Source organism: Kitasatospora sp. NBC_00374, from assembly GCF_041434935.1.
In the GTDB taxonomy this organism is placed as follows: Bacteria; Actinomycetota; Actinomycetes; order Streptomycetales; family Streptomycetaceae; genus Kitasatospora.
Genome location: NZ_CP107964.1, coordinates 5845158 through 5902370, shown reverse-complemented (window position 1 = coordinate 5902370; position 57213 = coordinate 5845158). Strand labels below are relative to the sequence as shown.

Genomic DNA, 57213 nt, shown 5'->3' with positions numbered 1-57213 from the left:
TGCCCGCGGCGTGGCGCAGCGCGCGCATCGCGTGCTCGATCGCCTCGCGGTCCTGGGCGATGATCGCGCCGGTCAGGCCGTAGCTGGACACCGACTCCATCTGGGCCAGCATCTCGTCGTACTTCTCGTCCTCGTAGACGTACACGGCCAGGATCGGGCCGAAGTACTCGTCGCGGAAGTACTCGCTCGCCGGGTCCTCGCAGACCAGGACGGTCGGGCGGACGAAGTAGCCGACCGAGTCGTCGTAGCTGCCGCCGGCCAGGATCTCGACCTTCGGGTCGGCCTTGGCGCGGTCGATCGCGGCCTTGTTCTTGGCGAACGAGCGCTCGTCGATGACGGCGCTCATGAAGTTCGACAGGTCGGTGACGTCGCCCATGGTGAGCCAGTCGACCTCGGAGCGGAAGTCGTCCTTGATGTCGGCCCAGATCGAGGCCGGGACGTAGGCGCGGGACAGCGCCGAGCACTTCTGGCCCTGGAACTCGAAGGCGCCGCGGGTCATCGCGGTCTTCAGCACGGCACGGTCCGCGGACGGGTGGGCGACCAGGAAGTCCTTGCCGCCGGTCTCGCCGACGATCCGCGGGTAGGTGCGGTAGCCGGCGATGTTGTTGCCGACCTCGCGCCACAGGTGCTGGAAGGTGGCGGTCGAGCCGGTGAAGTGGATACCGGCGAGGTCCGGGTGCTTGAGGGCGACCTCGGAGACGGCCAGGCCGTCACCGGTGACCATGTTGATGACGCCCTTGGGCAGGCCGGCCGCCTCCAGCAGCTGCATCAGCAGGTGCGCGGAGTACTGCTGGGTCGGGGACGGCTTCCACAGCACCACGTTGCCCATCAGGGCGGGGGCGGTGGGCAGGTTGCCCGCGATGGCGGTGAAGTTGAAGGGGGTGATCGCGTAGACGAAGCCCTCCAGCGCGCGGTGGTCGCTGCGGTTCCACACGCCGTCCGAGGAGATCGGCTGCTCGGCGATGATCTGCCGGGCGAAGTGCACGTTGAAGCGCAGGAAGTCGATCAGCTCGCAGGAGGAGTCGATCTCCGCCTGCTGCGCGGTCTTGGACTGGTTGAGCATGGTGGCGGCGGCCAGCGTCTCGCGCCAGGGGCCGGCCAGCAGGTCCGCGGCCTTGAGGAAGATCGCGGCCCGCGAGTCGAAGGAGAGCGCCTGCCAGGCCGGGGCGGCGGCCAGGGCAGCGTCAATGGCGTCGCGCGCGTCGTCCTGGGTGGCGTTGCGCAGCGTGCCGAGCCGTGCCGCGTGGTTGTGCGGCTGAACAACGTGGACCTCGGAGCCGGAGCCCATCCGGCGCTCCCCGTTGATCGTCATGGTCAGCTGGATCGGCTCCTGGCCGCCCAGCTCCTTCAGCTTGGCCTCCAGGCGGGCCCGTTCCGGGCTGCCGGGGGCGTAGCTGCGGACCGGCTCGTTCACCGGCGCGGGGACCTGGGTCACAGCATCCATGGGGCGCGCTCTCCTTCGAGTCGTGGGCGGGGAGCCGACGCGGGTCACACGGCGGCCATGGACGAACGCTAAACCCGTGGACAGGGGCACATGATTGGCCTGGCGGCTAAAGTCATCCGGACGGAGTTGTCCGAGTGGACGAAGGAGGGCCCGATGACAGCGCCCGCCCCCTCCGGCGGCATCCCGCTGCGCCGGCTGCTGATGTCCCTGGGCGAACCACTGGTCGAACTGCAGGCCGCCCCCGCCGGGCTGGACGTCCTGGTCCGGGACGTGGCGATCCTCGACCCGGAGGACCCGGCCACCGCGGCGGCCGGCGAACTGGTGCTGGCGATCGGCGCCCGCGGCCGCGCGGCCCTGCCCGCCCTGCGCGCCGCCGGACGGGCCGCAGCCGCGGCCGTCGCCGTGAAGCTGGACGCCCCCGGGCAGGCGGACGCGCTGCGCGAGGCCGCCACCGAGGCCGGCGTGGCCCTGCTGTCGGTGCGCCGCGAGACCCGCTGGGAACACCTGGACTCGCTCGCCCGGGCGATCATCGCCGGGCCGGACACCCCGGTCTCGGCCGAGCCGAACGCGGGCGACCTCTTCTCGCTGGCCCAGACGGTCGCCGTGCTGACCGGCGGGATCGTCTCGATCGAGGACACCTCCAGCCGGGTGCTGGCGTACTCGCGCTCCTCCGACTCGGACGAGGTGGACGACCTGCGGCGGCTGTCCATCCTCGGCTGGCAGGGCCCGGAGCCGTACCTCTCCAAGCTCCGCGAGTGGGGCATCTTCCAGCATCTGCGCAGCTCGGACAGTGTGATCGAGATCGACGCCCACCCCGAGCTGGGCATCCGCCGGCGCCTGGCGATCGGCATCCGGGCCGGTGCCCAGCCGCTCGGCACCATCTGGGTGCAGGAGGGCGCCCGGCCGTTGACCCCGCTGGCCGAGCAGTCCCTGGTCGGTGCGGCCCGGGTGGCGGCTGCCCAGCTGATCCGGCGCCGGCGCGAACTGTCGGCGGACGTCCGGCTGACCAGGACACTGCTCACCGGCCTGCTGGAGGGATCCACCGGCCCGCAGACCCTGGCCACCCACCTCGGGCTGGACCTGCGTCGCCCGGCCACCGTACTGGCGTACGCGGCGGGCCAGGGCCCCGAGCGGGAGCTGACCCGCGCCGAGGTGACCGGCCTGATCTCGGTGCACACCGCCGCCCGCCACCGCGGCGGCATCCTCGCCCCGATCGAGGACCGGGTGTACGTGCTGCTGCCCGAGCTGCCGGCGGCCCTGCCGGTGGCGACCCTGCGCAGCTGGGCGCAGGAGGTGGTGGTGGCGGCCCGCGAGCACCTCGGCGTGGAACTGCGGGCGGCGATCGGCCCGACGGTCGACGGCCTGGCGGCGGTGACCGAGTCGCGGACTCAGGCGGACCGGATCCTGGACGCGATGGGCCGCGGCGGGGTCGACCTGGAGGTCGCCGCGCTGATCGACGTCCAGGCCGAGGTGCTGGTCAGCGAGGTGCTGGCGCTGCTCCAGGAGCGCGGCGGGCTGCGCGACCCGCGCCTGACGGCGCTGACCGGCTACGACCGGCAGCACGGCACCCGGCTGGCGGAGTCGGTGCTGGCCTGGCTGGACGCCCTGGGCGAGGTCCGGGTGGCCGCCGACGCCCTGCACATCCACCCCAACACCCTGCGCTACCGGGTCCGCCGGGCCGAACAGCTGACCGGGATGGACCTGGCCCAGCCGCAGCAGCGGCTGCTGGCGATGCTGCAACTGCGGCTGCCCGCCGAGGACGCCTGACGGGTCCGCGGCGGGCAGCCGGGTGCGTTGTTGCGGGGCCGATCGGCTCAGTAGTCGTACCCGTGGCCGCGGCGGTGCTGCAGGCGCCACCACGGGCCGGTGATCGCGACCATGATGCCGGGGACCTGGATGTTGGCGAACAGGGTCTCGCCGTCGTCCGAGAAGGTCACGCCGGTGAACTCGCTGAACTCGGGCTTCTCGGCGGTGCCGATGTTCAGGTCGTTGCGGGCGATCGGGTAGGTGCGGCCGTCCTCGGTGGTGCCGAAGAGGTGCGACTGGCCCTCGCCGTCCTCGGCGATGACCAGGCCGCCGTACGGGGAGACGGTGATGTTGTCGGGGCCGTCGTAGTTGCCGTGGTCGCCCATCACGTCGGTGTTGACGCCGAGCAGCACCTTGAGGGTGATGGTGCGACGGGCCGGGTTGTAGAACCAGACCTGGCCGTCGTGCTGCACCGGGCTCTCGGTGCGGGCGAAGCTGGAGACGAAGTAGAAGCCGCCGTCACCCCACCACATGCCCTCCAGCTTCCGCGCGCGGGTGACCTGACCGTCGGTGAACTGCTTGCGGACGGAGACCGTCTTGGCGTCGCGGTCCGGGACGTTCACCCAGTCCACGCCGTACGTGGTGCCGACCTTGACCGCCCGGGAGAGGTCGTCGACGAAGGTGCCGTGCGAGTCGAAGACCTTGAAGGCCTCCAGCCTGCCCGCGTCGGCGGCGAGCGCCCGCAGCTTGCCCTTGCCGTGGTGGAAGCCGGCCGGCGGGGTCCAGCGGAACAGCAGGCCGTTCGGGTTGGAGGCGTCCTCGGTCAGGTAGAGGTGGCCGCGCCTCTGGTCGACCACGACCGCCTCGTGGGCGTAGCGGCCCAGCGCCTTGATCGGCTGCGGGTCGCGGTTGGCCGCCTGGTCGTACGGGTCGACCTCGAAGATGTAGCCGTGGTCCTTGGTGAAGCCGTTCTTGCCGGCCTTGTCCTCGGTCTCCTCGCCGGACAGCCAGGTGCCCCACGGGGTCGCGCCACCGGCGCAGTTGGTGGCGGTGCCGGCGATGCCGACCCACTCGGTGACCCGCTTGCCGCCCTGGCGGACCTCGACCACGGTGCAGCCGCCGGCCGCGCCCGGGTCGTAGACGTGGCCCTCCAGCAGCGGCACCGGGTGCGGCCAGTTGGCGCGGGCGCCGGCCAGCTCGTGGTTGTTGACCAGCAGGGTGCCGCCGTGCCGGCCGGGGAAGGCGGCGGTGCCGTCGTGGTTGCTCGGCGTCGACTCGCCGGTGACCAGCTTGGTCTTCCCGGTGTGGGTGATGACCTGGTACTTGAAGCCGTGCGGCAGCGCCAGGATCCCCGCGGGGTCCTTGACCAGCTCGCCGTAGCCGGTGGCCCGACGGGCCGCCTCGACGGCCTCGGCGGCGGGGGCCTCACCACCCGTCGGGGCGGCGATGGCACCGGGCGCGGTGGCCAGCACCTCGGCGCTGCCGGCGACCAGCACACCGGCGCCGAGAAGGGTGGAACGGTTGACGAAGTCCCGACGGGACAGCGGCATATCGGTCACTCCTGTGGGATGGCCGCCACCGGGAAGGCACCCGGCGTCGCGGCTGAGGGGTCTTCGACGGAGACCGCCGACGCCCAGCAGGCTGGGCCCGCCGGGTGAACCGGAGGTTAATCCGACACTGCGTCAGCGTGGCCTTTGGTGAACCGTATTCGAAGCCATGACCCGATCTTTACCCCGTCCGCGCGGCCCGGTACGCTCGCCTCCGGGGCCGCCACCCCACCTCGGCCTCAGCGCCGGGGGCGCTCCGTCCGCCACTGCTCCCAGGCCGCCAGCCAGGCCTCCTCCAGGCCGGCCGACTCCTCCGGGCCGGCACCCGCCCAGAGCCGCTCCCAGGCCCGCTGGGCCGGCAGGCTCGGCACCTCGCTGGCGAACACGGTGTACCGGATGGCCTCCTCGACCGCCGCCCGCCCGTCCGGCGTGCCCACCAGCCAGTCGGTGTTCTGCGCCAGCCTGGTCAGCTGGTTGACCATCGCGCTGACGGCCTCGCCCGCCTCCTCGCGCGTCTCCGAGGCCAGCCGCATCTGCTGGCGGACGGCGGCCTCCCAGCGCAGCGTGCCGGCCTCGCCGCGCAGCCGCCGCGGCAGCCGCGGCGCGCGCCGGGAGCGGATCTGCGCCTCCATCGCGACCACCTCGCTGACGCTGTGCTCGATCACCCCGCGGTGTGCCTCCAACCCGCTCACGGGAGGCAGGTCCCGCTCCTCCACCGGGACGTCCTGGGCCTGCTGCCGGCTCGCCAGCCGCCGCATCAGCGCGGTGCGGCCGAGCACGTAGCGCTCGAAGTCCTCGATCCTGCGCAGTTCGATCGCGCCCGGCGGCACCCCTCGGCCGGTCACCGTCACGGTGATGCCGTCCACTCGCAGGCGGCCCGCCCAGACCGGCCCGGCCTCGGCGTCCGGCCGGCGGTCCTCGTGGATCTGCACCGCGCGGGGCTCCCCCTCGACGGTGATCCACTCGCGCATCGCCCGCACCCGGCCGGGTCCGTCGCCCTCGTCGACGTCCAACTGCTCGTAGATCCGGTCGCGCTCGTCCTCGACCACGTCCTCCAGCTCGGGCAGCGGTCTCGCCCGCTCGGCGCCGGGGCGGTAGGTGCGCACGGTGACGTACGGGCCCTCGACCGAGCTCCAGTCGCCGGAGCGGACCTCGACCCAGCCCACCTCGCCGTCGCTCACCTCGTACTCGGCGAGGGCGTCCCGGTCGGACCGGACAGGGGCGCCTGCGGTCCCGCTCGCAGCATCCGGCAGCGCGCTCTCGCCCTCGCGCGCCCCAACGATCTCGTGCACGCCCCGGTCCACGCCGTACACCGGGAAGTCGGCCTCCCGCAGCACCCGGCGGTTGTACGCCTCGTGGTCCGCGTAGAAGTCCTCGGGATCCTGGGGCCCGCTCGTGCGCTGCCTCTTCATCCTCTGCCGCACCCCCGCGTACTAGCCTCGCCTGTGTTCCCCGGCCGGCGGCCGACCCTGCCCCGCCACCTGCGCCGCGTCCGCCCCACCATACGGCCCAGCCACCTGCCGGGGCATCAGCTTCCCCCGCACGGTTACCACACCGCCCGGCCGCGCCCGCGCCGTGATGTCAGCAGCGCTGCCTACGCTGGCGCCATGACAGCAACCACGGCCTTCCCGGCCCGCATCAGCATCGTCACCCTCGGTGTGTCCGACCTGGCCCGCAGTACCGCCTTCTACGAGGCGCTCGGCTGGCAGCGCTCGGCCGCCTCCAGCCCCGAGATCGTCTGGTTCCGCACCGCCGACTCCGCGCTCGGCCTCTTCCCCAACGAGGAACTGGCCGCCGACGCCGGCATCCCGGCCGCGGGCGAGCCGAGCTTCCGCGGCGTCACCCTGGCGGTCAACCTGGAGTCCCCCGAACAGGTGGACGCCGCACTCGCCACCGCCGTCGAGGCCGGCGCCACGGTGGTCAAGCCGCCGACCGCCACCTCCTGGGGCGGCTACTCGGGGTACTTCGAGGACCCGGACGGCCACCTGTGGGAGCTGGCCCACAACCCGTTCTTCCCGTTCACCGCCGCGGGCCAGCTCGACCTTCCCTGATCCGGCCCGTCCCGGACCGCCCGGCTACCGGTGCTGCGACCTGGCCCTGAAGGCGGCCTTCCGGGCCTCCTTGGCCACCGACCGGTCCAGGTGCAGCTCGCCCACGATCTCCAGCACCTGCGCCGTGTAGGGGTGATCCACCCGCCACAGCTCGCCGAAGTAGCTCGCCGGGTTGTCCGTCACCGGCAGCCCCGCGACCAGCTCGCGCAGCCGGCCCGCGTCACCCTCGCTGGTCAGCATCACCGCCGCGAAGGAGTCGACCGCCGTCCACAGCGCCACCGGCCGCTCCGGCGCCGCGATGTCGACGCCCTGCGCCCGCAGCCAGGCGCGGGCGGCGCCGCCCAGCTCCGGATCGTCCACCACCTCCAGCACCGCCGGGCGGGCCGGTTCGCCGAGCTCGTCCAGCGCCACCGCGCAGAGCATCCGGCGGACGGGGCTGTTCGCGTCGCGGCCGCGGGCGGCGGCGAGCAGCTCGCGGGCCGCCCCCTGCGGCTCCCGTCCGGCCAGCCAGGCCAGCAGCTCCTGGTCGGGCAGCACGTTGCCCGCCTCGGTGATGCCGCGCAGCAGCGCTTCGGCGTCCCCCTCGGCCAGCTCGCCGATCAGCGGCGCGTCGTACCCCTGCTCCATCAGCCACTCGCGCACCGCGTACTGGCCGAGCGGGGTGAGCCGGACGGTGCCGAACCGGGCCGCCTCCTCCTCGTCCGGCTCCGCGTCCGAGGGCGCGGCGAGGACGTCCTCGCCGTCCTCCTCCTCGAACAGCTCCGGGTCGATCGGGCGGTGCTCCATCAGACCCAGCTCGGCGAGGTCTCCCAGCATCGGGTCGAGCGCCACCATCAGGTCGGTGATCTCGCCGAGCATCTCCTCGTCCGGCTCCTCGCCCTCCGGCACCACCAGCAGGGCCGCGAGCACGCCGAGCGGAACGGTCTCCTCGCCCGGGTCGGCGAAGGCGGTCATCTCGTACAGCACCTGGAGGGCCTCGTCGAGCAGCTCGGTGGCGGCCTCCCGGGCCTGCTCCACGTCGGCCAGCTCGGCCTCGGCGGCGTCCTCGTCGTCGCCCGCGCCCTCGGGGGCGAGCGAGTCGGCCTCGGCGGCCAGTTCCCGCATGATGCCGGCGGCGTCCAGCCACAGGCCGAGCACCACCGACGGGTCGCCCTGCTCGGCGGCCTCCAGATCCGGGCCCGGGATGGCCGCGTGCGTGCCCTCGGCGGTGGTACCGGTCTCCACCAGGTCCAGGTCGCAGGCCAGCGCCCAGGAGCGCATCGCCTCGACCACCGCCTCCTCCGGCACCTCGCCCTCGGCGGGGGCCAGCCCGAGCAGCCGGGCCGCGGCCTCCCGGTCCTCCTCGGTGAGGTCGCCGAACTCGTCCACCGGGCGGCGCGGCAGCGTCCAGCGGGCCAGGGCGATCGCGTTCGAGATCAGCGGCACGGCCAGCGCGGCGGCGACCAGCTCGGTGTCCGGCGGCAGGGTGATCGGCGGCACCAGCACCGCCGAGTCGTCCAGGTCCTCGTCGTCGCCGCCCCGGGCCCCGTACAGGTCGGCCAGTTCGAAGTCGGCGGGCAGCAGGCCCTCGCCGGGCTCGCCGTCCCCGGCGGCGGACGGGTGGTCAGGGGTGTTGCGGCTTCGTCCGGCCATCGTTGCGCGATCTCCCGTGGTGACGGTGGGCACTGCCGGGCCGATCGCTGTGTGTCGGCCCGTCCACCCAGCGTATCGGCCTGGCACACCCGATGCCCGGCCGACCGGGGGTACGGCGCGAAGCGGCCGCCCCGACCACGTATCCTTCGCTGGGCACTGCGCACACCCCGCGCGCGCCCCCGGGCAACGAAGCCCACTCCCCTTTCTGCACCCACCCGCCCCAACCGGGCTCCTCCGCCGTGCCACCACCCCGGGCGCAGCCGGGCCCGGTGGTGCCCGGCCACAGGAGATCCCTGCGATGGCGGACCTCTCCCCCGCCGGCTCCGGACCCACCCGGTTCCCCGGAAGCCGACTGTCGGAGGCCCTCCTCCCGCTGGAGCTCGCGCCCCGCGCCCAGCTCCAGCTCGCCGCGATCAGCCGCTGGAACGCGCTGCGCGGCATCCGTGTCGGCCTGGTCGCCGTCGCCCTGCTGTTCCTGCTGATCGGCGCCAACCTGGCCACGCCGATCTACCCGGTGCTCGCCGACCGCCTCGGTCTGACCCCGATCGCCGTCACCGGGCTGTTCACGGTCTACGTGTTCGCGCTGATCCCGGTACTCGCCGCGGTCGGCCACTGGTCGGACCACCTCGGCCGGCGCGCCCTGATCCTGCCCGCGATCGGGCTGGCCGCCGCGGGCGACGTCCTCTTCGCCACCGCCGGCAGCTTCTGGCAGCTGGCCGTCGGGCGCGCCGTCCAGGGCGTCGCCGTGGGTCTGTCGACCGGCGCAGCCGGAGCGGCCCTCGGCGACCTGCTGCCCGGTCACCCGACGCTGGCGGCCAAGCTGACCCTGGCCTGCTCGGCCGGCGGCGTGGCGCTGGGCCCGATCGTCGGCGCCTCGCTCTCCGGCGGCGAGCACCCGCTGGTCACCCCGTTCCTGCTGCACGCCGTGGCGCTGCTCGCGCTGTGCGTGCCGCTGGCACTGGTGCACCCGCGGATGCCGGGCCGGGAGCGCCCGCCGGCCTCCCCGCCGCGCATCACCACCCCCGCGCACCTGCGTCCGCAGCGGCTGCGGCTGCCGCGCCAGGGCCGCCGGGAGTTCCTGCTGGCGGCTGCGGCCGGCTTCACCTCGTACGCGGTCTTCGGCACCTATCTGAGCCTGGCGCCGGCCTTCTCCGCGCAGCTGCTGCACTCGCCCTCGCGGATGACCGGCGCGGTGGTCGCCGCGCTGCTGCTCGGCTCCTCGGCCGCCGCCCAGCTGCTGGTGCCGCCGACCTCGGACCGGCTGGTGATCGCCCTCGGGATGGCCGGCCTGGCGGCCGGGCTCGGGCTGGTGGTCGCCGCCCAGTCCACCGGGACCCCGGCGCTGCTGTTCATCGGCAGTGTGCTCGGCGGCGCCTGCCAGGGCGTGGCGTTCCGGTCGCTGTTCACCACCGCCTCGGCGGCGATGAACCCGGAGCGCCGGGGCAGCGAGCTGTCCGCGCTCTGGGTGATCGTCTACCTGGGCAGCTCGGCGCCGGTGGTCGCGGTCGGTGCGCTGACCCAGCGCTTCGGCCTGCTGCCGGCCGTCAGCGGCTTCGTGGGCCTGGCCGCCGTCGCCTGTCTGGGGCTGGCGGTGGCGGTGCTCCGGCCGTCCCGGCCCTGAGTCCCGCAGCGCGAAAACGCCACTGCCCCGGCCCTCCCGCAGGAGGCCGGGGCAGTGGCGTTCGCGCCGGTTGCCGGCTCAGACGTTGAAGCCGAGCGCCCGCAGCTGGTCGCGGCCGTCGTCGGTGATCTTGTCCGGGCCCCACGGCGGCATCCAGACCCAGTTGATCCGCAGGTCCTGGACGAGGCCGTCGGTGGCGGTCTTCGCCTGGTCCTCGATGACGTCGGTCAGCGGGCAGGCCGCCGAGGTGAGCGTCATGTCGATGGTGGCCACATCGGACTCGTCGATGTGGATGCCGTAGATCAGGCCCAGGTTGACCACGTCGATGCCCAGCTCGGGGTCGACGACGTCCATCAGGGCCTCGGTCAGGTCCTCCACGGAGACGGTGCCCGCCGTGGTGCCGACGATGACCGTCGGACCCTCGCCGGCGACGGCCTCGGGGGCCTTCGGCGCCGCGTCCGAGGTGGTCTCGGTGTCGCTCATGTGTACGCCCTCCTCGGGCAGGTCAGTCATGGATGGCGGGCTGCTCGGCCAGGGCCTTGGCGGTGGCGTCCTTCCAGGCCATCCAGCTCAGCAGCGCGCACTTCACCCGGGCCGGGTACTTGGAGACACCGGCGAACGCGACCGCGTCCTCCAGCACCTCTTCGTCCCCCTCGCCCTGGCCCTTGCTCTGCATCAGCTCCAGGAAGGCCTCCTGGATCGCCTGCGCGTCGCCCACGCTCCGTCCGACCACCAGGTCGTTCAGCACCGAGGCGCTGGCCTGGCTGATCGAGCAGCCCTGCGACTCGTAGGACACGTCGGCGACGGTCGCGCCGTCCAGCCGCACCCGCAGGGTGATCTCGTCACCGCAGGTGGGGTTGACGTGGTGCACCTCCGCGTCACCGTCCCGCAGCCCCTTGCCGTGGGGGTTGCGGTAGTGGTCCAGGATGATCTCCTGGTACATGGAGTCGAGCTTCATCGTGGGCCCCGTCTCCTCAGCCGAAGAAGTTGCGGACGTGGTGCAGGCCGTCGATCAGCGCATCGACCTCGGCCGGCGTGGAGTACAGATAGAACGACGCCCTGGTGGTCGCCGGAATTCCGTACCGCAGGCAGACCGGGCGCGCGCAGTGGTGGCCGACGCGCACGGCGATGCCCTGCTCGTCCAGCACCTGGCCCACGTCGTGCGGGTGGATGTCGCCGAGCACGAACGAGATCGCCGCGCCGCGGTCCACGGCGGTGCGCGGACCGATGATCCGCAGGTCGGGCACCTCCAGCAGGCGCTCCACCGCGTACTCGGTGATGGTGTGCTCGTGGGCCGCGATCCGGTCCATGCCGATGGCCGACAGGTAGTCGACGGCGGCGCCGAGACCGACCGCCTGGGCGATCGGCGGGGTGCCCGCCTCGAACTTGTGCGGCGCCGGGGCGTAGGTGGAAGCGCCCATGGTGACGGTCTCGATCATCTCGCCGCCGCCCAGGAACGGCGGGAGGTCCTCCAGCAGCTCCTGCCGGCCCCACAGCACACCGATGCCGGTCGGTGCCAGCATCTTGTGGCCGGTGAAGGCAACGAAGTCGGCCTCCAGCGCCTGCACGTCCAGCACCATGTGCGGGGCGGCCTGCGAGGCGTCGATCAGCACCAGGGCGCCGACCGACTGGGCCTTGCGGACGATCGCCTCGACCGGGTTGACCGTGCCCAGCAGGTTGGAGACCAGCGTGAACGAGACGATCTTCGTCTTCTCGGTGATCAGCTCGTCGATGTTGGACAGGTCGAGCCGGCCCTCGTCGGTGAGCCCGAACCACTTCAGCTCGGCGCCGGTGCGCTGCGCGAGCAGCTGCCACGGGACGATGTTGGAGTGGTGCTCCATCTCGGTGATGACGATCTCCGCGTCCGCGTCCACGCGGTACGGCTCGTCGGCCCAGCCGAGCATGTTGGCGACCAGGTTGAGCGACTCCGAGGCGTTCTTGGTGAAGATCACCTCGTCCCGGCTCGGCGCGTTGATGAACGCCGCGACCTTGTCGCGGGCGCCCTCGTACAGCGCCGTGGCCTCCTCGGCCAGCACGTGCACACCGCGGTGCACGTTGGCGTTGTGCCGCTCGTAGTAGCCGTTCAGGGCGTCGAGCACCTGACGGGGCTTCTGCGAGGTGGCCGCGTTGTCCAGGTAGACCAGGGGCTTCCCGTCGTGCAGCACGCGCTGCAGGATCGGGAAGTCCTTGCGGATCGCGTCGCCGAAGTCCTGGGCGTCGGACAGGAGCCCGGCGAACGCCGAGCCGGGATGCAGTGTCACTCGGAAGCGCCGCCCTTCACGTAAGACTCGTAGCCCTCGTTCTCCAGCTTGTCGGCCAGCTCTGCACCGCCGGACTCGACGATGCGACCGGCCGAGAAGACGTGGACGTGGTCGGGCTTGATGTACTTCAGGATCCGGGTGTAGTGGGTGACCAGCAGGGTGCCGACCTCACCGGAGGAGGCGACCCGGTTGATGCCCTCGGAGACCTGGCGGAGCGCGTCGACGTCGAGGCCGGAGTCCGTCTCGTCGAGGATCGCGATCTTCGGCTTGAGCAGCTCCAGCTGGAGGATCTCGTGGCGCTTCTTCTCGCCGCCGGAGAAGCCCTCGTTCACGTTGCGCTCGGCGAACGCCGGGTCCATGTGCAGGGCGGCCATCGCCTCCTTGACCTCCTTGACCCACAGCCGCAGCTTGGGGGCCTCGCCGCGGACGGCGGTGGCGGCGGTGCGCAGGAAGTTGGAGACCGAGACCCCGGGGACCTCGACCGGGTACTGCATGGCCAGGAAGACGCCGGCACGGGCCCGCTCGTCGACGGACATCGCCAGCACGTCCTCGCCGTCCAGCAGGACCGAGCCGCTGGTCACGGTGTACTTCGGGTGACCGGCCAGCGAGTACGCCAGGGTGGACTTGCCCGAGCCGTTGGGGCCCATGATGGCGTGCGTCTCGCCCTGCTTCACGGTCAGGTCGACGCCGCGGAGGATCTCGCGGGGGCCGTTCTCGGCCTCGACGGAGACGTGCAGGTCGCGGATTTCAAGCGTTGCCATGTGTACTCAGGACTCCTGGTTGACGGAGACGAGCACATCGTCCCCTTCGATCTTGACGGGGTAGACAGCGACCGGCCTGGTGGCGGGAAGTCCGGAGGGCTTGCCGGTCCGCAGGTCGAAGCTGGAGCCGTGCAGCCAGCACTCGATCATGCAGTCCTCGACCTCGCCCTCGGAGAGCGAGACGTTGGCGTGCGAGCACGTGTCGTTGATCGCGAACACCTCGCCCTCGGTGCGGACCAGCGCGACCGGGACGCCGTTGAGGTCGACCCGCTTGGGCTCGTCCTCGGCGAGTTCGGCCAGCGCGCAGGCGCGGAGGAAACTCATGCGACGGTCTCTTCCAGCTCCGCGTCGATCTTCTCCATCAGGCGGTCCTGGAGGTCGGCGACGCCGATCTGCTGGACCAGCTCGGCGAAGAAGCCGCGGACCACCAGACGGCGGGCCTCGTCGGCCGGGATGCCGCGGGCCTGCAGGTAGAACAGCTGCTCGTCGTCGAAGCGGCCGGTCGCCGAGGCGTGGCCGGCGCCGGTGATCTCACCGGTCTCGATCTCCAGGTTCGGGATCGAGTCGACCCGGGCACCGTCGGTGAGCACCAGGTTGCGGTTGAGCTCGTAGGTGTCGGTGCCCTCGGCGGCGGCGCGGATCAGCACGTCGCCGACCCAGACCGCGCGCGCGTCCTGACCCTGCAGCGCGCCCTTGTAGGCCACGTTGGAGCGGCAGTGCGGGGTGTCGTGGTCGATGACCAGCCGGTGCTCCAGGTGCTGACCGGCGTCGGCGAAGTACAGGCCGAACAGGTCGGCCTCGCCGCCGGGGCCCGCGTAGTTGACCCGCGGGTGCACCCGGACGAGGTCGCCGCCGAAGGTGACCACCACGGACTTGAGCGAGGCGTCCCGGCCGACCAGCGCGGTGTGCTGCGCGGCGTGCACGGCGTCGCGGTCCCAGTCCTGGACCGAGACGAAGGTGAGCTTGGCGCCGTCGCCGAGCAGCAGCTCGACGTTGGCGGCCCGGGTGCCGGTGCCGGTGTGGTTGATCACCACGACCGCCTCGGCGAACGGCTTAACGTCGATCACCACGTGGGCGAAGCGGACACCGCCCTCACCGTGCACGTCGATCTTCACCGGCTCGGCGACCACCGCGTCCTTGGGGACGGTGACCACGAGCGCCTGCTCGAAGCCGCTGTACGCCTGCGCGGCGACCCGGTCGACCGGCTTGCCGGCCTTGCCGAGGCGGGCGTCGTCGCGGCCGACGGTCTCGGCGGTGACACCGTCGGGGAGCGTGAGCTCGACCTTGTCCTGGCCGGTCGCGTCCTGGGCGGCGCTGCCGTCGTGCAGCCCGGCGAGGCGGTGCATCGGGGTGAACCGCCAGTCCTCCTCGCGGCCGGTCGGCACCGGGAAGTCGTTCACGTCGTACGAGGGCTTGACCGCGACGCGGGCGTCGATCGGCTGCTTGACCGTGGCCCGGCCGGTGCCCGGCCCGGCCAGCTGCGCGCCGGCGCCGGCGGTGCCGACCTCGATCGAGCCGGCGGTCGTGGCGCCGGAGGTGGTGTTGACGTCAGCCATGGCTGTCGTAGTGCTCTCTTCCTGAAAAGTGCGGGTGGGCGGTGTACGGCCGGCGTCAGCCGACCGATCCCTCCATCTGCAGCTCGATCAGCCGGTTCAGCTCCAGCGCGTACTCCATCGGCAGCTCGCGCGCGATCGGCTCGACGAAGCCACGGACGATCATCGCCATCGCCTCGAACTCGGTCATGCCCCGGCTCATCAGGTAGAAGAGCTGGTCCTCGCTGACCTTGGAGACGGTGGCCTCGTGGCCCATCGACACGTCGTCCTCGCGGACGTCGACGTACGGGTAGGTGTCCGAGCGGGAGACGGTGTCGACCAGCAGCGCGTCGCAGAGCACGTTGGACTTGGCGCCCTTGGAGCCCTCGCCGATCTCGATCAGACCGCGGTAGGAGGTCCGGCCGCCGCCGCGCGCCACCGACTTGGAGACGATGTTGGAGGAGGTGTTCGGCGCCATGTGCACCATCTTGGCGCCGGCGTCCTGGTGCTGGCCCTCGCCCGCGAAGGCGATCGACAGGGTCTCGCCCTTGGCGTGCTCGCCCATCAGGTAGACGGCCGGGTACTTCATGGTGACCTTGGAGCCGATGTTGCCGTCGACCCACTCCATGGTCGCGCCCTCGTACGCCACGGCACGCTTGGTGACCAGGTTGTAGACGTTGTTCGACCAGTTCTGGATGGTCGTGTAGCGGCAGCGGCCGCCCTTCTTGACGATGATCTCCACCACGGCGCTGTGCAGCGAGTCCGAGGAGTAGATCGGGGCGGTGCAGCCCTCGACGTAGTGGACGTAGGCGTCCTCGTCGACGATGATCAGCGTCCGCTCGAACTGGCCCATGTTCTCGGTGTTGATCCGGAAGTAGGCCTGCAGCGGGATGTCGACGTGCACGCCCTTCGGCACGTAGATGAACGAGCCACCGGACCACACGGCCGTGTTGAGCGAGGCGAACTTGTTGTCGCCGACCGGGATGACGGTGCCGAAGTACTCCTTGAAGAGCTCCGGGTGCTCCTTCAGCGCGGTGTCGGTGTCCAGGAAGATGACGCCCTGCTCCTCCAGGTCCTCGCGGATCTGGTGGTAGACGACCTCGGACTCGTACTGCGCGGCGACACCGGCGACCAGGCGCTGCTTCTCCGCCTCCGGGATGCCGAGCTTGTCGTACGTCGCCTTGATGTCGGCGGGCAGGTCCTCCCAGGACTCGGCCTGCTTCTCGGTCGAGCGCACGAAGTACTTGATGTTGTCGAAGTCGATGCCACTGAGGTCGGAGCCCCAGGTCGGCATGGGCTTCTTGCCGAACAGCTTCAGACCCTTGAGCCGCAGGTTGAGCATCCACTCGGACTCGGACTTCTTCGCCGAGATGTCGCGGACGACGTCCTCGCTGAGGCCGCGCTTGGCGGTGGCACCGGCGGCGTCGGGGTCCGACCAGCCGTACTCGTAGGTGCCCAGGCCTTCGAGCTCCGGGTGTGCGATGTCAGTCATGCGAGGTTCCTCCGCGCGGACGAGCCGATTCGTGTCGGGACGTACCGACAGTCGGCACGGCACCGGGCTCCCGCTCACTCGCGGGAGACGGTGCGGCACCGGGTGCCGGCACATAGGTGGTGCAGACCCCGTCGCCGTGGGCGATGGTGGCCAGCCTTTGCACATGGGTGCCCAGGAGCTGGGAGAAGACCTCGGTCTCCGCCTCGCAGAGCTGCGGGAACTGCTCGGCGATGTGCGCGACCGGGCAGTGGTGCTGGCAGAGCTGGGCGCCCACCGGGGCCTTGGCGACCGTCGCGGCGGGCACTCGCCGCACCGTGGCAGCGTACCCGTCGGCGCTCAGCGCCTCGGCGAGAGCCTCGGCCCGTCGGCCGTCGCCGGCCTCGTCGAGAGCACTCCGGTACTTCTCACCCTGCTTGTGGAAGCGGGCCCGGGCAAACGCCGCGACCGCCTCCTCGCCCGCCGTGCCGCCGCCCACCGCGTCGGAGATCCAGCGCAGTGCGTCGGCGGCGAGCTGGTCGTACGCCTGGTAGAAGGCGTCCCGGCCGCACTCGGTGAGGGCGAAGACCTTGGCCGGACGGCCCCGGCCGCGACTGCCGTAGACCCGCTGGTCCCGGGACTCCACCAGGCCGGCGGCGGCCAGTGCGTCCAGGTGCCGGCGTACGGCGGCAGCGGTCAGCCCGAGGCGGCTGGCCAGGTCGGCGGCGGAGGAGGGCCCGTGGTCGAGAATCGAGCGGGCGACCCTGTCCCGGGTCGCCCGATGCCCGTCGAGCGGGGCCTCGGCCGCCGGCGCGGGCAGCACGGGACCGGAGGCCGACTCGGCCTCCGACTCCGGGCTGTGCTCGCGCATGTATTTCACAACACGATTGTTGCGTAATTCCTTCCGGAAGGACAAGCCGTGACCCACGCCTCATCCGTGGCTTCAATCACGCAGGTAAGGCTTACCTGACCTGCGGAAACGATCAATGGAGGGCGGTGGACGGCCTCCACGGGCCGCCCTCTTAGACTCCCCGGTATGCAGACAACACCCGCCGTCGAGGTGGCCGGGCTGGTCAAACGCTACGGCGACAAGCTCGCCGTGGACGGCCTCGACCTGGCCATCGAGCGCGGCACGGTCACCGCCGTGCTCGGACCGAACGGGGCCGGCAAGACCACCACCGTCGAGACCTGCGAGGGCTACCGCCGCCCCGACGCGGGCACCGTCCGCGTGCTCGGGCTCGACCCGGTGGCCGACGCCGCGCGGCTCAAGCCCCGGATCGGCGTGATGCTCCAATCGGGTGGTGTGTACGCCGGCGCCCGCGCGGTCGAGATGCTCCGGCACACCGCGCGGTTCTACGCCGACCCGCTCCCCGTCCAGCCCCTGGTCGAGCGCCTCGGCCTCGGATCCTGCGGCCGCACCACCTACCGCCGGCTCTCCGGCGGCCAGCAGCAGCGCCTGGCCCTGGCGATGGCCGTGGTCGGCCGCCCCGAGCTGGTCTTCCTGGACGAGCCCACCGCCGGACTCGACCCGCAGGCCCGGCGCGCCACCTGGGACCTGGTCCGCGAGCTGCGGCAGGACGGCGTCACCGTGGTGGTGACCACCCACCACATGGACGAGGCCGAACAGCTCGCCGACCGGGTCGCCGTCATCGACCGCGGCCGGGTCATCGCGAGCGGCAGCCCGGAGGAGCTCTGCCGCGGCGGCGCCGAGGGCAGCCTGCGCTTCGACGGCCCGCCCGGCCTCGACCTCGCCGGCCTGCGCAAGGTGCTGCCCGACGGCGCCGACGCCACCGAGCCCGCCCCCGGCTCGTACCGGGTGGAGGCCCCGGTGGACCCCCGCCTGCTGGCCACCGTCACCGCCTGGTGCGCGGAGGCCGGCGTGATGCCCGAGAAGCTGGCCGTGCAGCGGCGCAGCCTCGAGGACGTCTTCCTGGAGCTGACCGGACGGGAGCTGCGCTCGTGACCACCTTCGAACCCCGGCCCGGAGCGGCTCCGGTCGGCCGGATGCTGCTCGCGCAGACCGCGCTGGAGACCAGGATGCTGCTGCGCAACGGCGAGCAGCTGCTGCTGACGGTGATCATCCCGACCGTGCTGCTGGTGCTGTTCAGCGCGGTGGACGTGGTCTCGGTGGAGGGGCCCGGCAAGCGGGTCGACTTCCTCGCGCCCGGCCTGCTGGCGCTCGCCGTGATGTCCACCGCCTTCACCGGCCAGGCGATCGCCACCGGGTTCGAACGCCGCTACGGCGTCCTCAAGCGGCTGGGCTCGACGCCGCTGCCGCGCTGGGCGCTGCTCACCGCGAAGACCGGCTGCGTGCTGGTCACCGAGCTGCTCCAGGTGCTGCTGCTGTCGGCGATCGCGCTGGCCCTGGGCTGGTCGCCGCAGGGCGGTCCGGTCGCGGTGCTCGCACTGCTGGTGCTGGGCACGGCCGCGTTCTCGGGCCTCGGCCTGCTGATGGCCGGCACGCTGCGCGCGGAGGCCACGCTGGCCGCCGCCAACCTGGTGTTCATCCTGCTGCTGCTGGCCGGCGGTGTGGTGGTGCCGCTGTCGAGGTTCCCCGCGGCCGTCCGCCCGGTCCTGGAGCTGCTGCCGATCAGCGCACTGTCCGACGGGCTGCGCTCAGTGCTCCAGGACGGCGGCTCGGTGCCGTGGGCGGATCTGGGCATCCTGTCCGCCTGGGCCGTTCTGGGACTGGGCGCAGCCAGCCGGTTCTTCCGCTGGGAGTGACCGTGCGTCAGTGACGACGCGACGGGCGGCGGCGGACCATGAACATGACCCCGCCGCCGATCGCGATCACGCCGACGCCGGTGGCCGCGAGGACACCCGCGTTGCCGCCGCCACCGGTGGAGGCCAGCTGCGGCCCGGTCGGGGAGACGCTCGGGGCGGGCCCGGTCGCGGAGACGCTCGGGGTGCCGCTCGGGGTGCTCTGCGACGGCGAGACGCTGGCCGTCGGGGTGCCGCTGGTGCTCGACGACGGGGAGACCGAGGTGCTCGGGCTGGTGGACGGGACCGGGCACTCGTGGGCGGTGAGCTGCTTGGTGAAGCTCCAGCCCTTCTTGCCGTCCTTGTCCTCGTCGGTCTGCACGGTCAGGGTCGCGGTGACGTCGGCGGCGTGCGCCGGCACCGTGAACTCCTGGTGGAAGGACTTGCCGAAGGCCACCTTGTCGAGCACCTTGTCGGCGCCGATGACCAGGGTGACGGTGTTGCCGCTCTTGGAGTTGTACGCCGTCAGATCGACGGTGACCTTCTCACAGGTGATCTGAGTCTTGTTGGTGTGCGCCGAGGCGCTACCGGCCAGCACCAGCGGTGCCACGATGCCCAGACCGGCCGCCGCCGCGACCAGTCCGCCGGATATCCGTCGCTGCCCTGCCATGCTCTGCTCCTCTTTCCAGCCGAATGGCATGAATCTGGCCGCACCTCACCACGGCGGCTCCCGCCGCGCCTAGATCCAGGACGGAACTGCGTCCGCACAGAGGGGAATCCCCTCGAATCACGCGCAATTCCGACACATCTGGCGAACCGTCACATCCGTCGGCGGGCGCCGAGGGTGCGGCCGGGGTGCGGGATCACGCCCACTCTCTCGACCACCCGGCCGATTGGTCAAGACCAATGCCCGATCTGCTCGAGGAGTCCGCCGGGCCCGACGGTTCCCGTCAGCGGCCGCCCCGCCCCAAGATCGGCCGTAAGCCCACCTAGGATGAACGGGTGCGTACCCCCTCCTCCCTCCTCGCCGACCGCTGGCACCCGACCGCCGAGACCGTCCGGCGGGCCGCGCTCGCCGCGCTGGTGATGAGCGTGGTCATCGTGCTCACCGGCGGCGCCGTCCGGCTCACCGCCTCCGGCCTCGGCTGCACCACCTGGCCCCGCTGCACCGGCGAGAGCCTGACTCCGACGCCCGCGATGGGCCTGCACGGCGTCATCGAGTTCACCAACCGGATGCTCACCTACGTGCTGTGCGCGGCGATCGCCTGGGCCACCCTGGCCGCCCGCTGCGCGACCCCCTGGCGGCGCGGCCTGACCCGGCTCGGCTGGGCGCAGTTCTGGCTGGTCGTGAGCAACGCCGTGATCGGCGGCGCCACCGTGCTGACGCACCTCAACCCGTACGTGGTGGCGCTGCACATGGTGGCCGCGATGGCGCTGGTCTGGGTCGCGGTGCTGATGTGGGAGCGCTCGAAGGAGGGGGACGGCGCGCCCCGGGCGCTGGTCGCCGAGCCGATCCTGAAGCTGTCCAGGGTGCTGGTGCTGGTCGTCGGCCTGCTGGTCCTGGCCGGCACCCTGGTGACCGGCGCGGGCCACCACCCGGGCTCCTCGGGGACGATGGACAAGCCGGTCCGGCGGATCATGCTGGACTACGACCGGCTCGCCCAGGCCCACGCCGACCTGGCCTTCGTCGCGGTCGGGCTGACCATCGCGGTGATCTTCGTCTTCGCCGCCGTCAAGGCGCCGCGGGCCGCGCGGGCACGGGTCCGCGACCTGATGGCGGTGCTGCTGCTGCAGGGCCTACTGGGCTTCGTCCAGTACTTCACCGACGCCCCCGAGGTGATGGTCGGGGTGCACATGCTGGGCGCCGCCCTCACCTGGATCGCCGCCCTGCGGATCCCGTTCGCGCTGCGCACCCGCGCCGACGAGCCCGCCGCCGTCCCGGTACCCGCCCCACAGGCCGCCACGGTCTGAACCCGCGACAGCAGCGAGGGCCCCGAGCGATGCTCGGGGCCCTCCGTGCTGCCGCTGTCCGGTCAGCCGCCGATCTGGATACCGGCCATCCGCTTCCACTCGTACGCGCCGGTCTTCACCTTGAGCCCGAGCTCGCCCTCGAAGCTGTCGTGCAGCGTCAGCCCGGCGAGTTCGGCGGCCCGCAGGCCGACGGCGTGGGTCGGGGCGACCTGGTCGCCCCAGGCGCCGTCCGCGCCGACCACGACGATCCGGGTGGCGGTGCGGCCGACGTACTCGACGACGCCCTCGGCACTGCCGCCGTGCTGGGCGGCGAACCGGGTGAGGTGCTTGGCGATGCGCTTGGCACGCCGCTCGGCGCGGGCGTCGGGCGCGGCGGTGGTGGCGTTCTCTGCGCTGGTCATGCCTCGCATGCTACCGATCAGTAGCCGCCCTGGCGACGGGAGCGCGGTGTGCAGCGGGCCACACGGTCCGCGGATAGCCTGGCCCGGTGACTTTCGACGGCTGGCAGGACGAGGCGCTGGAGTTCTACGAGCGACTGGAGGCCGACAACTCCAAGGCCTTCTGGACCGAGCACAGGGAGGTGTACGAGCGCGCGGTGCGCGAGCCCATGGCCGAACTGCTGGAGCGGCTGGAGCCCGAGTTCGGCCCGGGCAAGATCTTCCGCCCCAACCGCGACGTCCGCTTCAGCGCCGACAAGGCGCCGTACAAGACCCACATCGGCGGCTACCTGGCCGCCGGCGGCTACATCCAGCTCTCCGCCGACGGACTGGCCTGCGGCAACGGCATGTACCAGCTGGCCTCCGACCAGCTGGAGCGCTACCGCGCCGCCGTGGCCGAGGACGTGACCGGCGCCGAGCTGGAACGGGTGATCGCCCGGGTCCAGCGGGCCGGCCCGGTGGTCTCCGGGCGGGACCCGCTGAAGACCGCCCCGCGCGGCTACCCCAAGGACCACCCGAGGATCGGACTGCTGCGCAACAAGGGCCTGGTGGCCTGGCAGGAGTGGGAGCCCGCCGACTGGCTGGGCACCCCGGAGGCGTACCGGCGGATCACCGCCTTCCTGCGCGCCTCCCGCCCGCTGAAGGACTGGCTGGACGACCACGTCGGCCCCAGCACGCTCCCGGCACGCTGAAAGGGCCCCACCGGTCGACCGGTGGGGCCCCTCGGGGCAGGTCCTGCCCGACGGCTACCTGACGAACGGGTCGACCGCGATGACCACGAACAGCAGGGTCAGATAGGTGATCGACCAGTGGAACAGGCGCATCTCCTTGAGCTTGGCGCCGACCACACCGGACTTGGCGCGGGCGTGCAGCCCGTGCGCCTCCTTCAGCCAGGCCGCGCCGAGCACCACCGCGGCGACCGGGTAGAGCCAGCTGGTGTGCGCCAGCGGCCACAGCGCCAGCGAGACGGCGACCATCACCCAGGAGTAGGCGACGATCTGCCGGGCCACCGCCAGGTTGCCCTTGATCACCGGGAGCATCGGCACGCCGGCCCGGGCGTAGTCGTCCCGGACCTTCATCGACAGCGGCCAGTAGTGCGGCGGCGTCCAGAAGAAGATCACCAGGAACAGCACCAGCGCGGACCAGGACAGCGAGTCGGTGACGGCCGCCCAGCCGACGAACACCGGCATGCAGCCCGCGATCCCGCCCCAGACGATGTTCTGCGCCGTACGCCGCTTCAGGCCCAGCGTGTACACGAAGACGTAGAACAGCAGCGCGGCCAGCGCGAGCGCCGAGGCCAGCGCGTTGACCAGCAGGCCCAGCCAGATCGTGGAGCCGATCGCCAGCGCGATGCCGAAGACCAGCGCCTCCCGCGGCGAGACCATCCCGGTCACGATCGGACGGCGCTCGGTCCGGGTCATCACCGCGTCGATGTCGCGGTCGATGTACATGTTGAGCGCGTTGGCGCCGCCGGCCGACAGGTAGCCGCCGACGACGACCCAGAGGACCAGGAGCGGATCCGGCACACCGCGCTGCGCCAGGAACATCACCGGGACGGTGGTGATCAGCAGCAGCTCGATGATCCGAGGTTTGGTCAGTGCAACGAATGCCCCGACACGGGCCCCGAACGGCCGATGCGCAGGCGTCGCTCCGACCGCCCCGGCGGGGCGGGATTCGACGGCGGTCACGAACACCCCAACTCACGATGAACCTTCACAGGCGTCCACCGCACCCTCGGGTGTCGATACGTCCGCTCTGCGCGTACCACGCCACCTTAGACGCTCCATATCTCCCGACCGGCTCCGGGGTACCCCGGCGAGCCGAACCGCACACCGCCGGGTGAATCACCGCAGACCGGACAGGAGATATGTGCGTTTCACCGGATTTCGCACGCGTTCGTCTTACCCCTCGGACGCGCGGACCGGCGGACTTTCCATGAGGGTAGGACGGAGAAGCTGACACAGTCCCGGGGGAATGGCCCCCCGGAAACCCCGGTTGTCCCACCACGCAGGGTGAGGGGCCCCCAGGGCGGTAGGCTCGCACAGAGAAGCGGGATCAACCCTCCGTGACCGGCACCATCGAAGCGTCTGGTCCACAGCGACGTGGCCGACCCGGTCCCCTTCACGGGGTCACACTTCACTATGGAAGGAGCCCTGAGTCAGGGTGAGCACGACGCCGAACGTATTCGAGTGGACCGAACTGGATCAGAGGGCTGTGGACACCGCCCGGGTCCTGGCCATGGACGCCGTGCAGAAGGTGGGCAACGGCCACCCGGGCACGGCGATGTCCCTGGCCCCGGCGGCTTACGTCATCTTCCAGCGCTTCCTGCGCCACGACCCCACGGACCCGTCCTGGGTCGGCCGCGACCGCTTCGTGCTGTCCCCGGGGCACACCTCGCTGACGCTCTACACCCAGCTGTTCCTGTCCGGGTACGGGCTGTCGCTGGACGACCTCAAGGCCTTCCGGGTCGCCGGCAGCCGCACCCCGGGCCACCCGGAGCACGGCCACACCGCGGGCGTGGAGACCACCACCGGCCCGCTCGGCCAGGGCCTCGCGAACGCGGTCGGCATGGCGATGGCGGCCCGCTACGAGCGCGGCCTGTTCGACCCCGAGGCCCCGGCCGGCGAGTCGCCGTTCGACCACACCATCTGGGCCATCGTCTCCGACGGCGACCTGGAGGAGGGCATCTCCGCCGAGGCCTCCTCGCTGGCCGGCCACCAGAAGCTGGGCAACCTGGTCGCGCTCTACGACGACAACCACATCTCGATCGAGGGCGACACCGCGACCGCCTTCTCCGAGGACGTCCTGGCCCGCTACGAGGCGTACGGCTGGCACGTCCAGCGGATCACCCCGAAGGCCGACGGCGACGTGGACGTGTTCGCCCTCGCCGACGCGCTGGAGGCCGCCAGGGCCGAGACCGAGCGCCCGTCGATCATCGCGATGCGCACCATCATCGCCTGGCCGGCCCCGGACGCCCAGAACACCGCCAAGGCGCACGGCTCCGCGCTCGGCGACGCCGAGATCGCCGCCACCAAGAAGGTGCTCGGCTTCTCGCCGGAGAAGACCTTCGAGGTCTCCGAGGCGGTCCTCGACCACGCCCGGCACGTCATCCAGCGCGGCAAGGCCGCCCGCCAGCAGTGGGAGCAGGGCTTCCACGCCTGGCACGCCGCCAACCCGCAGCGCGCCGCCGACTTCGACCGGATCCAGATCGGCGAGCTCCCGGCCGGCTGGGAGAAGGCCGTCCCCTCCTTCCCGTCCGGCAAGGAGGTCGCCACCCGCAAGGCGTCCGGCGAGACCCTCAAGGCGCTCGGCGCGGTGATCCCGGAGCTGTGGGGCGGCTCGGCCGACCTCGCGGAGTCCAACCTCACCACCATCGACGAGGACAGCTCCTTCCTCCCCGAGGGCAACCCGCTGAAGTCCGCGAGCCCGTACGGCCGCACCATCCACTTCGGCATCCGCGAGCACGCCATGGGCTCCACCATGAACGGCATCGCCCTGCACGGCCGCACCCGCGTGTTCGGCGGCACCTTCCTGGTGTTCGCCGACTACATGCGCCCGGCCGTCCGGCTGGCCGCCCTGATGAAGCTGCCGGTCACCTACGTCTGGACGCACGACTCGATCGGCCTCGGCGAGGACGGCCCGACCCACCAGCCGGTCGAGCACCTGGCCTCGCTGCGCGCCATCCCGGGCCTGGCCATGGTCCGCCCGGCCGACGCCAACGAGACGGCCGTCGCCTGGCGCACCGTGCTGGAGCGGCACACCAGCCACCCCGGCCCGGTCGGCCTGGCGCTCACCCGGCAGAACGTGCCGACCTTCGACCGCGAGGTCTTCGGCTCCGCCGAGGGCACCGCGAAGGGCGGCTACGTGCTGGCCGAGGCGTCCGACGGCGCCCCGAAGGTGATCCTGATCGGCACCGGCTCCGAGGTCCAGCTGGCCGTCCAGGCCCGCGAGGCCCTGGAGGCCGACGGCGTCCCGACCCGCGTGGTGTCGATGCCCTCGATCGAGTGGTTCAACGAGCAGGACCAGGCCTACCGCGACAGCGTGCTGCCGCCGAACGTCCGGGCCCGCGTCTCGGTCGAGGCCGGCATCGCCCAGGGCTGGCGCGAACTGGTCGGCGACGCCGGCCGGATCATCAGCCTGGAGCACTTCGGCGCCTCCGCCGACTACAAGGTGCTCTTCCAGGAGTTCGGCCTGACCGCCGACGCGGTCGCGAACGCGGCCCGCGCCTCGCTCCGCACGGTCGAGGCCGTCTCCCGCTAGCAGTGCCGGCGCCGGGGTACCCGACCGCACATCGCGTACCCCGGCCCCGTCTGACGACCCCACACGAAGACGAAAAGAAACAAGAAGAGGACTGAGCACCATGACTGACGCACTGAAGCGCCTCAGCGACGAAGGCGTGGCGATCTGGCTGGACGACCTCAGCCGGGACCGGCTGAACAGCGGAAACCTGGCCGAGCTGGTGCAGAGCAAGCACGTGGTGGGGGTCACCACCAACCCGACCATCTTCCAGAAGGCCATCGGCGGCAGCAGCACCGCCTACGACAGCCAGCTCCGCGACCTCGCCGTCCGCAAGGTCACCACGGACGAGGCCCTGCGCATGATCACCACCAGTGACGTGCGGGACGCGGCCGACGTGCTGCGCCCGGTCTACGACGCCTCCAACGGCCGCGACGGCCGGGTGTCCATCGAGGTCGACCCGCGTCTGGCGCACGAGACCGCGCCGACCGTGGCCGAGGCCAAGCAGCTGTGGTGGCTGGTGGACCGCCCGAACGTGTTCATCAAGATTCCCGCCACCAAGGCCGGCCTGCCCGCCATCACCGAGGTGCTCGCCAAGGGCATCAGCGTCAACGTCACGCTGATCTTCTCGCTGGAGCGCTACCTCGCCGTCATGGACGCCTACCTCTCCGGTCTGGAGAAGGCCAAGGCCGCCGGCCTGGACCTGTCCTCGATCGAGTCGGTCGCCTCGTTCTTCGTCTCCCGCGTGGACACCGAGATCGACAAGCGCCTGGAGAAGATCGGCGGCGACGCCCGCGACCTGCGCTCCAAGGCCGCCCTGGCCAACGCCCGTCTCGCCTACCAGGCGTACGAGGAGGTGTTCGGCTCCGAGCGCTGGAAGGCCCTGGAGGCCGCCGGCGCCAAGCCGCAGCGCCCGCTCTGGGCCTCGACGGGTGTCAAGGACCCGTCGCTGCCCGACACCCTCTACGTCACCGAGCTGGTCGCCCCCGGCACCGTGAACACGATGCCCGAGGCCACCCTGGACGCCACCGACGACCACGGCGTGATCACCGGTGACACCATCACCGTCAACTACGCCGACGCCAAGTCCGTGATGGACGCCATCGCCGCCGCCGGCGTCGACTACGACGACGTCGTCCAGGTGCTGGAGGACGAGGGCGTGGAGAAGTTCGAGGCCTCCTGGAACGAGCTGCTGGACACCGTGACGGCGTCGCTGGCCTCGTTCGCCGACGAGAAGTGATCCTGCTCGCCGCCATCGCACTGGAAGCGGAGCCCACCACGTGAGCAACACACAGCCGTACCCGGATGTCGAGGGGGCGGAGGGCGAGCAGGGCGATCCCCCGCTCGCCCCCGTCAACCCGCTGCGTGACCCCGCCGACCGCCGGCTGCCGAGGATCGCCGGGCCGTCCGGCCTGGTGATCTTCGGCGTGACCGGTGACCTGTCGCGCAAGAAGCTGATGCCCGCCATCTACGACCTGGCCAACCGCGGCCTGCTGCCGCCCGGCTTCTCGCTGATCGGCTTCGCCCGGCGGGAGTGGGAGGACGAGGACTTCGCCAAGGAGGTCCACGACGCGGTCAAGCAGCACGCCCGGACCCCCTTCCGCGAGGAGGTCTGGCAGCAGCTCGCCAAGGGCATGCGGTTCGTCCAGGGCACCTTCGAGGACGACGACGCCTTCGACACCCTGCGCAAGACCATCGAGGACCTCGACGAGGCCCAGGGCACCGGCGGCAACTTCGCGTTCTACCTCTCGGTACCGCCCAAGGCCTTCCCGGTCGTGGTGCAGCAGCTCAAGAAGCACGGGCTGGCCGACCCGCCGGCCGGCTCCTGGCGCCGCGCGGTGATCGAGAAGCCGTTCGGCCACAACCTGGAGAGCGCCCAGGAGCTGAACCGGATCGTCCACGAGGTCTTCCCCCGGGACGAGGTCTTCCGGATCGACCACTACCTCGGCAAGGAGACCGTCCAGAACATCCTGGCGCTCCGCTTCGCCAACACCATGTTCGAGCCGATCTGGAACCGGTCCTACGTCGACCACGTGCAGATCACCATGGCGGAGGACATCGGCATCGGCGGCCGCGCCGGGTACTACGACGGCATCGGCTCGGCCCGGGACGTCATCCAGAACCACCTGCTCCAGCTGATGGCGCTCACCGCCATCGAGGAGCCGGCCTCGTTCCACCCCAAGGCCCTGGTCGCCGAGAAGCTCAAGGTGCTCAGCGCCGTCCAGCTCCCGGAGGACCTCGGCAAGCACACCGTGCGCGGCCAGTACGCGGCCGGCTGGCAGGGCGGCGAGGAGGTGCTCGGCTACCTGGAGGAGGACGGCATCAACCCCAAGTCCAAGACCGACACCTACGCCGCCATCAAGCTGGAGATCAACAACCGCCGCTGGGCGGGCGTCCCGTTCTACCTGCGCACCGGCAAGCGGCTCGGCCGGCGGGTCACCGAGATCGCGGTGGTCTTCCAGCGCGCCCCGTACCTGCCGTTCGACTCCTACGCCACCGAGGAACTGGGGCAGAACGCCCTGGTGATCCGGGTGCAGCCGGACGAGGGCGTCACGGTGCGGTTCGGCTCCAAGGTGCCCGGCACCTCCTTCGAGGTCCGCGACGTCACGATGGACTTCGCCTACGGCGAGTCCTTCACCGAGTCCAGCCCCGAGGCGTACGAGCGGCTCATCCTGGACGTCCTGCTCGGTGACGCCAACCTGTTCCCGCGCCACCAGGAGGTCGAACTCTCCTGGGGGATCCTCGACCCGATCGAGGAGTACTGGGACACCCACGGCAAGCCCGCCCAGTACTCGGCGGGGACCTGGGGACCGACCGAGGCGGACGAGATGCTCGCACGAGACGGCAGGAGCTGGCGGCGGCCATGAAGATCGACCTGACGAACACCACGTCCAGCAAGATCAACGCTTCGCTGATGGACGCACGCCGGGCCAGCGGCTCCACCGCCGCCGGCATGGTGCTCACCCTCGTCATCGTCACCGACGAGGGCAGCGCGTACGACGCGCTCAAGGCGGCCAACGACGCGTCCCGCGAGCACCCCTCGCGCATCCTCGCGGTCATCAAGCGCGCCGGGCGCTCGCCCCGGGCCCGCGCCGAGACCCGGCTGGACGCCGAGATCCTGGTCGGCGCCGACGCCGGCCCCGGCGAGACCGTCATCCTCCGGATGCACGGCGAACTCGCCCTGCACGCCCAGTCGGTGGTGCTGCCGCTGCTGCTGCCGGACGCCCCCGTGGTGGTCTGGTGGCCGGAGAACGCACCGAAGAACCCGGCCCAGGACCCGCTCGGCGCACTCGCCCAGCGCCGGATCACCGATGCCGTCACCGCCGAGTCGCCGGTCGCCCAGCTCGGCCAGCGCGCCGCCAGCTACACGCCCGGCGACACCGACCTGGCGTGGACCAGGATCACCGGCTGGCGCTCGATGCTGGCCGCCGCGCTGGACCAGCGGCCCGCCGCGATCACCTCCGCGGTGGTCGAGGGCGAGTCGTACAACCCCAGCGTGGAGCTGCTCGGCCTCTGGCTGGCCACCCGGCTGAAGGTCCCGGTGGAGCGGGTCGTCACGGCCGGCCCCGGGATCACCGCCGTCCGGCTGCGGGCCAAGGACGGCGACATCACCCTGGACCGCCCGGACGGGCTGCTGGGCACGCTCGCCATGCCCGGTGCGCCGGACCGCATGGTCGCGCTCAAGCGGCGGGACACCGCCGAGCTGATCGCGGAGGAGCTGCGCCGGCTCGACCCGGACGACATCTACGCCTCGGCGGTCCGCACGCCCGTCGACAAGCTGAAGGAGCCGTCCTCGGCCGACCGGCCCCCGGCGGAGCCGGTGGCCGCGGCGGCCGCGGCCCCGGCCCGGGTGACCGCCAAGGTGCCGGCCGCCGGCAAGGCGGCTCCGGCCGGGAAGGCAGCCCCGGCGAAGAAGGCCGTCGCCAAGAAGGCCGCACCGAAGAAGGCCGCGCCGCGCAGGCGGAGCGGCTCATGACCGGCACCGACCGGCAGCTCGTCGTCCACCGCGACAAGGAGCTGATGGCCCAGGCCACCGCTGCCCGGCTGATCACCCGGATCGTGGACGCCCAGTCCGCCCGCGGCACCGCCTCGGTGGTGCTCACCGGCGGCCGCAACGGCAACGCCCTGCTGGCCGCGATCGCCGCCTCCCCGGCGCGCGACGCGGTCGACTGGGCGCGGCTCGACCTCTGGTGGGGCGACGAGCGCTTCGTCCCCGCCACGGACCCGGACCGCAACGCCGTCCAGGCCCGGGACGAGCTGCTCGCCCGCGTCCCGCTCGACCCGGCGCGGGTGCACGAGATGCCCGCCTCGGACGGTGCCGACGGCGCCGACGTCGAGGCGGCCGCGGCCCGCTACGCCGAGGAGCTCGCCAAGGCGGCGGAGCCCGGACACTCCGTCCCGGCCTTCGACGTGCTGCTGCTCGGGGTCGGCCCGGACACCCACGTCGCCTCGCTCTTCCCCGGCCACCCCGGTGTCCGGGAGTGCGAGCTGACCGTGATCGGCGTCCGGGAGGCACCGAAGCCGCCGCCCACCCGGATCTCGCTGACCCTCCCGGCCATCCGGGCGGCCCGCGAGGTCTGGCTGCTCGCGGCGGGCGAGGACAAGGCCGACGCGGTCGCCCGCGCGCTCGGCGACCCCGGCGAGGACGAGGCCCCGGCCTCCGGCGCGTACGGCACCGAGCGCACCCTGTGGCTGCTCGACCGCACGGCCGCGGCCAAGACCAGGGCCGCGTAGGCGAACGACGAAGGGGCGGGTGGACGCGGTCGCGTCCACCCGCCCCTTCTCGGTCCGTCAGTCCGAGCGGCGGGCCCGCCAGAACAGGAAGCCCACCAGCGCGGCCGCCAGCACCAGACAGATCCCCGACTCGACGCCCTGCAGCGGCCAGTAGTCGGCGGCGGTGTGCAGGTCGGTGTACTCCCGGGCGCCGGTGACGGTGTCCGCGGCCTCGTACGACAGGTGCCGGCCGTCCGCCGTCACGAAGCCCCGGTCGAAGCTCCAGACGTCGTTGGGCAGTTCGGAGTTGGACACGAACCGGGTCTGGTACGGCACCAGGTAGGGCCGCACGCTCGCCAGGACGTACTGCGTGACGACCACGGCCCCGAAGGTGATCGCCATCGCGGGCACCACCCGGCGGGTCAGGCTGCCCACCGTCGCACCGATCGCCAGCGCGAGCAGCACGGTGGCCGCCAGCAGCGGGCCGCCGGAGACGATGAACGTGCTGCTGCACCAGGCCACGCCGGAGACGAAGTTGGCCGACGGCAGCCACATCCAGTGGAAGAGCCCCATCAGCGCGAGGGAGCCGGCCACCGCCACCGCGCCGGAGGTGGCGAGCTTGGCCACCAGCCACCGGGTGCGGCTCACGGACTGCCCGAGCACCAGCCGCCAGGTGCCGCTCTCGTACTCCTTGGACAGCAGCGGGCCGGCCACGAAGACGCCGACCGCGACCGGCAGCATCAGCAGCAGCGCGCCCACGCCGTGCAGGATCTCGGCGTACCGCGACCGGAAGGTGTCCACCGCGTGCTGGATGCCTTCCCCCTGGCAGGCCGGGTCCGTGGTGATCATCGCGCAGCCCGCGATGTGGTTGCTGTCGATGTACTCGGCCATGGCGCCGCGCAGGATCGGGAAGACCACCGCGGCGGCCACCACGGCGGCCAGCCAGAGCAGGATGGTCACACGCTGCTGACGCCACATCAACCACCAGATGCCGCGCGGCGCGAACCGGCCGGTGCGGGCGGGGCGGGTCGTGTCCACGGTGGTCATGCCGCCACCGTCCGATCGGCGGGCCGGGCCTCGGCGGTGAGCAGGGCGGGGACGCCGGGGGTGCGCAGGTGAGCCAGCAGGACTTCCTCCAGGGTGGGTTCGCCGGTCTCCCAGCCGTCCGGGGCGGGGCCGTCGGGTCGGACGAGTGCGGTGATCTGGCGGCCGGTGCGACGTATCTCGACCACCTGGGCGGGGTTCGGGGGCTGGGAGCCGTCGTCGCCGATCAGCAGCTGGTGGCCCTCGACGATCTCGTCGATGTCACCGGCCAGCAGGACTCCGCCGCCGGAGAGCAGGACCAGGTAGTCGCAGGAGTCCTCCAGCTCGGCGATGACGTGCGAGGACATCAGCACGGTGATGCCGCGCTCGGCCGCCTCGGCCATCAGCACACCCATCAGCTGGTGCCGGGCCAACGGGTCCAGGTCGGACATCGGCTCGTCGAGGATCAGCAGCTCGGGCAGCCGGCCGAGGGCCAGCGCCAGCGTGACCCGGGTGCGCTGGCCGCCGGAGAGCGAGCCGATCCGGGCGGACAGCGGGATGTCGCCCTGGGCCACCACCTCCTCGGCCTTGGCCTGGTGCCAGGAGGGGTTCAGCTCCCGGCCCAGGCGCAGGGTCTCGGCCACCGTGAAACCGGGGTACAGCGGCTTGTCCTGGGCGACGAACCCGATCCGGCCCCGGTCGGCCGCCTCACCGAGGGGTCGGCCGAGGACCTCGGCCATGCCCTCGGTGGGCGTGAGCAGGCCCGACACGATCGACATCAGGGTGCTCTTGCCGGCGCCGTTCGGCCCGACCAGGGCGCAGATCCGTCCGGCGGGGAGGCGGAAGGAGCAGTCCTTCAGCGCCCAGCCGCGCCGGTAGTGCTTGCCGAGGCCGGCCACCTCGAGTGCCGTGGGGCCGCTCTCGGCGGCCCCGGCGGGGTACAGCCCGTTCATTCGTTCCCCTCCCGTGCTTCGGCCGCGCCGGTGGGGCGGGCCGTGAACTCCTCGTCGAGCACCGAGACGACGAGCGCCTCGGCGTCGGCCCGGCCCAGGCCGGCGGCCCTGGCCCTGGCGGCCCAGTCCGCGAGCTCGGCGCGGAGCGGGGAGTCCGCACCGGCCTCCTCACGGGCGAGCGAGCGCAGGACGAAGGTGCCGAGGCCGGGCCTGGGCGCGACCAGGCCTCGCCGCTCCAGCTCGCGGTAGGCCTTGAGGACCGTGTTGGGGTTGACGGCCGTGGCGGCCACCACCTCCTTCGCGGTCGGCAGGCGGTCCCCGGGCTGGAGGACTCCGAGCCGCAACGCGTGCTCGGTCTGCTGGACGATCTGGAGATAGGTGGCGACACCGCTTCGGCGGTCGATCCGGTACCCGAGCACTTCCACCACCATTCCACTAAGTAGTTAGTGGAATGGTGGTGGAAGAGAGGCCCCGCCGTCAAACCGCGACGGCGGGGCCGGACCGGACGACCACGAAGAAGGGGCCGGGCCACTGGCCCGACCCCTTCTTACCTACACCTGACGTCTGCTCAGATCTCGCCCCGGAGCTTGGCCAGCGCCTCGGCGAGGATCGCCTCGCCGTCGGCGTCGGTACGACGCTCGCGGACGTAGGCGAGATGGGTCTTGTACGGCTCGTTGCGGGCCGGGGCCGGGGGGTTCTCCTCGTCCTGGCCTGCGGGGAAGCCGCAACGCGGACAGTCCCAGGTGTCCGGGATGGCCGCTTCGGCCGCGAAGCTGGGGCGCGTCTCGTGCCTGTTCGCGCACCAGAAGGAGATCCGGTTGCGGGGGGCGGACTCGCCGCGCTCCGCCTCGCCCATCGGGCCGGCGCCGACTCTGCTGCCTCGGATGGCGTTGCCACTTGCCACGGTCTGACTCCCTGCGTGCTGGTGCGATGCGACCTCGACCGATGCCCTGGATCCGGTCCGGACTGCGGCCGGTACCCACTGCCGCCCGGCCGCGGCGTGCGGACGGTGGCGAAGTCGTCCTAGTGTAAGCGGGAGTTAAGGATCTGCCACCACCGCCTCCGCCACCGGGCCTCATCAGGATAGGCGGCGGAACGACCCCTCGTCAGATCCGTGGTGAAGGCGACTCAGTTCTTGTACTTGAGCACCAGGCCGAGCACCACGATGCACACGAACCAGCCAAGGCCCACCAGGATGGTGATCCGGTCGAGGTTGCGCTCGGCCACCGCGGACCCGCCGCCGGTCGACATCGCGCCACCGCCGAACATGTCGGACAGGCCGCCGCCCTTCCCCTTGTGCAGCAGCACCAGGAGGATCATCAGCAGACTCAGGATGATCAGGGCAATCGAGAACCCGAGAACCACGACGGGACCAACTCTCTCGTATCTTCGGCGAAGGGGCCGGGCCGCGTGAAAGCGGTCCGGCCCCAAAGCCTACGTTGCTGCGGCGGCGTTAGCCTACTGCCTGCTCACGGTACCGCACGATCTTGACGAACTCGTCGGCGTCCAGGGAGGCACCGCCGATCAGGGCACCGTCCACGTCCGGCTTGGCCATCAGGCCGGCCGCGCTGGAGGACTTGACCGAGCCGCCGTACAGCACCCGGACCTTGTCGGCCAGCTCGGCGGTGTACAGCTCGGCCAGCCGGACCCGGATCGCGGCGCAGACCTCCTGGGCGTCCTCGGGGGTCGCCACCTCGCCGGTGCCGATCGCCCACACCGGCTCGTACGCCACCACGATGGACTCGGCGTCCGTGGCGGACACGCCGTCGAGGGCGCCGTCCAGCTGGGTCAGCGTGTACGCGACGTGGGTGCCGGCCTTGCGGATCTCCAGCGGCTCGCCGACGCACAGGATCGGCGTGATGCCGTTGCGGTAGGCCGCCTTCACCTTGGCGTTGACGATCGTCTCGTTCTCGCCGTGGTACTGCCGGCGCTCGGAGTGGCCGATCGCCGCGTAGGCGCACTTGAGCTTGGCCAGCATCGGGCCGGAGATCTCGCCGGTGTAGGCACCGGAGTCGTGCGCCGAGATGTCCTGCGAGCCGTACTTGACCTTCAGCTTGTCGCCGTCGACCAGGGTCTGCACCGAGCGCAGGTCGGTGAACGGGACCAGGACCGCGACCTCGACGGCCTCGTAGTCCTTGTCGGCCAGCGCGAACGCCAGCTTCTGGGTGTGCTGGATGGCCTCGAGGTGGTTGAGGTTCATCTTCCAGTTGCCCGCCATCAGCGGGAGACGCGTGGTCATACGATCAGCCTTCCAGTGCGGCAAGACCGGGGAGGGTCTTGCCCTCCAGGTACTCGAGGCTTGCGCCACCGCCGGTCGAGATGTGCCCGAACTCGTTCTCGTCGAAGCCCAGGATGCGGACGGCCGCGGCGGAGTCGCCGCCACCGACCACGGTGAAAGCGGAGCCGTCGAGCAGTGCCTGCGCGACGGCCTTGGTGCCCTCGGCGAAGGTCGGGTGCTCGAAGACACCGACCGGGCCGTTCCAGAACACGGTCTTCGCGTCGGCCAGCTTGGCGGCGAACAGCTCCTGGGTCTTCGGGCCGATGTCCAGGCCCTCCTTGTCCGCGGGGATCCTGTCCGCGTCGACGACCTCGAAGTCCTCGACCGGCGCGTGCGTCTTGGTGTCCGGGAAGTCCGCGGAGACCGCGACGTCGACCGGGACCACGAACTCGACGTTGTTCTTCTTCGCCCGCTCCAGGTACTCCAGGACGACCGGGATCTGGTCCTTCTGCAGCAGCGACTTGCCGACCTCGTGCCCCTGGGCCGCGAGGAAGGTGTAGGCCATGCCGCCGCCGATCAGGATCCGGTCGGCCTTGCCCAGCAGGTTGTCGATCACGCCGACCTTGTCGGAGACCTTGGAGCCGCCGAGCACGACGACGTACGGGCGCTCGACCTCCTCGGTGAGGCGCTTGAGCACCGCCACCTCGGTCGCGATCAGGTCGCCGACCGCGCTCGGCAGCCGGGCCGGCAGGTCGTAGACCGAGGCGTGCTTGCGGTGCACCGCACCGAAGCCGTCGCCGACGTAGAGGTCGGCGAGCGAGGCCAGCTCGTCGGCGAAGGCGCCGCGCTCGGCGTCGTCCTTCGCCGTCTCGCCGGCGTTGAACCGCAGGTTCTCGAGCAGCGTGACCTCGCCGTCGGCCAGGGCGGCGACGGTGGCCTTCGCGCTCTCGCCCACGGTGTCGGCGGCGAAGCTCACCGACACGCCGAGGATCTCACCGAGGCGGACGGCCACCGGCGCGAGGGAGAACTGGGGCTTGGGCTCGCCGTCGGGGCGGCCCAGGTGGGAGGCGACGACCACCTTCGCGCCGGCCTGCACCAGCTTGGCGATGGTCGGGGCGACGGCACGGATCCGGCCGTCGTCGGTGATCCTGCCGTCGGACAGGGGCACGTTGAGGTCGGCGCGGACGAACACGCGCTTACCGGTGACCTCAAGGTCTTCGATGGTCTTCACGGTCTTCGTATCTCCCGGGGGAAGGTGCACAGGACAGCGGCACTGCGGCGGGCCGCAAGATCGAGTGAGGGTGCGGTGCGCAGAGGCAGGGCCCGGATGGCTGAAGTGCCGTCCGGGCCCTGCCCCTTACATCACGTCAGCGCCCGCTGAGGTCAGAGCTGGCCGCCGACGAGGGTGGTCAGGTTGACGAGGCGGTTGGAGTAGCCCCACTCGTTGTCGTACCAGCCGAAGACCTTGACCTGGTTGCCCTGGACCATGGTCATCAGGGAGTCGAAGATCGTGGAGAACGGCGAGTTCACGATGTCGGAGGAGACGATCGGGTCCTCGGTGTACTCCAGGATGCCCTTGAGCGAGCCCTCGGACGCCTTCTGGAAGGCCGCGTTGACCTCCTCGACGGTGACCTCGCGCTCCAGGGTGACGACCAGGTCGGTGATCGAACCGGTCGGGACCGGGACGCGCAGCGAGGTGCCGTCCAGCTTGCCCTTGAGCTCCGGCAGGACCAGCGCGGTGGCCTTGGCGGCACCGGTCGAGGTCGGGATGATGTTCAGCGACGCGGCCCGGGCGCGACGCAGGTCCTTGTGCGGGAAGTCCAGCGTGACCTGGTCGTTGGTGAACGCGTGCACCGTGGTCATCAGACCCTTGACGATGCCGAAGTTCTCGTTCAGCACCTTCGCCAGCGGCGCCACGCAGTTGGTGGTGCAGGAGGCGTTGGAGATGACGGTGTGGTTCGCCGCGTCGTACTTGTCGTCGTTGACGCCCATCACGATGGTGACGTCCTCGTCGGTGGCGGGCGCCGAGATGATGACCTTCTTGGCACCGGCCGTGACGTGCTTCTTGGCCTGGTCGGCCTTGGTGAAGATACCGGTGGACTCGATCACGATGTCCACGCCCAGGTCGCCCCAGGGCAGGCTGGCCGGGTCGCGCTCGGCGATGACCTTGAAGGTCTTGCCGTCGACCGTGATGCTGTCGGCGGTGTGGGACACCTCGGCCTGCAGGGTGCCCAGGATCGAGTCGTACTTGAGCAGGTGCGCCAGGGTCTTGGTGTCGGTCAGGTCGTTGACACCGACGATTTCGATGTCCGCGCCCTGGGCCCGAACCGCACGGAAGAAGTTCCGGCCGATGCGGCCGAATCCGTTGATGCCTACCCGGATCGTCACGAACCGATCTCCTTGTTAGGTACGCCGGACCTAGCCCGACGGGGGTGGAAATGGGATGTCCCCGACCAGGACTGACCCTACCCCTCCGACGGCGGGCGCGGCACATCGCCTCACCGTGGTGGCCTTGGTGCGACAGGCCTGCGAGGGGGCCCCGGAGACCGCAGCGCCCGGTGGGGCAGGGGAGTTGGACCCGCGGGCCGCGGAGCCGTCGACCCCGGCCGGGGGCGACCCGGCAGGCCCGGGCACCGGGGGGCGGTTCGGACACGGAAAGGCCGGCGTCCGCGATGCGAGACGCCGGCCGTCCGACAGGTGGTTCAGACCACCGGGGGCACCGCTCAGCTGAGCGCCATCTCCTCGGTCAGGTTGGCCTCGGTGTTGGGCAGGCCCAGCTCGGCCGCCCGCTTGTCGGCCATCGCCAGCAGGCGGCGGATCCGCCCGGCCACCGCGTCCTTGGTGAGCGGCGGGTCGGCGAGCGCGCCGAGCTCCTCCAGCGAGGCCTGCTTGTGCTGCATCCGCAGCTGGCCGGCGGCCGCCAGGTGCTCGGGCACCTCCTCGCCGAGGATCTCCAGCGCCCGCTGCACCCGGGCCCCGGCCGCGACGGCCGCCCGGGCCGAGCGGCGCAGGTTGGCGTCGTCGAAGTTGGCCAGCCGGTTCGCGGTGGCCCGGACCTCGCGCCGCATCCGGCGCTCCTCCCAGGCCAGCACCGACTCGTGCGCGCCCAGCCGGGTGAGCAGGGCGCCGATCGCGTCGCCGTCCCGGATCACCACCCGGTCGACCCCGCGCACCTCGCGGGCCTTCGCCGGGATGCCCAGCCTGCGGGCCGCGCCGACCAGGGCCAGCGCCGCCTCCGAACCGGGGCAGGTGATCTCCAGGGAGGAGGACCTGCCGGGTTCGGTCAGCGAGCCGTGCGCCAGGAAGGCGCCGCGCCAGGCCGCCTCCGCGTCACAGGTCGCCCCGGAGACCACCGCCGGGGGCAGACCCCGGATGGGCCTCCCCCTGCCGTCCACCAGCCCGGTCTGCCGAGCCAGCAGTTCGCCGTCCTTCACCACCCGCACCACGTACCGGCTGCCGCGGCGAAGGCCGCCGGGGGCCATCACCACCAGATCCGAGGAGTGCCCGAAGATCTCCAGCAGGTCCTTGCGCAGCCGCCGCGCCGCCTGGCCGGTGTCCAGCTCCGCCTCGATCACGATGCGACCGCTCACAATGTGCAGTCCGCCCGCGAAACGCAGGATCGCCGAGACCTCCGCCTTGCGGCAGCAGGCACGGGTGACGGGGAGCCGGCTGATTTCATCCTTGACCGCTGCCGTCATCGCCATGGGCCGATCCTTCCATGTGTCCGGAAAATCCGGTCGTACGCAGCCGCCAAGAGCTCCGGGTCGTGTCGCGGCGAACCGTCACCGTGTGCGACCCGGTCGAGCACCAGTGCGGCGCCCATCCGCTCGGCGGCCTTCTCCAGCCCGGCCAGGTCGGCCTGCCCGAAGGCGCCGCCGGTGACCGCGCGCTCGTCCACCAGGATGGCATCGACCGCCAGATCGGGGGCGTGGTCGGCTATCACCTCCAGGTGGCGCTGCGGGGTGAAGCCCTCGGTCTCGCCCGGCTGCGGCGCCAGGTTGAGCGTGAGCAGGCGGCGGGCCCGGGTCTCCACGAGGGCCTTGGCGAGCTCGGGCACCAGCAGGTGCGGCAGCACGCTGGTGAACCAGGAGCCGGGGCCGAGCACCACCCAGTCCGCCTCCAGCACCGCGGAGACCGCCTCCGGGACGGCCGGCGGGCCGTCCGGCAGCAGGCTGATGGAGAGCACGGTGCCGGGGGTGACGGCCACGTTGGCCTGGCCGCGGACGGCGGTGACCGCCGTGGGGTCGGCCGGGTCGTGGCCGCGCACCTGGGCCTCGATGTCCAGCGGGACGGCCGACATCGGCAGCACCCGGCCCTGCACGTTGAGCAGCCGGCCGACCCAGTTGAGCGCCTCGACCGGGTCGCCGAGCTTCTCCCACAGCGCGACGATCAGCAGGTTGCCGACCGCGTGGCCGCCCAGCCCGCCGTTGCCGGTGAACCGCTGCTGGATCACCTCGGACCAGGTCCGGCCCCACTCGTCGTCCCCGCACAGCGCGGCCAGCGCCTTGCGCAGGTCGCCCGGCGGCAGCACGCCCAGCTCGGTGCGCAGCCGGCCGCTGGAGCCACCGTCGTCCGCGACCGTGACCACGGCCGTCAGCTCGTTGGTGAGCCGGCGCAGCGCGGAGAGCGAGGCGGACAGGCCCTGCCCGCCGCCGAGCGCGGTGATTCTGGGCGCACCCGGGCGGGGCTTCTGGCCGGACTGGGCGGGGCCGGTCGCCTGGGCCCGCTCGGAAGGCCTGTGCTGGAGCTGCCGCGCTGGCGAGTATCCCGTCACACCGACCCCATGTTCCTGTCTCATGCTCCTGTGAGCGACGGACGGGGCGCTGCTGTCACTCCCGGCCGGTCACTCCCTGCCCATGTCGCGGTGGACGAGCACCGTCTCCACACCGTCCGCGATCAGACGCTTGGTCAGCCGCTCCGACATGGCGACACTGCGGTGCTTGCCACCGGTGCAGCCTACGGCAAGAGTCATGTAGCGCTTTCCCTCACGACGGTAGCCCTCCGTGATGATCCGCAACAGCTCGGTGTAGCCGTCCAGGAACTCCTGGGCGCCCGACTGCTTGAAGACGTACTCGGCCACGTCGGGGTCGGTGCCGGTGCGGGCCCGCAGCTCGGGGACCCAGTGCGGATTGGGCAGGAACCGGCAGTCGACCACCAGGTCGGCGTCGACCGGCAGGCCGTACTTGAAGCCGAAGGACATCACGGTGGCCCGCAGCTGTGGCTCGTCGTGGTCGGCGAACTGGGCGTCCAGCTTGGCGCGCAGCTGGTGGACGTTGAGGTTGGAGGTGTCGATCACCAGGTCGGCCTCGCCGCGCAGCTCGCGCAGCAGGTCGCGCTCGCGCTCGATGCCGTCCACGATCCGGCCGTCGGCCTGCAGCGGGTGCGGGCGGCGGACCGACTCGAAGCGGCGCACCAGGGCGTCGTCCGAGGATTCCAGGAAGACCACCCGGAGCCGGACACCGCGCTTCTCCAGCTCCTCCAGGGAGGTCAACAGGTCGTCGAAGAACGTCCGGCCCCGGACGTCCACCACGGCGCCGATCCTGGGCACGGCGCCCTGGGAGCGGGCGCCGAGGTCGACCATGGTCGGGATGAGGGCCGGCGGCAGGTTGTCCACCACGAACCAGCCCAGGTCCTCCAGGCACTTCGCGGCGGTGCTACGGCCCGCCCCCGACATGCCGGAGATGATCACCAGCTCCGGGGCGGCGTCGCCCGCACTGGACACAGTCACTTCGGTTCCCCGCTCTCGGTGGTTCTGCTGTGGAGAACGCGCCCGGTGCCGCCCGGCTTCCCGGGCTCACCCCGTCGGGGGAGTTCCCGGCATCGGTGCTGACGGGCGACATCGGCCGTCATGGCGTCTCCTGGGGTGCGCCGACCGGGCCCTGATCGACACGGCCGGTCTCCACACTGTCGTCAATGATCTCGCCGGTGGCGGTGTTCACCGCAAATGTGGCAGGTGTACGGGAGGACAACGCTGCCGCAACAGTCTCCGCGGTGCGGCGTCCGATGCCCGGGACCTCGCACAACTCGTCCACGGTGGCCGCGCGCAGCCGCTTCAGCGAACCGAAGTGCTTGAGCAGGGCCTGGCGGCGAGTCTCTCCAAGGCCGGGGACGGAGTCCAGCTCCCCCGCCGTGAGCCGCTTGGACCGCTTGGTGCGCTGGTAGCGGATGGCGAAGCGGTGCGCCTCGTCGCGCACCCGCTGGAGCAGATAGAGGCCCTCGCTGGTGCGCGGCAGCACCACCGGGTCGTCCTGGCCGGGCAGCCACACCTCCTCCAGCCGCTTGGCCAGCCCGCAGAGCGCGACGTCGTCGATGCCCAGCTCGTCCAGGGCCCGCCGGGCCGCGGCGACCTGCGGCTGGCCGCCGTCGACCACCAGCAGCTGCGGCGGGTAGGCGAACCGGCGCGGGCGGCCGTTCTCCTCGGTCGGGCCGGTGGGCTCGGCCGGGCCCTCGTCGTCGGCCTCGGGCACGGCCCACTCCCCGGTCTGCTCGCGCTCCTGGAGGTAGCGGCGGAACCGGCGGGTGATCACCTCGTGCATCGAGCGGACGTCGTCCTGCCCGGCGAAGCTCTTGATCTGGAAGCGGCGGTACTCGCTCTTGCGGGCCAGGCCGTCCTCGAAGACCACCATCGAGGCGACCACGTCCTCGCCCTGCAGGTGCGAGATGTCGAAGCACTCGATCCGCAGCGGGACGGAGTCCAGCTCCAGCGCGTCGGCGATCTCCTGGAGGGCGCGGCTGCGGGTGGTGAGGTCGCCCGCCCGCTTGGTCTTGTGCAGCGCCAGGGCCTGCTGGGCGTTGCGGTCGACGGTGGCCATCAGGTCCTTCTTGTCACCGCGCTGCGGCACCCGCAGGTCCACCTGGCCGCCGCGCAGGCCGCACAGCCACTCACGGACCGGCCCGGCCGGCTCGGGCAGCGCCGGGACGAGGACCTCGCGCGGGACGGGCTCGGTGCCGGAGCCGTACAGCTGCTGGAGGGCGTGCTCGACCAGGGCCGGGGTGTCGACGTCCTCGACCTTGTCGGTGACCCAGCCGCGCTGGCCGCGGACCCGGCCGCCGCGGACGTGGAAGATCTGCACGGCCGCCTCCAGCTCGTCCTCGGCGAGGGCGAGCAGGTCGGCGTCGGTGCCGTCGGCGAGGACCACCGCGTTCTTCTCCATCGCGCGCCTGAGCGCGCCGATGTCGTCGCGCAGGCGGGCCGCCCGCTCGTACTCCATCTCCTCGGCCGCCTCCTGCATCTGCTGTTCCAGCCGGCGCAGGAACCCGCCGGTGCGGCCGGCCATGAACTCGCAGAACTCCTCGGCCAGCGCCTGGTGTTCGGCCGCCGAGACCTTGCCGACGCAGGGCGCGGCGCACTTGCCGATGTAGCCGAGCAGACAGGGCCGGCCGACCTGCCGGGCGCGCTTGAAGACACCGTTGGAGCAGGTACGGACCGGGAAGACCCGCAGCAGCAGGTCGACCGTCTCACGGATCGCCCAGGCGTGACCGTACGGACCGAAGTAGCGCACGCCCTTCTTGTGCGCCCCGCGCATCACCTGCACGCGGGGGAACTCCTCGTTCAGCGTGACCGCGAGCTCCGGATAGCTCTTGTCGTCGCGGTACTTGACGTTGAACCGGGGGTCGAACTCCTTGATCCAGGAGTACTCCAGCTGGAGCGCCTCGACCTCGGTGGCGACCACCGTCCACTCCACCGAGGCGGCGGTGGTGACCATGGTCGCGGTACGCGGGTGGAGGTTGGCGATCTCCTGGAAGTAGGAGGACAGCCGGGGCCGCAGGCTCTTCGCCTTGCCGACGTAGATGACCCGGCCGTGCGCGTCACGGAACTTGTACACCCCGGGTGAGACCGGGATCTCGCCGGGCGCCGGACGGTAGGTGGACGGGTCAGCCATGGCATTCACCCTACCGATTGGCGGTGACAGCCCGCGGGCTGATCCACTCCTCGGTCGGCGACGGCTCTCCGCTCCGCCGGCCGGCGGCTCAGTCCGGGACGCCGCCGCGGTGCAGCAGATCGGCGCCGAGCGGGGTCAGGGTGTGCAGGACGGCTCCGCCGCGGCGGCGGGTGGTGATCAGGTTGGCGTCGCGCAGCACACCGGTGTGCTGGCTGGCGGCCGCGGGCGAGACCGCCAGGCGCCGGGCCAGCTCGGTGGTGGAGCAGCCCTCGGCCAGGATGCCCAGCGCCGCCGCCCTGGTCCGGCCCAGCAGGGCGGCCAGCGACCGGCCGCTCTCCGCGCCCGGTTCGGCCCACAGCCCGGCCGCGACCAGCGGATCGCGCAGGGTGGGGACGAGCAGGGTGGCCGGGGCGGTCCCGTCCGTCAGGTCGATCAGCAGCTCGGGGCCGCCCGGCAGGAAGACCGTCGGAGTGATCACCAGGCCGCGGCCGGCCGGGTGGTGGTCGAGGTCCTTGTAGAAACGGACCTCCAGGACCGGCGAGCGCCAGCGCACCACCCCGGGGCAGAGCGTCTCCAGCAGCCGTTCGACCCCGCTGTCCAGCAGGGTGCGGGCCCAGTCGGCGCGTACGGCGTCGAGGTGGGCGCGCATCCGGCCCCAGTGCGGGGCGATCAGCTCCCGGTAGCCGGCGTGCAGGGAGTCCGCCAGCAGGCGGCGGGCCGTCAGGTCCCCGGCGGCCAGCTCGGCCAGCCACCGGGGGTCCGCGCGCGGCGCCTCGATGTGCGCCAGCTCCGCCCGCAGGAGCCGGTCCGGGACGCCGAGCAGGGTCTCCAGCCCCGCCTCCACGGACGGGTCGCTGCCCGCCAGCCCGGTGACGTCCAGCCAGGGGCCTGGCCCCAGCAGCGACCGCACCGGGCCGCCGGCCGTGCTCAACCGCTCGGGCAGCCGCCGGCGCCACGGCCGGTAGGGCAGCCCCGAGCCGCAGTTGGCGAGCAGTTGGAGGCTGTGGAAGGTCTCGGTGAGCGGCCCCGCGGTGGCCGAGAACCTGGTCCGGATCAGGTCGTCGGCGGTGAAGTGGATCCGTAACACGCTCGCCCTCCCCAAGGCGCCCCGGGCCTCGTGTCCCCGGCGCTGCGGGCCATTCTCACCGGCCCCGCAAACCCCGTCCAGCAGGGGCTTTAAGGCACCGCCGAAAGGGCTGGGCGACGCGGTCCGCGCAGCCCAGACTTGGCCGTGTCGACGCCGGACGACGCCACCGGCCGCGGCGCCCGCCACGGGGGTGCGGGCGCCGCGGCCGGACCGTCGGAACGCGTCAGGACGGGGTGACCTGGAGCTTGCCGTCCTGCACCGTGACCGGGTAGGACGGCAGCGGGGTCGGCGCCGGGCCGTCCGCGACGGCGCCGTCGGCGATGGCGAACTTGCTGCCGTGACACGGGCAGAGGATCTGACCGGCCTTCACCTGGTCGACCACGCAGCCCGCGTGGGTGCACTTGGCGCTGAACGCCTTGTACTGGCCGGCCTCGGGCTGGGTGACCACGATCTTCTGCTCGCGGTAGACCTTGCCGCCGCCGACCGGCACCGCCTCCGCGGCGCCCAGGTCGACCGGGGCGGCCGAGGCCTTCGCGCCGTCGGACGAGGAGGCACACCCCGCGACGGCGACGGTGCCGCCGGAGGCGGCCAGCACGGCGGCTGCGCCGCACAGGAGGGTGCGGCGGGAGGGGGCGGGCCTGTCGTTGGCCTCGGGCATCGGGGCACTCCGAATGTCGGCGGGGTCTGGTTCCGCGGCAGTCTATGCCCGGCTCCCGAACGGCCCGCCCCGGGCCGACCAGGCCGGGGCGGGACCGTACCGGGCCGCTACTTCTCGGCCGCCGCCGCCCGCTTGCGGGCCGGCTTGGCCGCCGCCTTCGCGGGCGCCTTGGCCGCCGCCTTCGCGGTGGTGCTCCTCGTCCGGGCCTTGGGCGCCTTGGCCTCGCCCTTGACCGCCGCCGCGGCCTCGGTGGGGAGGTCGCCCAGGATGTCGCGGAGGAACTTGCCGGTGTGGCTCTCCGGGACGGTGGCGATCTCCTCGGGCGTACCCTCGCAGACCACGCTGCCGCCGCCGCTGCCGCCCTCCGGGCCCATGTCCACGACCCAGTCCGCCGTCTTGATCACGTCGAGGTTGTGCTCGATGACGATGACGGTGTTGCCCTTCTCCACCAGCCCGTCGAGCACCTTGATCAGCTTGCTGATGTCCTCAAAGTGCAGGCCGGTGGTGGGCTCGTCCAGCACGTAGACCGTCCGGCCGGTGGAACGCTTCTGCAGCTCCGAGGCGAGCTTGACGCGCTGCGCCTCACCGCCGGACAGGGTCGGCGCGGACTGGCCGAGCCGAACGTAGCCGAGGCCCACGTCGTGCAGGGTGCGCAGGTGGCGGGCGATCGCCGGGACGGCCTCGAAGAAGGTGACCGCCTCCTCGATCGGCATGTCCAGCACCTCGGCGATGGACTTGCCCTTGTAGTGCACCTCCAGGGTCTCCCGGTTGTACCGGGCACCGTGGCAGACCTCGCACGGGACGTAGACGTCCGGCAGGAAGTTCATCTCGATCTTGATGGTGCCGTCGCCCGAGCAGTTCTCGCAGCGGCCGCCCTTGACGTTGAAGGAGAACCGGCCGGGCAGGTAGCCGCGGACCTTGGCCTCCTGGGTCTCCGCGAACAGCCGCCGGACGTGGTCGAAGACGCCGGTGTAGGTGGCCGGGTTGGAGCGCGGGGTGCGGCCGATCGGCGACTGGTCGACGTGCACCACCTTGTCCACCAGGTCCGTCCCGGTGATCCGGGTGTGCCGGCCGGGGACGCTGCGCGCACCGTTCAGCTCGCGGGCGAGGTGGGTGTAGAGGATGTCGTTGACCAGCGTCGACTTGCCGGAGCCGGAGACACCCGTGACGGCCGTGAAGGTGCCGAGCGGGAAGCCGACCGTGACGTCCTTCAGGTTGTGCTCGCGGGCGCCGTGCACCGTGATCCGGCGCTTCTTGTCCTGCGGCCGGCGGGCGGCCGGGATCGGGATGGCGCGCTTGCCGGAGAGGTACTGGCCGGTCAGCGACTCGCTGTTCTTCAGCAGGTCCTTGAGCGAGCCCGAGTGCACCACCTTGCCGCCGTGCTCGCCGGCGCCCGGGCCGATGTCGACCACCCAGTCGGCGGTCTTGATGGTGTCCTCGTCGTGCTCGACGACGATCAGGGTGTTGCCGATGTCCCGCAGCCGGACCAGGGTCTCGATCAGGCGGTGGTTGTCCCGCTGGTGCAGGCCGATCGAGGGCTCGTCCAGCACGTACAGCACACCGACCAGGCCGGAGCCGATCTGGGTGGCGAGCCGGATCCGCTGGGCCTCACCACCGGACAGCGTGCCGGCCGCGCGGTTGAGCGAGAGGTAGTCCAGGCCGACGTCGACCAGGAAGCGCAGCCGCTCGTTGACCTCCTTGAGCACCCGCTCGGCGATCTGCTTGTCCCGCGCCGTCAGCCGCATCGCGCCGAGGAACTCCGCGCAGTCACTGATCGACATCGCGGCGACGTCGGCGATCGACCTGTCCTGCACCGTCACGGCGAGGACCACCGGCTTGAGGCGGGTGCCGGAGCAGGCCGGGCACGGCACCTCGCGCATGTAGCCCTCGAAGCGCTCGCGGCTGGAGTCGCTCTCCGACTCCGAGTGGCGGCGGGTGACGAACGGGACGGCACCCTCGAACGAGGTGGTGTACGAGCGGTCCCGCCCGTAGCGGTTGCGGTAGCGGACCTCGACCTGGGTCTTGTGGCCGTACAGCAGCGCCTTCCTGGCCCGGGCGGGCAGCCCGGCCCAGGGGAGGTCGGTGCGGAAGCCGAGCTCACCGGCGAGCGCGTCCACCAGGCGCTGGAAGTACTCCTTGGTGTGGCCCTGGGACCACGGGTGGATGGCGCCCTCGTCGAGCGACTTCTCCTCGTCGGGGACGATGAGCTCCGGGTCGACCTCCATCCGGTTGCCCAGGCCCGAGCACTCGGGGCAGGCGCCGAACGGCGAGTTGAAGGAGAACGAGCGCGGCTCCAGCTCCTCGAAGGAGACGTCGTCGTACGGACAGTAGAGGTGTTCGGAGAACATCCGCTCGCGCTCGGGGTCGTCCTCCGGGAGGTCGACGAAGTCGAGCACCACCATGCCGCCGGAGAGCTTCAGCGCGGTCTCGACCGAGTCGGTCAGCCGGCGCTTGGCGCTCTCCTTGACGGTGAGGCGGTCGATGACCACCTCGATGGTGTGCTTCTCCTGCTTCTTCAGCGTCGGCGGCTCGGTCAGCTGGACGGTCGCGCCGTCCACCCGGGCGCGGGCGTAGCCCTTGGACTGGAGATCCGCGAACAGGTCGACGAACTCGCCCTTGCGCTCCCGGACCACCGGGCTGAGCACCTGGAAACGCGTCCCCTCGGCGAGCTCCAGCACCCGGTCGACGATGGCCTGCGGGGACTGCCGGGCGATCGGGCGGCTGCAGTGCGGGCAGTGCGGCTTGCCGATCCGGGCGAACAGCAGGCGGAGGTAGTCGTAGACCTCGGTGATGGTGCCGACCGTCGAGCGCGGGTTGCGGCTGGTGGACTTCTGGTCGATCGAGACCGCCGGGGACAGGCCCTCGATGAAGTCCACGTCGGGCTTGTCCATCTGCCCCAGGAACTGCCGGGCGTACGAGGACAGCGACTCGACGTAGCGGCGCTGACCCTCGGCGAAGATCGTGTCGAAGGCCAGCGAGGACTTGCCGGACCCGGAGAGGCCCGTGAAGACGATGAGGGAGTCGCGGGGCAGGTCCAGCGAGACGTTCTTGAGGTTGTGCTCGCGAGCACCGCGGACGATGAGGCGGTCGGCCACTGCTTCTGGCGCCTTTCTCCGGGGAGAGGTGTTTGGTGTCCCCTCCGGGGAGACCAACGTGCGAGATGGGCTGTTTCTTCCAGCTTGCCGCAGGCAGCCTACTAGCTCAGGCGTTCGATTATCGAGCCAGTCAAGCCCAGTCCACCCGAACGAGTGACGGCCCCGCCCGGCGCCCGTCGCCGACCTCACCGAAGTCGCCTGCTCAGCGGCCGTTTCGGGAGTAGCGTCACCAACGTCAACGACCGACCGCCCACCCGGGCAACGCCGGAAACCGGCCAAACGACTCACCGATCGACGCACCACACGGAGGCCGACACCCCCATGACCGAGACGACCGCCGCCCGGACCGCCGCCGACACCCTGCGCCTCGTCGAGGAGAGCGCCGAGCAGCTGTTCCACACCGTCGCCGAGCTGAAGCCCGAGGCCGTCCGGGAGCCGTCCGCCCTGCCCGGCTGGACCCGCGGGCACGTCCTGGCCCACCTATCGCGCAACGCGGACTCCCTGGTCAACCTGCTGGAGACGGCCCGCACCGGCGTGGACATCCCCCAGTACGCGAGCCCCGAGGCCCGCGAGCAGGGCATCCTGGACGGCGCCGGCCGGCCGCTCGACGAGCAGGTCGAGGACCTGCGCCGCAGCCACGAACGCCTCCTCGCGGTCGCCGCCCGGCTGCCCGACGCGGCCTGGCAGGTACAGCTGCGGCACCGGTCCGGCTACCTGTTCCCGGCCCACGAGCTGCCCTGGAAGCGGCTGGCGGAGCTCGAGTACCACCATGTCGACCTGGACGCCGGGTACACCCCCGCGCACTGGCCGGAAGTCTTCGCCACCGCCGAGTTCCTGCGGCTGGCCGATCACTTCCGGGGCACCGAGGGCCTGCCCCCGCTCACCCTGACCGCCGACGACGCCGCCCTGCGCGCACGGCTCGGCGCGACCGAGGCCGGGCCGGAGCTCACCGTCGAGGGGCCGGTACGGGCGCTCACCGGCTGGCTCTCCGGCCGCGCGGACGGCGACGGCCTGCAGGTCCACCGCGACGGCGGCCAGCTGGCCGACGCGCGCGCCGCCCTGCCGCAGCTTCCGGCGATGGGCTGAGCGGGGCATGATCATGATGCGGACGACCGGCACCAGACGACCGGGACTATGCGAATGACCGGCAATCGGACACAAGGAGCGGCGTGATGGCGTACCACGGAGCGGTCAAGGTCGGCGGCCCGCCGGACGTGCGGGAACTGGCCCACCTCATCATCAGCAAGGTCGCCGTCGGCCCCTACGACAACAACGCCTACCTGCTGCGCTGCCGGGCCACCGACGCCCAGCTGTTGATCGACGCGGCGGCGGACGCCCCGGTGCTGCTGGAGACGGTCGGCGAGCAGCTGGACACCGTCGTCACCACCCACCGCCACCAGGACCACTGGGCCGCCCTCGCCGAGGTGGTGGCCGCCACCGGCGCCCGCACCGCGGCCGGGCGGATCGACGCCGAGGGCATCGACGTCCCCACCGACCTGCTGCTGGAGGACGGCGAGGTGCTGCGGTTCGGCCAGATCGAGCTGACCGTACGCCACCTGGTCGGGCACACCCCGGGCGCGATCGTGCTCGTCTACGACGACCCGCAGGGGCACCCGCACGTCTTCACCGGCGACTGCCTCTTCCCCGGCGGTGTCGGGAACACCTGGAAGGACCCGGAGGCGTTCGCCTCCCTCTTCCGCGACGTCAACGAGAAGATCTTCGACGTCCTCCCGGACGAGGCCTGGGTCTACCCCGGCCACGGCAACGACACCACCCTGGGCGCCGAGCGCCCGCACCTCGCGGAGTGGCGCGAGCGCGGCTGGTAGCCCGCCGGACGCCACGCCGACGGGGCCCGCAGCCACGCGCAGGGGCCCGCGACCGGACGAACCGGTCGCGGGCCCCTGTGCGGTGGGCGGGTCAGGCGTCGAGCTTCTCCGGCTCGCGCTCGCGCTCCTGCTGCCGCCTGGAGGAGATCAGGCTGGCCATGGTGGTCACGGCGAGCACCGCCACGATGAAGCCGAGCGAGAGCGGGATGCCGATCTCGGGCACGTGCACGCCGCTCTCGTGCAGGGCGTGCAGCACCAGCTTCACGCCGATGAAGCCGAGGATCACCGACAGGCCGTAGGACAGGTAGACCAGCTTCTTCAGCAGGCCGCCGATCAGGAAGTACAGCTGCCGCAGGCCCATCAGGGCGAAGGCGTTGGCGGTGAAGACGATGTACGGGTCCTGGGTCAGGCCGAAGATCGCGGGGATCGAGTCCAGCGCGAACAGGACGTCGGTGGTGCCGATCGCGAGCATCACGATCAGCATCGGCGTCATCAGCCGACGGCCGTTCTCCCGGATGAAGAGCTTGGTGCCGTGGTACTTGTCGGTCGAAGGGAAGTGCCGCTCGATGGTCTTGAGCAGGCGGTTCTCCTCGAACTCCTCGTCCTCCTCGCCGGCCCGGGCGTCCTGGATCAGCTTCCAGGCGGTCCAGATCAGGAAGGCGCCGAAGATGTAGAAGACCCAGGAGAACGTGGTGACCAGGGCCGCGCCGCCGGCGATGAAGATCGCGCGAAGCACCAGGGCGATGATCACACCGACCATCAGCACACGCTGCTGGTAGATCCGCGGCACCGCGAACTTGCTCATGATCAGGATGAAGACGAAGAGGTTGTCGACGCTCAGCGACTTCTCGGTGATGTAGCCCGCGAAGAACTCGCCGGCCGGCTGCGAGCCGCCGTACCACCACAGGAAGCCGCCGAACGCCATGGCGAGGGCGACCCAGACGGCCGTCCAGATTCCGGCTTCCTTGATCGAAACCTCGTGCGGTTTACGGCCGCCGATGAAGAAGTCGGCCATGATCAGGGCGATCAGAACCCCGATCGTGCCGGCCCACAATGCTACGGAAACGTCCACTTGCTGCTCCTCCGGCAGGTCGGCGGGACACACGTCGTCTGCCGGAGGTCTCTTCCGCCCTGCGCGCTCGTCCACGGAGCGCGCGGACCAGTGGCCCGGGCCGCCGGAAGGACCGGCGGCCGTGATGACGGACGCACTGCGATGGGAGTACTCCCCTCCGCGTCCGTCCACCGTACCAAAAATCACCAAGAGAAGGTAAAGAGATCCCCTCTCAAGGTAAAGCTGCGGCTTCCGGCTGCCCGACGACAGTACCGAGCGGGCACAGCGAAACCCCACCTGACCTGCACGAATGCCGGAGGGGGGCGCCTCAGCGGGCGGGGCGGCCGGTGCCCGCGATCCGGTCCAGCAGCTCGGGCAGCGCGGGGCTGCCGGGCGCCGGGGCCGCCGGGGTGTACGTCCACAGGTGCTCGACCCACGGGTCGGCCAGGTACTCCTGGGGCACCGGGGCCATCCTGGTCAGGCCGCGCCAGAACGGGTCGAGTACCGGGCCGTACGCCGCGGCCTCGGCCCGGTCCGCCACCACCAGCAGGTGGACGCCGACCGCCGGGCCCTCCTCGGCGAGGTAGCGGAGCTTGGCGACGGTGCCGTCGTCGAAGCCGTACGGGAAGTCGTGCACCAGCAGCAGCCGGTCGGCCGGGTCGATGTGCGGCGGCAGCGCGTCGGCGGCCCCGGCCCGGCGGGCCATCTGGACCAGGTCCACCCGCTCCACCAGGGAGGTCAGCAGGGCGGCGACGCCGGCTGCGGCGGAGGCCGGCGGGCCGGCCAGCAGGCCGGCCCGGACGAACGGGGCGAGCGCGGCCCCGGCGGCGCCGCCCGGGTCGATCACGTGCAGCAGCAGACCGCCCGGCGGGTGGCAGGCGAGCAGCCGGGCCGCGGTGGCGGTGGCCAGCGCGCCGGCGAGGGCCTTCAGTTCGGCGGCGTCGACGGGCACCTCGCCCGCGAACTCCGGCGAGGACCCGCTGTCCACCCACAGGCCTCGGCCGAGCGGCAGCCGCAGCAGCAGCGGGACCTTCAGGCCGGGGTTCTCCGGGAGGTGGAGGTCCCCGATCCGCAGGCCGAACGGCGGCTCGGCGGGCGGCTGCCAGGACGCCCAGGAGGGGTTGTCCCAGCGGGCCATCGGGGCGGGCATGGCCTCCTCGACGACCTTCACCTCGGCGAGCAGCTGGCCGGTGTCGCGGTCGAGCACCTCCCGGGCGCGGGACTCCAGGTCGTCGCGGCGGGCTCTGGCCTGCATCCGTCCGAGTTCGGCGTCGGCGCCGAAGCGGCTGCGCGGATCGGCGAGCAGGGCCTCGATCTCCTGGTCCTGGCGGTGGTCGGCGTACTCCACGGCGGACCGGTAGGCGGCGGCGGAGCGCGCGGCGTCCTCGAAGATGCCCCAGACCTGGTTGTACAGCCGCTCGTCCATCGTCCAGCCGGCCGCGTCACCGGCCACCGGCGCCTCGGGCCCGGTCGGCGGTGACGGCGGTGCGCTCGGCGCCGCGGCGGGCGGCGGGGTCGTGCCGGGAGCCGGACGACGCGGGTGGGCGATGTTCAGCGGCACACCCGGGGCCGGCGTGGCGGCCGGCGTGGCAGCGGGAGTCGTGGCGGGCCCGGCCGGAGCGGGACGGGCCGCGGCCGAGGGCACGAGGGCGGCCGCGAGGGTGGCCGCCTCGACCACGCCGTGGTCGCGCAGCATCGCCTCGGCGCCGCCCGCGTACCCCTGGCCGACCGCCCGGACCTTCCAGATCCCGCCCCGGAGGTACAGCTCCAGGGCGGTCACCGCGGTCTCGGTGGTCAGCCCGGAGAGGGTGAAGGTGGCGATGTCCGCGCCGTCCGGCCCGGCGACCGCCGTGAACGGCGCGGCCGCCGATCCGAAGGTGCCGCTGCCGGGCGGCAGGACGAGTGCGATCAGGAGTCGTTCCACGCCCGGGGGCAGTGCGCCGAGGTCGACGGTGATCTCCGGTCGGTCCGCGCCGGCAAGCAGCCGGACGCCGGGGAGCTCGGGCGCACCCGGGTGCACGACGTGCTCCGGGCCGCGGACCCGGCCGTCGGCATCGGCGAGCAGGACCGCCACGGCCTGCGGGCCGGCCGCCGAGACCCTGACGTTCAGCCCGGTGTGCGGCAGCGGGTGGTTCTGCCCCCGCACCAGCTCGGCGGCCATGGTGCTGTTCCTCTCCCCCTCGACGTGCGCTCGCTCTGCGGGGCCCCGCGCGGGGCCGGCCGGCTCAGAGGAAAGGCGCGATGTCGGGGAGCATGTCCTGGAAGGTACGGGCCTTGGCGGGGGCGCCGATGGCGGTCATCTGCCAGCCGGAGCCGTCCCGGACGACCTTGGCCATGATCTGGCCGGTGTGCGCGCCGCCGCCGGCGAGCTCGTAGCGGGCCAGCTCCTTGCCGTTGGTCTCGTCGACCAGGCGGCAGTGCGCGTTCTCGACCTCCTGGAAGGTCTGCCCGGTGTAGGAGCTGACGGTGAAGACGATCTGGGTGATGTGCACGGGCACGCGTGCGAGGTCGACCAGGATCGACTCGTCGTCGCCGCCGGCGCCGACGCCGCCGACCACGTTGTCACCGGTGTGCCGGACCGAGCCGTCGTTGCTCACCAGGTGCTGGAAGAACACGACGTCGGAGGGCGTCTTCTCGGCGTAGAGCAGGGCGGAGGCGTCGAGGTCGACCTCCTTGGTGCGGCGGCCGAACAGGCCCCGACGGGCGGCGGCCTTCCAGCCGAGACCCATGCGAACGACGGTCAGCGACTCACCGGTGGACTTCTGGAGGCTGACGCTCTGGCCCTTTGCCAGGTTCACCGACACGGTGCTGTCCTCTCTTGGATGGCCCCGGTGCCGTTGACCGGTCGAGGCCCGTACGGGCGGGGCGCAAGCCCCCCGGGCCTCACCTTATGGCCTGACGGGCCGTCGCCGGCTTCGGATTATTGCTTTGTGGCGCTCCTGAGACAAACCGCCCCGGACCTGCCGGGGCGGCCCGCCGGGCCGAAAGCGTCAGGCGATGCCGGCCTCCCGCATCTGGCGCAGTTCCTTCTTCAGCTCGCGGATCTCGTCCCGCAGCCGGGCCGCCACCTCGAACTGGAGCTCGGCGGCGGCGGTGTGCATACGGTCGGTCATCTCCTGGATCAGCTCGGCCAGCTCGGCGGCGGGCAGGCTCTTGGCCGGCTTGCGGCCGGCGCCCAGGGCCGGCACCGGGGCCTTGCCCTTGCCCTGGCTGCGGTAGCCGGTGGCGAGCAGTTCCTCGGTGTCCACGTCCTCGCGGGACAGCGTCGCCAGGATGTCGCCGATCTTCTTGCGCAGCGGCTGCGGGTCGATGCCGTTGGCCGTGTTGTACGCCTGCTGGACCTCGCGGCGGCGGTTGGTCTCGGAGATCGCCAGCTCCATCGCCGGGGTGATCCTGTCGGCGTACATGTGGACCTGGCCGGAGACGTTCCGGGCCGCGCGGCCGATGGTCTGGATCAGTGAGGTGCCGGAGCGCAGGAAGCCCTCCTTGTCCGCGTCCAGGATCGAGACCAGGGAGACCTCGGGGAGGTCGAGCCCCTCCCGGAGCAGGTTGATGCCGACCAGCACGTCGTACTCGCCGGCCCGCAGCTCGCGCAGCAGCTCGACCCGGCGCAGGGTGTCGATGTCGCTGTGCAGGTAGCGGACCCGGATGTCCAGGCCGAGCAGGTAGTCGGTGAGGTCCTCGGACATCTTCTTGGTCAGGGTGGTGACCAGGACCCGCTCGTCCTTCTCGACCCGGGTGCGGATCTCGTGCACCAGGTCGTCGATCTGACCCTCGGTCGGCTTGACGATCACCTCGGGGTCGATCAGGCCGGTGGGGCGGATGATCTGCTCGACGGCGCCGTCGCCGCGCGCCAGCTCGTACTTGCCGGGGGTGGCCGAGAGGTAGACCGTCTGCCCGATCCGCTCCAGGAACTCCTCCCACTTCAGCGGGCGGTTGTCCATCGCGGAGGGCAGCCGGAAGCCGTGCTCCACCAGGGTGCGCTTGCGTGAGGCGTCGCCCTCGTACATCGCGCCGATCTGCGGGACGGTCACGTGCGACTCGTCGATCACCAGGAGGAAGTCCTCCGGGAAGTAGTCGAGCAGGGTGTTCGGCGGGGAGCCGGGCTCGCGGCCGTCGAAGTGCATGGAGTAGTTCTCCACGCCGGAGCAGCTGCCGATCTGGCGGAGCATCTCGAGGTCGTAGGTGGTCCGCATGCGCAGCCGCTGGGCCTCCAGCAGCTTGCCCTGCTTCTCCATCCTGGCGAGGGTGGTCTCCAGCTCCTTCTCGATGTCGTTGACCGCGCGCTCCATCCGCTCCGGGCCGGCGACGTAGTGCGAGGCGGGGAAGACGTAGGTGGAGTCGTCCTGGCTGATGATCTCGCCGGTGAGCGGGTGCAGGGTGTAGAGCGCCTCGATCTCGTCGCCGAACATCTCGATCCGGACGGCGAGCTCCTCGTAGACCGGGAAGATCTCGACGGTGTCGCCGCGGACCCGGAAGGTGCCGCGGGTGAAGGCCAGGTCGTTGCGGGTGTACTGGATGTCGACGAAGCGCCGCAGCAGCGCGTCCCGGTCGACCTCCTCGCCGACCCTGAGCCGCACCATCCGGTCCACGTACTCCTGCGGCGTGCCGAGGCCGTAGATGCAGGAGACCGAGGCGACCACGACCACGTCGCGGCGGGTGAGCAGCGAGTTGGTGGCGGAGTGGCGCAGCCGCTCCACCTCCTCGTTGATCGAGGAGTCCTTCTCGATGTAGGTGTCCGTCTGCGGGACGTAGGCCTCGGGCTGGTAGTAGTCGTAGTACGAGACGAAGTACTCGACCGCGTTGTTCGGCAGCAGCTCGCGGAACTCGTTGGCCAGCTGGGCGGCCAGGGTCTTGTTCGGGGCCATCACCAGGGTGGGCCGCTGGAGCTTCTCGATCATCCAGGCGGTGGTCGCCGACTTGCCGGTGCCGGTGGCACCGAGCAGGACGACGTCCTTCTCACCCGCGCGGATCCGGCGCTCCAGCTCGGCGATGGCCGCCGGCTGGTCTCCGTTGGGCTGGTAGGGGCTGACGACCTCGAAGGGCGCCACGGACCGCTCGATACTCGTGATGGGACGCACGACACCACCGTACGACCCGCCACCGACAATCCGGGCGGGGTTCGCCCCGGGCGGCCCCCAGCCCGGGCCGTCGGTTGAGTACGGGGGCTCAGGTGCCCGGCGCCGGCGGGCGGGACCATGGGGTGCCACCGTCGCACCGACCCCGGGACAGCCCATGCTCAGCACCGTCGCCCGCACCGTGGTCCCGGCTCTCGGCCGGCTGCGGGTCAGCACCGCCGAGGGCGGTTCGATCGCGCCGGGCAGCATCGTCGCGGCCAACCACTCCGCGCTGGTCGACCCGGGGGTGGTGCTGGCCGCCGTGGGCCGGCTCGGGGTGCAGCCGGTGGTACTGGCGACGGCGGGGCTGTGGCGGATACCGGTGCTGCGCGGGGCGCTGGTGCGCGGGGGTCACATCCCGGTGCACCGGGGCAGCGAACGGGCGGCCGAGTCGCTGGAGGCCGCCGCGGCGGCGCTGGCGGCCGGCCGGGTGGTGGTGATCTACCCCGAGGGCCGGCTCCCCCGCCGGGTGGACGCCGGGGAGAGCGCGCCCGGCCCGTTCCGTACCGGCCTGGCCCGGCTGGCGGCCGCGACCGGCGCCCCGGTGGTCCCGGTCGGACAGGCGGGCGCCCGGCGGATCAGCTCGGGGTCGGCCGCCAAGCAGCTCGCCGGGCTGGCGACGGCGCCGCTGCGCCGGCCGGCCCTCCATGTGCACGTCGGCGCGCCGGTACGGCTGACCGGCGACACCGCGGCGGCCACCGCGCAGGCGTACGCGGCGGTGTCGGCCGCCTGGCGGACGGCGGCCGGGCAGGCCGGGCTGCTGGAGCCGGCCGGGGCGGGCAGGCCGGCGGAGGCCGGTTGACGGAGGGGTCAGTCCTCGGCGGACAGCGCCAGGATCTCGTCCTCGGGGAGCTCGACGTACGTCTGGCCCTCCACCTCGACCTCCGATCCGGCGAAGCCCGGGAAGACGACCACCTGGCCGACCTTGACGTCCAGGGGGTGGGGCTTGCCGCCCTCCAGGGGCCGGCCGGGGCCGACCGCGACGACCTGGCCGCGGCGGGTGTCGGCGCCACCCGGGCCGGCGCCCTCGATCGGCTTGACGATCAGGCGGTCGTGCTTCGGCTGGAAGTCGGGCATGACGGGTCCTCTCGGGTCGGCGACCGCGGGGCCGTCGGGCGGCCCCGCATGTCGATTCTGCCGGGGTTCCCCGTTCGTGCACGGTGAGGCCCGCGGCGGGAGGAGCCGGGCGGGCCGTCAGTCCTTCGCGCTGTCGCGGGCCAGCGCGACCAGGCGGGAGATCGCCCGGAGGTACTTCTTGCGGTAGCCGCCGCGCAGCAGCTCGTCCGGGAAGACCCGGTCGAACGGGAGGCCGGAGGCGGTGATCGGCAGCTCCCGGTCGTACATCCGGTCGGCGAGGACGACCAGGCGCAGCGCCGTGGACTGGTCGTCGACCTGGCGCACGCCGCGCAGGAACACCGACCCGACCTCGTCCAGCAGGGCGCCGTAGCGGCTGGGGTGCACCTCCTTGAGGTGCTCCAGCAGGGTGTCGAAGTCGTCCAGCACCGCGCCGGGGGCCCGGCCGGCCCGCTCGGTGACCTCGGCGTCGGAGTAGGGCGGCGGGGCCGCGGGCAGGCCGCGGTGGCGGTAGTCCTGGCCGTCGATCCGCAGCGGGCGGAAGTGCGCCGACAGGCCCTGGATCTCGCGCAGGAAGTCGGTGGCGGCGAACCGGCCCTCGCCGAGCTTCTCGGGCAGGGTGTTGGAGGTGGCGGCGAGCTTCACACCGTTCTCGACCAGCCGGCCGAGCAGGGTGGAGACCAGGACGGTGTCGCCCGGATCGTCCAGCTCGAACTCGTCGATGCACAGCAGGCGGTGGCCGGAGAGGGTCTCGACGGCGCCCTTGAAGGTGAGCGCACCGACCAGGTTGGTCAGCTCCACGAAGGTGCCGAAGGCCTTGGGGCCGGGAGTGGCGTGCCAGAGCGAGGCGAGCAGGTGCGTCTTGCCGACGCCGTAGCCGCCGTCCAGGTAGATGCCGGCCGGGCCGGTGGGGACGGGGGCCGAGCGGCGGAACCAGCTGCGCTTCGGGGCGCCGCCGGCCGCGCCGTTGAGCCCGGCGGCGAACTGCTCCAGGACCTGCACGGCCTCGTACTGGCTGGGCTGGGTGCTGTCCGGAAGGTAGCTGCCGAAGCTGACTCCGGTGAAGCGCGGCGGCGGGACCATCTCGGCGACCAGGCGCTCGGCGGAC

Annotated in this window: 51 protein-coding genes (2 of these 51 running past the window's edge); 15 read left to right on the top strand and 36 right to left on the bottom strand. The window is 72.0% G+C overall.

The features are described from left to right. Window positions 1-1444, bottom strand: the 5' portion of a protein-coding gene (pruA, locus tag OG871_RS26355) for an L-glutamate gamma-semialdehyde dehydrogenase (RefSeq protein ID WP_371499893.1). The gene continues 185 nt to the left of window position 1, outside the view; 1444 of the gene's 1629 nt are visible here — the first part of the coding sequence; the start codon lies at window positions 1442-1444; the stop codon falls past the left edge of the window. Window positions 1445-1597: 153 nt separating this feature from the next. Between pruA and OG871_RS26350 the strand changes: the two genes are divergently transcribed. Continuing rightward, window positions 1598-3211, top strand: coding sequence for a PucR family transcriptional regulator (locus OG871_RS26350; RefSeq protein ID WP_371499891.1), 1614 nt, complete (start codon window positions 1598-1600; stop codon window positions 3209-3211). A 47-nt stretch (window positions 3212-3258) separates the two neighbouring features. On the opposite strand, the gene OG871_RS26345 is transcribed toward OG871_RS26350, so the two are convergent. After that, window positions 3259-4740 carry an alkaline phosphatase PhoX gene (locus tag OG871_RS26345; RefSeq protein ID WP_371499889.1) on the bottom strand — a complete coding sequence of 494 codons (1482 nt, stop codon included), beginning with the start codon at window positions 4738-4740 and terminating at the stop codon, window positions 3259-3261. A gap of 236 nt (window positions 4741-4976) precedes the next feature. Then, a complete protein-coding gene (locus tag OG871_RS26340; RefSeq protein ID WP_371499887.1) occupies window positions 4977-6149 on the bottom strand; it encodes a hypothetical protein in 1173 nt (390 codons plus the stop codon). 195 nt (window positions 6150-6344) lie between these two features. On the opposite strand from OG871_RS26340, the gene OG871_RS26335 reads away from it, so the two are divergent. Next, window positions 6345-6788 carry a VOC family protein gene (locus OG871_RS26335; RefSeq protein WP_371499885.1) on the top strand — a complete coding sequence of 148 codons (444 nt, stop codon included), beginning with the start codon at window positions 6345-6347 and terminating at the stop codon, window positions 6786-6788. A 24-nt stretch (window positions 6789-6812) separates the two neighbouring features. Here the strand turns inward: OG871_RS26335 and OG871_RS26330 are convergent, their stop codons facing one another. Next, window positions 6813-8420 carry a hypothetical protein gene (locus tag OG871_RS26330; RefSeq protein WP_371499883.1) on the bottom strand — a complete coding sequence of 536 codons (1608 nt, stop codon included), beginning with the start codon at window positions 8418-8420 and terminating at the stop codon, window positions 6813-6815. A 298-nt stretch (window positions 8421-8718) separates the two neighbouring features. On the opposite strand from OG871_RS26330, the gene OG871_RS26325 reads away from it, so the two are divergent. Beyond that, window positions 8719-10041: an MFS transporter gene (locus OG871_RS26325; protein WP_371499881.1), complete on the top strand. Its 1323-nt coding sequence runs from the start codon at window positions 8719-8721 to the stop codon at window positions 10039-10041. Window positions 10042-10119: 78 nt separating this feature from the next. Here OG871_RS26325 and OG871_RS26320 read toward each other — a convergent pair whose 3' ends face one another. Genes OG871_RS26320 through OG871_RS26285 form a run of 8 tightly spaced genes read right to left on the bottom strand, consistent with a single transcriptional unit; the run spans window position 10120 to window position 16943 of the window. Next, the gene (locus tag OG871_RS26320; protein WP_371499879.1) at window positions 10120-10524 is read right to left on the bottom strand and encodes a metal-sulfur cluster assembly factor; all 405 of its coding nucleotides are present in this window, start codon (window positions 10522-10524) and stop codon (window positions 10120-10122) included. Window positions 10525-10546: 22 nt separating this feature from the next. Further along, entirely contained in the window at window positions 10547-10999 is a 453-nt protein-coding gene (gene sufU / locus OG871_RS26315) for a Fe-S cluster assembly sulfur transfer protein SufU (protein WP_371499877.1), read from the bottom strand. A gap of 16 nt (window positions 11000-11015) precedes the next feature. Continuing rightward, entirely contained in the window at window positions 11016-12266 is a 1251-nt protein-coding gene (locus OG871_RS26310; RefSeq protein ID WP_371503432.1) for a cysteine desulfurase, read from the bottom strand. A gap of 32 nt (window positions 12267-12298) precedes the next feature. After that, window positions 12299-13063, bottom strand: coding sequence for a Fe-S cluster assembly ATPase SufC (gene sufC / locus OG871_RS26305; protein WP_371499876.1), 765 nt, complete (start codon window positions 13061-13063; stop codon window positions 12299-12301). Between the two features lie 6 nt (window positions 13064-13069). Beyond that, the gene (locus OG871_RS26300) at window positions 13070-13387 is read right to left on the bottom strand and encodes a bifunctional 3-phenylpropionate/cinnamic acid dioxygenase ferredoxin subunit (RefSeq protein ID WP_371499875.1); all 318 of its coding nucleotides are present in this window, start codon (window positions 13385-13387) and stop codon (window positions 13070-13072) included. After that, window positions 13384-14619 (bottom strand): Fe-S cluster assembly protein SufD, encoded by a 1236-nt coding sequence (sufD, locus tag OG871_RS26295; protein WP_371499873.1) that lies wholly within the window; start codon window positions 14617-14619, stop codon window positions 13384-13386. Before sufD ends, OG871_RS26300 begins: the two co-directional genes overlap by 4 nt. 55 nt (window positions 14620-14674) lie before the next feature. Continuing rightward, window positions 14675-16087: a Fe-S cluster assembly protein SufB gene (gene sufB / locus OG871_RS26290; RefSeq protein ID WP_371499872.1), complete on the bottom strand. Its 1413-nt coding sequence runs from the start codon at window positions 16085-16087 to the stop codon at window positions 14675-14677. Beyond that, window positions 16080-16943: a helix-turn-helix transcriptional regulator gene (locus OG871_RS26285; protein WP_371499870.1), complete on the bottom strand. Its 864-nt coding sequence runs from the start codon at window positions 16941-16943 to the stop codon at window positions 16080-16082. Before OG871_RS26285 ends, sufB begins: the two co-directional genes overlap by 8 nt. 156 nt (window positions 16944-17099) lie before the next feature. On the opposite strand from OG871_RS26285, the gene OG871_RS26280 reads away from it, so the two are divergent. Then, a complete protein-coding gene (locus OG871_RS26280) occupies window positions 17100-18026 on the top strand; it encodes an ABC transporter ATP-binding protein (protein ID WP_371499868.1) in 927 nt (308 codons plus the stop codon). Between the two features lie 41 nt (window positions 18027-18067). After that, window positions 18068-18787, top strand: a complete 720-nt coding sequence (locus OG871_RS26275; protein WP_371503431.1) for an ABC transporter permease — start codon at window positions 18068-18070, stop codon at window positions 18785-18787. Between the two features lie 7 nt (window positions 18788-18794). On the opposite strand, the gene OG871_RS26270 is transcribed toward OG871_RS26275, so the two are convergent. Beyond that, window positions 18795-19433, bottom strand: coding sequence for a hypothetical protein (locus OG871_RS26270; RefSeq protein ID WP_371499866.1), 639 nt, complete (start codon window positions 19431-19433; stop codon window positions 18795-18797). Between the two features lie 332 nt (window positions 19434-19765). Here OG871_RS26270 and OG871_RS26265 point away from each other — a divergent pair, with 332 nt between their 5' ends. Next, on the top strand, window positions 19766-20734 hold the full coding sequence (locus OG871_RS26265) for a heme A synthase (protein WP_371499865.1): 969 nt from the start codon (window positions 19766-19768) through the stop codon (window positions 20732-20734). Window positions 20735-20796: 62 nt separating this feature from the next. Here OG871_RS26265 and OG871_RS26260 read toward each other — a convergent pair whose 3' ends face one another. Then, window positions 20797-21135 carry a hypothetical protein gene (locus tag OG871_RS26260; RefSeq protein ID WP_371499863.1) on the bottom strand — a complete coding sequence of 113 codons (339 nt, stop codon included), beginning with the start codon at window positions 21133-21135 and terminating at the stop codon, window positions 20797-20799. Between the two features lie 86 nt (window positions 21136-21221). Between OG871_RS26260 and OG871_RS26255 the strand changes: the two genes are divergently transcribed. Beyond that, on the top strand, window positions 21222-21863 hold the full coding sequence (locus OG871_RS26255) for a DUF2461 domain-containing protein (protein ID WP_371499861.1): 642 nt from the start codon (window positions 21222-21224) through the stop codon (window positions 21861-21863). A gap of 54 nt (window positions 21864-21917) precedes the next feature. Here the strand turns inward: OG871_RS26255 and OG871_RS26250 are convergent, their stop codons facing one another. Then, complete coding sequence (locus OG871_RS26250; RefSeq protein WP_371499859.1) at window positions 21918-22859, bottom strand: heme o synthase; 942 nt, start codon at window positions 22857-22859, stop codon at window positions 21918-21920. 475 nt (window positions 22860-23334) lie between these two features. On the opposite strand from OG871_RS26250, the gene tkt reads away from it, so the two are divergent. The 5 genes from tkt (at window position 23335) to pgl (ending at window position 30141) form a co-directional block, all read left to right on the top strand. Beyond that, window positions 23335-25431: a transketolase gene (gene tkt / locus OG871_RS26245; protein WP_371499857.1), complete on the top strand. Its 2097-nt coding sequence runs from the start codon at window positions 23335-23337 to the stop codon at window positions 25429-25431. Window positions 25432-25531: 100 nt separating this feature from the next. After that, a complete protein-coding gene (gene tal / locus OG871_RS26240) occupies window positions 25532-26647 on the top strand; it encodes a transaldolase (RefSeq protein WP_371499855.1) in 1116 nt (371 codons plus the stop codon). A 121-nt stretch (window positions 26648-26768) separates the two neighbouring features. After that, window positions 26769-28274: a glucose-6-phosphate dehydrogenase gene (gene zwf, locus OG871_RS26235; protein WP_371503430.1), complete on the top strand. Its 1506-nt coding sequence runs from the start codon at window positions 26769-26771 to the stop codon at window positions 28272-28274. Further along, window positions 28271-29383: a glucose-6-phosphate dehydrogenase assembly protein OpcA gene (gene opcA, locus OG871_RS26230; RefSeq protein WP_371499854.1), complete on the top strand. Its 1113-nt coding sequence runs from the start codon at window positions 28271-28273 to the stop codon at window positions 29381-29383. The genes zwf and opcA overlap by 4 nt, the downstream gene beginning before the upstream one ends. After that, a complete protein-coding gene (gene pgl / locus OG871_RS26225; protein WP_371499852.1) occupies window positions 29380-30141 on the top strand; it encodes a 6-phosphogluconolactonase in 762 nt (253 codons plus the stop codon). Before opcA ends, pgl begins: the two co-directional genes overlap by 4 nt. A gap of 57 nt (window positions 30142-30198) precedes the next feature. On the opposite strand, the gene OG871_RS26220 is transcribed toward pgl, so the two are convergent. The 15 genes from OG871_RS26220 to uvrA all read right to left on the bottom strand — a co-directional run bounded on the left by OG871_RS26220 (window position 30199) and on the right by uvrA (window position 47037). Then, complete coding sequence (locus tag OG871_RS26220; protein ID WP_371499851.1) at window positions 30199-31167, bottom strand: ABC transporter permease subunit; 969 nt, start codon at window positions 31165-31167, stop codon at window positions 30199-30201. Beyond that, window positions 31164-32096 (bottom strand): ABC transporter ATP-binding protein, encoded by a 933-nt coding sequence (locus OG871_RS26215; protein WP_371499849.1) that lies wholly within the window; start codon window positions 32094-32096, stop codon window positions 31164-31166. Before OG871_RS26215 ends, OG871_RS26220 begins: the two co-directional genes overlap by 4 nt. Next, a complete protein-coding gene (locus OG871_RS26210; protein ID WP_371499847.1) occupies window positions 32093-32527 on the bottom strand; it encodes a GntR family transcriptional regulator in 435 nt (144 codons plus the stop codon). Before OG871_RS26210 ends, OG871_RS26215 begins: the two co-directional genes overlap by 4 nt. A gap of 137 nt (window positions 32528-32664) precedes the next feature. After that, complete coding sequence (locus OG871_RS26205; protein WP_371499845.1) at window positions 32665-33000, bottom strand: RNA polymerase-binding protein RbpA; 336 nt, start codon at window positions 32998-33000, stop codon at window positions 32665-32667. A gap of 224 nt (window positions 33001-33224) precedes the next feature. After that, on the bottom strand, window positions 33225-33461 hold the full coding sequence (gene secG / locus OG871_RS26200) for a preprotein translocase subunit SecG (protein WP_371499843.1): 237 nt from the start codon (window positions 33459-33461) through the stop codon (window positions 33225-33227). Between the two features lie 88 nt (window positions 33462-33549). Continuing rightward, entirely contained in the window at window positions 33550-34335 is a 786-nt protein-coding gene (gene tpiA / locus OG871_RS26195; RefSeq protein ID WP_371499841.1) for a triose-phosphate isomerase, read from the bottom strand. A gap of 4 nt (window positions 34336-34339) precedes the next feature. After that, window positions 34340-35545 (bottom strand): phosphoglycerate kinase, encoded by a 1206-nt coding sequence (gene pgk / locus OG871_RS26190; RefSeq protein WP_371499839.1) that lies wholly within the window; start codon window positions 35543-35545, stop codon window positions 34340-34342. Window positions 35546-35697: 152 nt separating this feature from the next. Continuing rightward, window positions 35698-36702, bottom strand: a complete 1005-nt coding sequence (gap, locus tag OG871_RS26185) for a type I glyceraldehyde-3-phosphate dehydrogenase (RefSeq protein WP_371499837.1) — start codon at window positions 36700-36702, stop codon at window positions 35698-35700. Between the two features lie 335 nt (window positions 36703-37037). Beyond that, the gene (gene whiA, locus OG871_RS26180) at window positions 37038-38018 is read right to left on the bottom strand and encodes a DNA-binding protein WhiA (RefSeq protein WP_371499835.1); all 981 of its coding nucleotides are present in this window, start codon (window positions 38016-38018) and stop codon (window positions 37038-37040) included. Next, window positions 38009-39112: a uridine diphosphate-N-acetylglucosamine-binding protein YvcK gene (gene yvcK, locus OG871_RS26175; RefSeq protein ID WP_371499833.1), complete on the bottom strand. Its 1104-nt coding sequence runs from the start codon at window positions 39110-39112 to the stop codon at window positions 38009-38011. Before yvcK ends, whiA begins: the two co-directional genes overlap by 10 nt. 45 nt (window positions 39113-39157) lie before the next feature. Further along, window positions 39158-40036, bottom strand: a complete 879-nt coding sequence (gene rapZ, locus OG871_RS26170) for an RNase adapter RapZ (protein ID WP_371503429.1) — start codon at window positions 40034-40036, stop codon at window positions 39158-39160. 124 nt (window positions 40037-40160) lie between these two features. After that, window positions 40161-42197, bottom strand: coding sequence for an excinuclease ABC subunit UvrC (gene uvrC / locus OG871_RS26165; protein ID WP_371499831.1), 2037 nt, complete (start codon window positions 42195-42197; stop codon window positions 40161-40163). Window positions 42198-42285: 88 nt separating this feature from the next. Continuing rightward, entirely contained in the window at window positions 42286-43284 is a 999-nt protein-coding gene (locus OG871_RS26160) for an ArsR/SmtB family transcription factor (RefSeq protein ID WP_371499829.1), read from the bottom strand. Between the two features lie 223 nt (window positions 43285-43507). Continuing rightward, a complete protein-coding gene (locus tag OG871_RS26155) occupies window positions 43508-43942 on the bottom strand; it encodes a Rieske 2Fe-2S domain-containing protein (protein WP_371499828.1) in 435 nt (144 codons plus the stop codon). 107 nt (window positions 43943-44049) lie between these two features. After that, window positions 44050-47037, bottom strand: coding sequence for an excinuclease ABC subunit UvrA (gene uvrA, locus OG871_RS26150; protein WP_371499826.1), 2988 nt, complete (start codon window positions 47035-47037; stop codon window positions 44050-44052). Between the two features lie 321 nt (window positions 47038-47358). Between uvrA and OG871_RS26145 the strand changes: the two genes are divergently transcribed. Together OG871_RS26145 and OG871_RS26140 are read left to right on the top strand one after the other, a co-directional pair. Further along, entirely contained in the window at window positions 47359-48123 is a 765-nt protein-coding gene (locus tag OG871_RS26145; RefSeq protein WP_371499824.1) for a maleylpyruvate isomerase family mycothiol-dependent enzyme, read from the top strand. An 86-nt stretch (window positions 48124-48209) separates the two neighbouring features. Continuing rightward, window positions 48210-48863 (top strand): MBL fold metallo-hydrolase, encoded by a 654-nt coding sequence (locus tag OG871_RS26140; RefSeq protein WP_371499823.1) that lies wholly within the window; start codon window positions 48210-48212, stop codon window positions 48861-48863. Window positions 48864-48954: 91 nt separating this feature from the next. Here the strand turns inward: OG871_RS26140 and OG871_RS26135 are convergent, their stop codons facing one another. The 4 genes from OG871_RS26135 to uvrB form a co-directional block, all read right to left on the bottom strand. Beyond that, window positions 48955-49935 (bottom strand): TerC family protein, encoded by a 981-nt coding sequence (locus OG871_RS26135; RefSeq protein ID WP_371499821.1) that lies wholly within the window; start codon window positions 49933-49935, stop codon window positions 48955-48957. A 307-nt stretch (window positions 49936-50242) separates the two neighbouring features. After that, window positions 50243-52075: a TerD family protein gene (locus tag OG871_RS26130; protein WP_371499819.1), complete on the bottom strand. Its 1833-nt coding sequence runs from the start codon at window positions 52073-52075 to the stop codon at window positions 50243-50245. 64 nt (window positions 52076-52139) lie between these two features. Beyond that, complete coding sequence (locus OG871_RS26125; RefSeq protein ID WP_371499817.1) at window positions 52140-52718, bottom strand: TerD family protein; 579 nt, start codon at window positions 52716-52718, stop codon at window positions 52140-52142. A 186-nt stretch (window positions 52719-52904) separates the two neighbouring features. Then, window positions 52905-54995, bottom strand: a complete 2091-nt coding sequence (gene uvrB, locus OG871_RS26120) for an excinuclease ABC subunit UvrB (RefSeq protein ID WP_371499815.1) — start codon at window positions 54993-54995, stop codon at window positions 52905-52907. A 154-nt stretch (window positions 54996-55149) separates the two neighbouring features. Here uvrB and OG871_RS26115 point away from each other — a divergent pair, with 154 nt between their 5' ends. Continuing rightward, complete coding sequence (locus OG871_RS26115; RefSeq protein ID WP_371499813.1) at window positions 55150-55833, top strand: lysophospholipid acyltransferase family protein; 684 nt, start codon at window positions 55150-55152, stop codon at window positions 55831-55833. 8 nt (window positions 55834-55841) lie between these two features. Here OG871_RS26115 and OG871_RS26110 read toward each other — a convergent pair whose 3' ends face one another. Both OG871_RS26110 and zapE read right to left on the bottom strand, forming a co-directional pair. Next, window positions 55842-56108, bottom strand: a complete 267-nt coding sequence (locus OG871_RS26110; RefSeq protein ID WP_371499811.1) for a hypothetical protein — start codon at window positions 56106-56108, stop codon at window positions 55842-55844. A gap of 117 nt (window positions 56109-56225) precedes the next feature. Beyond that, a protein-coding gene (gene zapE, locus OG871_RS26105; RefSeq protein WP_371499809.1) for a cell division protein ZapE crosses the window boundary here: on the bottom strand, window positions 56226-57213 show its 3' portion. 83 nt of this gene lie beyond the right edge of the window; only the last 988 of its 1071 coding nucleotides appear in the window; its start codon lies beyond the right edge, outside the window — the gene reads right to left on this strand; it ends in the stop codon at window positions 56226-56228.

Bases quoted from the DNA above. Each gene is read 5' to 3' on its own strand.
- OG871_RS26215 (WP_371499849.1), bottom strand. From the start codon at position 32,096: ATGAACGGGCTGTACCCCGCCGGGGCCGCCGAGAGCGGCCCCACGGCA.
- OG871_RS26340 (WP_371499887.1), bottom strand. From the start codon at position 6,149: ATGAAGAGGCAGCGCACGAGCGGGCCCCAGGATCCCGAGGACTTCTAC.
- tal (WP_371499855.1), top strand. From the start codon at position 25,532: ATGACTGACGCACTGAAGCGCCTCAGCGACGAAGGCGTGGCGATCTGG.
- OG871_RS26220 (WP_371499851.1), bottom strand. From the start codon at position 31,167: ATGACCACCGTGGACACGACCCGCCCCGCCCGCACCGGCCGGTTCGCG.
- OG871_RS26350 (WP_371499891.1), top strand. From the start codon at position 1,598: ATGACAGCGCCCGCCCCCTCCGGCGGCATCCCGCTGCGCCGGCTGCTG.
- sufU (WP_371499877.1), bottom strand. From the start codon at position 10,999: ATGAAGCTCGACTCCATGTACCAGGAGATCATCCTGGACCACTACCGC.
- OG871_RS26145 (WP_371499824.1), top strand. From the start codon at position 47,359: ATGACCGAGACGACCGCCGCCCGGACCGCCGCCGACACCCTGCGCCTC.
- OG871_RS26330 (WP_371499883.1), bottom strand. From the start codon at position 8,420: ATGGCCGGACGAAGCCGCAACACCCCTGACCACCCGTCCGCCGCCGGG.
- OG871_RS26115 (WP_371499813.1), top strand. From the start codon at position 55,150: ATGCTCAGCACCGTCGCCCGCACCGTGGTCCCGGCTCTCGGCCGGCTG.
- sufD (WP_371499873.1), bottom strand. From the start codon at position 14,619: ATGGCTGACGTCAACACCACCTCCGGCGCCACGACCGCCGGCTCGATC.
- OG871_RS26275 (WP_371503431.1), top strand. From the start codon at position 18,068: ATGCTGCTCGCGCAGACCGCGCTGGAGACCAGGATGCTGCTGCGCAAC.
- OG871_RS26260 (WP_371499863.1), bottom strand. From the start codon at position 21,135: ATGACCAGCGCAGAGAACGCCACCACCGCCGCGCCCGACGCCCGCGCC.
- OG871_RS26345 (WP_371499889.1), bottom strand. From the start codon at position 4,740: ATGCCGCTGTCCCGTCGGGACTTCGTCAACCGTTCCACCCTTCTCGGC.
- opcA (WP_371499854.1), top strand. From the start codon at position 28,271: ATGAAGATCGACCTGACGAACACCACGTCCAGCAAGATCAACGCTTCG.
- OG871_RS26110 (WP_371499811.1), bottom strand. From the start codon at position 56,108: ATGCCCGACTTCCAGCCGAAGCACGACCGCCTGATCGTCAAGCCGATC.
- OG871_RS26320 (WP_371499879.1), bottom strand. From the start codon at position 10,524: ATGAGCGACACCGAGACCACCTCGGACGCGGCGCCGAAGGCCCCCGAG.
- OG871_RS26210 (WP_371499847.1), bottom strand. From the start codon at position 32,527: ATGGTGGTGGAAGTGCTCGGGTACCGGATCGACCGCCGAAGCGGTGTC.
- uvrC (WP_371499831.1), bottom strand. From the start codon at position 42,197: ATGGCTGACCCGTCCACCTACCGTCCGGCGCCCGGCGAGATCCCGGTC.
- OG871_RS26335 (WP_371499885.1), top strand. From the start codon at position 6,345: ATGACAGCAACCACGGCCTTCCCGGCCCGCATCAGCATCGTCACCCTC.
- OG871_RS26280 (WP_371499868.1), top strand. From the start codon at position 17,100: ATGCAGACAACACCCGCCGTCGAGGTGGCCGGGCTGGTCAAACGCTAC.
- whiA (WP_371499835.1), bottom strand. From the start codon at position 38,018: ATGGCGATGACGGCAGCGGTCAAGGATGAAATCAGCCGGCTCCCCGTC.
- OG871_RS26130 (WP_371499819.1), bottom strand. From the start codon at position 52,075: ATGGCCGCCGAGCTGGTGCGGGGGCAGAACCACCCGCTGCCGCACACC.
- tpiA (WP_371499841.1), bottom strand. From the start codon at position 34,335: ATGACCACGCGTCTCCCGCTGATGGCGGGCAACTGGAAGATGAACCTC.
- sufC (WP_371499876.1), bottom strand. From the start codon at position 13,063: ATGGCAACGCTTGAAATCCGCGACCTGCACGTCTCCGTCGAGGCCGAG.
- OG871_RS26140 (WP_371499823.1), top strand. From the start codon at position 48,210: ATGGCGTACCACGGAGCGGTCAAGGTCGGCGGCCCGCCGGACGTGCGG.
- OG871_RS26325 (WP_371499881.1), top strand. From the start codon at position 8,719: ATGGCGGACCTCTCCCCCGCCGGCTCCGGACCCACCCGGTTCCCCGGA.
- pgl (WP_371499852.1), top strand. From the start codon at position 29,380: ATGACCGGCACCGACCGGCAGCTCGTCGTCCACCGCGACAAGGAGCTG.
- sufB (WP_371499872.1), bottom strand. From the start codon at position 16,087: ATGACTGACATCGCACACCCGGAGCTCGAAGGCCTGGGCACCTACGAG.
- yvcK (WP_371499833.1), bottom strand. From the start codon at position 39,112: ATGAGACAGGAACATGGGGTCGGTGTGACGGGATACTCGCCAGCGCGG.
- OG871_RS26270 (WP_371499866.1), bottom strand. From the start codon at position 19,433: ATGGCAGGGCAGCGACGGATATCCGGCGGACTGGTCGCGGCGGCGGCC.
- OG871_RS26300 (WP_371499875.1), bottom strand. From the start codon at position 13,387: ATGAGTTTCCTCCGCGCCTGCGCGCTGGCCGAACTCGCCGAGGACGAG.
- OG871_RS26155 (WP_371499828.1), bottom strand. From the start codon at position 43,942: ATGCCCGAGGCCAACGACAGGCCCGCCCCCTCCCGCCGCACCCTCCTG.